The following is a 57671-nucleotide window of genomic DNA, read 5'->3' as shown; positions in this document are numbered from 1 at the left end:
GCGATCAGATGCTGCAGGCCGTGCGCGGCGAACCAGTTCAGCGTCGCGACAGCGCCTTTCACCCCGCCCACGGTGGGCGGGGTCACGACCACGACCGCGTCGCTGGTCTGCAGGACGGCGCCGGTCACCGAGTCGAGTACGCCGGTGCCGCAGTCGACCATCACCAGGTTGTAGTGCTTGCGCAGGACCGAGATCGCGTTGCCGTACTCCTGGCCCGACAGCGCCTCGACCGCCTCGGTCGACCACGGCGAGGCGAGCACGGACAGGTCCGCCTCGTTGATCGAGGTGAACGAGTGCACGGCCGAGAACGCCTCGAGATTCTGTGCCCGGACCAGGTCGCGCAGGGTGAGACCGTACGGGTGCGGACTGGTGCGGCCGGGCAGGTCGCCGAAGTCCGGGTTGCCGTCGACGGCGATCACGCGGTCGGGCCGCAGCCGGGCGAATGTCGAACCCAGTGCCGCGGTGATGGTGGTCCGGCCGACGCCGCCCTTCACGCTGACCACCGCGATCTGGTAGGTCGAGGTGAGTTGGCGGCGGATGCGAGCGCGCCGATCCTCGGTCCGCTGCTCGGCGGGAGACAGGCCGATGTTGAAGCCCACCTTGTTCAGGGCTCCGCGCATACCGGTGGTCGAGCGCAGCTGGGCGCGCCTGCTCGCGGAGATCTCGGCCAACAGGTCCATCGAGGTCAGCGACGCGGGGAGCACCTCCGGACGGGAGACGTCGCTGTAGCTCCGGTCGACGCGCTCGAGGCCGCGGCTCTGGCTGCTCGTCGGCTGCGACGGCGTGGCCGCCGGGGGCGGCGCGACCGGGTCAGCCGACCACTGCGGCTGTGCCGCCTGTGTCTGTGTGTGTTGTTCCGGCGTCGAATACGACTGCGCCGGTTGCGATTGCGCCGGCTGTGACGGCGCGGATGGCGGCTGAGCGGCCTGCGTTTGCCCGGATTGGGTCTGCGCGGCCTGCGGCTGCGTTGTCTGTGGCGGAGCGGCCTGCGTGTGGCCGGATTGGGCCTGCGCCGGTTGCGGCTGCGCTTGGGCCGGTTGCGATTGTCCCGGAGCACCGACCGTGGGAGGCGCCGCGGCCTGCGTGGGCAGCCCGGAGACGTAGCGGAACGCGTCCGACTGCTTCTCCGACGGCGCGGCCTCCGCGGCGGCCGCATCGGCGCCGGCCGGCTGCGGGGAAAAATACGCGTCGTATCCGCCCCGAGCCCGGACGGACTCGGCCGGATGTCCGTTGGTATTCGGTGCTCGGTTCATACTTCCTCATCCCTCGTTCTCGGTGGGATATCACCCGGTCCGGCTGGATCCGAACCATTTCCGGCCCGGCAGTAGTTCCGTCAAAGCGCCGATCGCGCTTCGGAGCGCCGCATCGTCGCCCGGCGAGTATGTCACCCAGACCGCTCCGTCGACCGCGACCCTCGGCGTCACCACGACCCGGCCCGACAGCGTATCCAGCACGGTCACACAAGTATCCGGTTTCGAATCGGTGCCGTCGCGATACTCGGCCATCACCACCTCGGCCCGCCGGACCACCTCCCCGAAGGCCCGATCCAGCACGCTGGCGGCAGCAGGCGAAGCGCCCACCTCCATCAATGCCCGCTTACGGCGTTCCGGGTCGGCCTGGACCTCCTCCTGGATCTCGGTGATCTGCTGCGAACTCGCGGTCACCGGTTCGAACCGCACCGGCGAGCAGGGCCCGAGCGCGGCCGCGAGGACCGCGGTGAGGGTTTCGAGATCCTCTCCCTCCTGGAAGACCGACTGGATCACGACGTGGTCGTCGTGGCGCACGGCCAGCACGTGCGTCTGTCCGGATCGCACCAGCGAGAGCCGGAGCATGCCCTCCGTCTCTCCGTCCAGACCGGTGTCGATGATCCGGACGATCAGTTCCACGTCCGGCCGGTAGAGACACCGCAGCCAATGCTCCACGACCGGGTGCACCGCGCCATCGACGAGTATGCCCGCCTCCGCGAGCTGCTCGGCGACCACAGCATGCACCCGGTCCCGGTCGTCGTGCCGGTAGATGTTCGGCATCAGCGCCAGCACCAGCGGATAGGCGTCGATGCCGACCATCTCCTGCAGGAGCAGAGCGGCATCGACGTTCAGGTCGATCGCCACCGGATCGTCTTCTGCTCCCGGCTCGACCGTCTCGGCGTCCGGACCCGGCTCGCCGAGTACCCGGACCGCCGGGTGAACAGGTGACGACACCGGCGCTACACCCTGCCGAGGCCCGCGAAACGGTTGCCCTGCTGGATGTCCACCTGATTGATGTTGCCGCCGCTACGGGTGTTCTCATCGATCTTGCCGTTCAACCGCTTGACTGCCGCGTCATAGAGGTTGAGATCGTTGTTGAAGCTGTTCATGGTGCCTTCGTAGGCATCGCCCATGACACCGTTCAGGACTTCCTTGAGCCCTTTCGCCAGACCGCGGAGGCGTTCGGTGTTCTCCTCCATCGCGCTGACGAGCATGCCCACCTTGCCGGTAGCCAGTTCCGAGGCACCGTAGTCGACGTGAATCGGCTTGGTCATCGTGGTTCTCCTTCTGTCCGGGTCGAGATTCGGGGGTCAGATATTGAGGTTGAGCTTGCCGGCCGCACTGGTGGCGGCGCTGTCGCTGACCCACCCGTCGCCACCGTCCGTGTGGCCGTCGGCACCCATTTCCGCGTAGACCCGCGAGGCGGCGTCGAGGTCGCCCTCGTTGAACGAGATGCCGGCCTTCTGCATCACGTCCACGATCGCCTGCAAGTCCTTGGCCAGCTTCGTGCCCTTTTCGTGGGCATCGGCCATGGCCTTGAAGATCGCGTCTCCGGTGTGCCCCTTGACCGCGACGAAGAGCTCGTCCTGAGCGCTCGACATGGTCTTGAGATGGGTTTCGAGCTCACCCATTCCGACAAAAGTGTTGTCCGCGGTTGTCCGGACAAGGTCGGGATCGACGTCCGTAAGGGCCATCGTTGTTCCTCTCTATGAACCTGGATAATCGACCTCGGCGTTTACCGGGGACGTTCTAACAGGGCGGTGGTCGAGTCGTCCTCTTCGAACTGTTCGATAACACCCACCGCCACCGGCTGATCGACGGCGATGTCCTCGTGAGGATCGCCGTCGGCGTATTCGATGACGCCGACAACCGGAGGTTTCTCCAGCACCGGCACCTCCTCGAACTCGCCGGGCACGAATACCTTCGACTTCGACCGCTCCTCGTCACGCCGCCGACGGCGCTGCTGCGCCTTGGGGGCGAAGACGCCACGCCGCTGCTGCGCCTGACCCGCGCCCGGGGCTGCGGACTGGCCCGTGCCGGCGCCGAAGGCCCGCACGGCGCCCGGATTCCAACTGGTCGGCATCCGGAAACCGGTCGACGTTCCCGGCATGCTGCCGAGTCCGCCCCGCATCATCCCCAGGGCCACCATGCTCCCGGCCCCGCCGTTCAGGCCGGAAAGGGTCGTGGAGTACGGCGAGGTTCCGTACAGGCCGCCCTGGCCGTCGGCGCCGTATCCCTCGTATCCGTCGGCTCCGCCACTTCCGTTGGCATAGTCACCACCGGAGGCGCTGGGGTCCATATCGGACATCTGCCCGGGATCGTTCACCCCGGGATCCGTCGGATCCGGCTGGATGGGGTCGTTCCCGACGTTGTTCTCGCCCGTCGGCTGGGTCGGATCGGTCGGCTGGGTATCCGTCGGTCCCGAGGGTCCCCCCGGATCGGACGAACCGACCGATCCACCCGGAGGACCGCCCGGCGGGCCGCCACCCGGCGGCGGATCGAAGCCGGACGAACCGGGCGGCAGGCCCGGATCGCCGGTGATGATCGGCGGAGCCGTCAGCGGCGGCGGCAGCGCGCCCAGCGCGGGAATCACGGCCCCGGCGTACCCGGCCATGACGGCGACCGAGGCGCCCCAGATCGCGATGTACTCGGCCTCCATCACCACGAGCGCCGCACCGGCTCCGGGAACCGAGGTCGAGGCCGCCATCATCACCGCTTCGCGCGCCCGGAACGAGGCCAGCCAGGCAGCCACGCCGGCCATCTCGCTCGCCGCCACGGCGTAAGCGGTGGCGACCTCGTCCACGAGGACTCCGACCGCTTGGGCCACGACGGCCTGTTCACGCAGCCAGGTCGCGTAATTCCGAAAGGCTCCCTGTGCCTTGCCCGACGAAAGACCTTGCCAGGTCGTGGACATCTCGGTGGTCGAGCCGTCCATGCCCGCCGCCGCGGCGTTCAACTGCTCCGACAGCATGGTGTAGGTGGCCGAGGTGGTCAGGGTCGGGGTGATGCCCGGCCCGGCGAGTAATCGCGCGATGATCACTTCCGGAATCTGCGCGCCGAAAGTTACTGGCAACATGACACTTACTCTCGCGTCGAGGAATGCAACGGCTCGCCGGGCGGCTATCCGGTGAGCGAGACCCCTTGGGCGGCAATCGTTTCACCGCTGAGGATGTCCTCACCGGAGTAGCACTGGCCGGTCACGGGCAGTGCGGAACCTCCGGTAGCGCCGACCTCGATTCCGTGCGCCGTCACGCCGCCGAACGAGCTCGCGTACTCGGCCATCACCTGCGGCACCAACATGCTGACGTCGTCGAAGGCGGCCGGCAGCGGGCACATACCGGGCACGGCGCCTGACAACGCCGCCATCAGCTCCGTCGAGCTCATGCCCATACGGGTGGCTATGGCCGTCAAATGGTCCGAATCTACCTGGAGAATCATGGAAGTCTCCTAACAACTGGCGCCGACACTTGTCGAGCGGTACAGAAAGAACGCTAAGCCATTCCCAATCCTGGGAGCACACGTGAGATTTAGCGCATGACCTGCGAATCAGGTCTGCTCCGGGGACCACGCGGACTGGACCAGATCGCGTCGCGACTGCAACGGCTCGACGAGGATTCCCCGGCCTACCGGCTGCTTCATCGGTTTCACATCGCCGATCAGCATTCCGTCCATCTTCGTGCCGTCCATGATGAGCCCGGAACAGTTGAGGTTCTTGACCTGTCCCAACACGCTGTCGTACAACGCCATATCCGCCTGGGCGATATTGCGCGCCGCGATGAAGTGGAATCCGGTGTCGCGGCCGTCGACGATCAGATCCTTCAGTGAGTCCAGCGGATTCATCGCGCCGCGCGGAACCACCATGTGGTAGTCGTCGACGACCACGAAGATCTCCGGTCCGCTCCACCACGAGCGTTCCTTCAGCTGCTGCGGTGTGACATTGTCCGGAGGACGGCGTTCCCGCATCTTCCGGGCGAATACCGGCAGGGCCTCGACCAGATCGCGCTCGCTGGTCAGGTAGCCGACCTGCTGCTCGGTCGGGATCGCCTCCATATGCTGGCGGCGGTAATCGATCAGCAGCACGCGCGCCTGATCGGCGGTGAAACGAGTGCGTATCGACTCCAGCAACGTCGCCAGCACGGTCGACTTCCCGCACCCGGACGAACCCAGCACCGCGAAGTGCGTGGAGATGCCGAAGTCGACGGTCGCCGGACTCAGGTCGGACTCCCGGATGCCGAAGGGCACGGCAAGCCGCTGCGCCAGCGTCACGGGTTCGGGACGTCCCGCTCGGACCTCGGCCAGGGTGATGCGGTCCGGCAGCAGCCGCACCGGCGGCGCCTCGCGACCCTGATACCGGGCGTTCACATCGGTGATCGCGGCCGCCAGGCCGGCCGCCGCGGAGCCCGCGTCGCCGACGCCGTCGATACGCGGCAACGCGGTGAGCATATGCAGCCCGTCGCCCGAGATGCACCGCCCGGGGCGGTCCGGCGGAATGGACGCGACCACGGAACGATGACCGGGGAAGACGGTGTCACTGAGGTCGCCGAGCCGCATCTCCACACGGGTCTGGACCATATCCTTGACGGCCGGACGGACGGCGGCCCACCGCGAGCTGCTGATCACGAGGTGGATGCCGTAGTTCAGGCCCTGCACGGCCAGCGATTCCATGGCGGGCATGTACTCGTCGTAGTACGGCCCGTTGACGGAGAAGCCGATGTCCCAGCCGTCGATGACGACGAACACATCGCCGTGGATGTCGCCCCGCGCGGTGATCTGCGCCGACTCCTCCGGCACGCTGCGGCGGCGGCGGAACTCGCGCATGGAGTCGATCTCGAGCTCGGTGAACAACATCTGGCGACTCGCCAGCAGATTGGTGATCAGCGCGAAGGTACGCCGCAGCCGATCGACTTCCCGTGACTGCGCGACGGAACCGACATGCGCCAGCTTGCGCACGCTGGACAGACCACCCGAGAAGTCCAGGCAGTAGAACTGCACCTGCTCCGGGGTGTGCGTCAGCGCCGCCGACATCATCAACGTCTGCAATACCGTGGACTTGCCCGACTGCGGCCCGCCGACGACGGCCATGTGCCCGCCGGCGCCGGACAGGTCCACCGACCACACGTCCTGCGCCTGCTGGCGGGGCTTGTCCACGATCGCCAGCGGGATCTCCAGGGTGCCCGGCTGCACCGCGGCAACCAGGCGTTCCAGCGCCGGGGGAACGTTCAGCGGCGGCAGCCACATCTTGTGTGCCGGACGTCCGGTCCCGGCGAACTGCTGCAGGACCGTCTCCATGAGCGTCACCGGCTCGCCGTCCTTGACGTCCTCGACGACAAGGGGTTCCTGCTCGACCGGCTCCGGTCGGGCGTCCACGATGTGAGTCGCGGTGAACTGCTGGGGCGGCCGGTAGCCGCCACCGGCACGCCGGGCGCGGTGCACCGAGGCCGCGGCCGTCTGCGCGGGGGGTATGTACGGCGAACCGACGTAGGCGGCCTGGAAACGTTGCAGATCGCCGGCGCCGACTCGCAGGTACCCCGAGCCCGGTTTCTTCGGCAGGTGGTAGGCGTCCGCGGTGCCGATGGCGTCGCGGGAATCGGCGGTCTGGTTGGTACGCAACGCGACTCGATAGGACAGGTGCGCCTCGAGCTCGCCCATCCGGTTGGCCGGCACCTTCTGCGACGCCAGCAGCAGGTGGATGCGCAGCGAGCGTCCCAGCCGGCCGATCGCGACGAACAGCTTCGCGAAGCTCGGATACTGTTCCAGCAGTTCGGCGAACTCGTCGAGGATGACCAGCAGGGTCGGCAGCGGGGGCAGCCGAGCGCCCTGCTCGCGGGCCCGCTCGTAGTCGGCCACGCTGGCGAAGTTCCCGGCATCACGCAGAATGCGCTGCCGTCGCGCCATCTCGCCGTTGAGCACGTCCTCCATACGGGTGACGAGGTCGGCCTCTTCCTCCATGTTGGTGACCACGGCGGTGACGTGGTGCAACCGGTCGAAGCCCAGGAAGGTAGCGCCACCCTTGAAGTCGACCAGCAGCAGATTCAACGCATCCGGCGAATGCGTCGCGATCGCCGAAAGCACAAGGGTCCGAAGGAATTCCGACTTTCCGGAACCGGTCGCGCCGATGCACATGCCGTGCGGGCCCATACCCTCTTCGGCGGATTCCTTGATGTCGAGGTAGACCAGCCCGCCGGCCGGATCGTGGCCGAACGGGATGTTCAGCCGCGCGCGGTCGGTGTCACGCCGCCGGACCCATTGCCGCTCGATCCGGACCGCCCCCGGGTCCGGGATGTCGACCATCTCCTCCCAGGACGTGCCGCCGCTGGCCTGTTCGGCGACCACCGCCTCCACCACGGTCGAGAGCCGGTACGGGGAGACGGCCCGCGCCAGCGCCGTCACCGCGGGCACGGACATGCCGTCGGCGATCCCGACCTTCCGGCTACCACGGCTGTTCACCTCGAACAGCGTCCCCTCCGGATCCACGGTGAACCGCAGCGACCGCGGCAGGGCCTGTTCCATCGGGCCCAGGCGCAGCCAGGTGCAGCCGTCGATACCGGAGATGTCGCGCTCGCTGATCGCGCTGCCCATATCGACGATGAGCAGGAAATGCTTGCGGTCGGCGCTGGGCTCGCTGTTGGCCGAGAACGGTCCTCGGTTGAGGCCGACGAGCACCTTTGCGCGTAGCTCGGCCACGCTGCGATACACCATCCGGCTGGAGCCGATCGCATCGGTGTCGGTGGCGTGCTGGGTGTGCGGAAGCCACTTGAGCCACGACCATTTCGGCGCGTCCGGATCCGACAGCACCGCGGCGATCGCGACCTGATCGGGACCGTGCGTGACGATCACCTCGGCCAGCATCGCCCGGATCAGCGCGCCCACCTCGTCCTCGTCACCGTCGAGTCCGACGAGTGGCGCCGACAGCAGGTTGATCGCCACCGGCATGCCGCCCACGGTCGAATAGGCCTTCGCGAACCGGGTCAGTTCGACCACACCGACCGGATCCAGATCGGAGGTCGGCGCGGCCTCGGGGACGATGACGCGAACCTGGTTGGCGATCCGGCCACGCCCCACCCGCACCCGCAGGAACTGCGGCGCCGCGACCTGGACCTCCCACATCCGCGTGGTTCCGACCAACGCGGACAACGCGTTCGGGCCCGGATGGGTGTAGCGCAGATACGCGTGCAGCTCGGTCTCGGCGGTGTGCACGGACTTCCGGTTGTCGGCGAGGCTGCGCAGATAGTCCTTGCGCTCCTCGTTCAGACTCGCCGCGTTGGACCCCCCGCCCCCGAGCGAGCCGCCCATCATGCCGAACATGGAGCCCAGCATCATCAGCGGGAAGAACATCATCATCGGCGACATCTGCCCGCCGTTGCGGAACATCATCACCATCATCCCGGCCATGGCCGCGACCATCACCACCGGCATGATCATCTTGAGCCGGGAGGGCGGCACCGGTTTGGGCAGCTCGGTCGGGGGCTGCAGGCGAAGTTCGGTGACCGCGGGCGCCTTCGGACCGCGCACCGTGCGCGCCGGCCGGACGAAACGGCGGGTGATGCTCATCGGCGGCCGCCGTCCAGCGAGACGGCCGCCTGGTCGGGCGCGATCGCGTCGTGAGCGATCTTCGCCTCCGACTGGGACAGCGACGGGCCGACCGCGAACAACGACACGATGCTCCACGGCGCCAGCACCGGCGTCTGCAGGGCCAGCGCCTGCAGGGTCGGATCGGTGCCGCCCTGGCCGGTCGTCATGATGCCGTAGCGCACTCCGCTGTCCGACACCCAGAACAGCGATTCCCGGCGCGGCGATACCGGATCGGCTCCGGTCACCTGGACGAAGCGGCCGTTGTCCCGGGGCACGTACGCCGCATCGGCGGTGGCGCCCCCGGAGGTGGGCGCGGTCACGAGCGGGGCCGGCCGGGTCTGCTCGTCGTCACGCAGCGGGAGCCGGCGCCCGACCACCATCTCGGTCAGCGCGTTGGCGTCGGTTCCGGTCTTCGACCAGTGATAGCAGCTCACCGCGGACTTCGCGGGATCGACGATGGTCAGCGGGCGATCCGGGAAATTCTGGGTTCCCGGCCAGATGCCGGGACGCAGATTCGACGCGATCACATCGGGCCCAACCGTCCGGGTCCCCGCGATGCCCTGGGAGTCGGCGTTGCGGATCATCGCCGCCACCACCGAACTGAGCTGCACGACACCGGATTCCGAGACGACATAGTAGGACGCGCCGCGATCGGGCGCCGAGACGGTCAGAATCGCGCCGATCGGGACGGTCAGCCCCGTCACCAGGGTGACGGACGACCCGGCCTGCGGCACCCGCGGCACCCGCAGCGGCGCCACCTCGGGTATCGCCCCGATCAAACCTTTGGACGCGGGTATCACCGGCGCCGTCGCATCGATACCCAGGGCCAGTCCTACCGCGGAGTCGCCGGGATCGATCGCCGCACGCACCACACCGGAACCGCTGCGGTACACCAGCCAGGTCGTATTGTCGTCGCGCAGCAGGCGCGCTTCGTTCTCACCCAGCTGCCGCGTGCTTTCTCCGTCGACAGTGAGCGGCGCGTGGATGGCCGTGGTCCGCACCGGTGACTGGGCGCGGGTGGGCAATCCGGTCTCGCGGTTGATGGGCGCCGACGCCCCGATCTGCACCGCGTCGCATACCGCCCACGAGGAGTCCTGCCCGCCGCGGTCGACGATGCTCCCCGGCGCGCCCGGGATGCCGACCAGCGGCCCCCGTGGGTACGACTTCAACTCGTCACCCGACACCGGCACGGGATTCTCCGCGGAGCCGACGATGAGTCGCGCGGAGGTCAGGTTGAGCGCGGGGAACAACCGGTCCCCGAGATGGACGAACAGTGCCCCGGAATCCTTGTCCGCCACGATCTTCGCGCTGCCGACGTGCTTGGCCGGCTTGAAGAAAGCGAGCACCGCGGCCCCGGCCACGGCGACACACGCCAGCGCGATTCCGATCGAGAGTGCCGTGGACCGGCCGCGTTGCGGATCGTCGACCATCGACGCGTCACGCCGCACCAGAGCATGCTCGATCCGGCGCAGGAGGAAGCGCCAGCCCGAGATCTGGTGTTTGGTCACCACCCGGAAACGGGCCACGGGTCAGCCCGTCGTCGTCGGCGCCAACCCGGCCAGCGCGGCGCTGACGTCGAAGGCGTCGATCGTCATGAGTTCCTCGTCGGTCAAGGCGGAGACGTCGATGTTGTCCCGCGTGAAGCGGTAGTCGCGTTCGGATTCGGCCGCCTCGACCACGTTGCGGATGAAGCGGCCGTTACCGGCGAGGTCGATCAGGCGGCGGCCCTTGCGGGTCTGCTCCGACAACTGCTCGCAGCGGTCGCGCAGGACGCCCCGGGCCTGTTCGGACAGCAGCGAATCCTTCTTCTTCGCAATGTGATCCGCAATCTGGACCAGTTCGTCGGCACCGTAGCTGGAGAAGCGGATCCGCTTGGTGAAGCGAGAGGCCAGACCGTCGTTGGAGGACATGAAGCGATCGATCTCGTCCTCGTATCCGGCGATGATCACGACCAGCTTGCTGCGGTCGTTCTCCATGCGCGCCAGCAGGGTGTCGACGGCTTCCTTGCCGAACGCGTCGCCACCGGACAGGCCTTCCTGGATGAGGGTGTAGGCCTCGTCGATGAACAGCACGCCGCCGAGCGCCGAGTCGATCAGCGCGTTCGTCTTGGGCGCGGTGTGCCCCAGGTGTGTGCCGACCATATCGTTACGCGAGGCCTCCACGACCTCGGGATTCTCCACGACGCCCAGGCCCGCGAGGATCTTGGCGATCACCCGGGCGATGGTGGTCTTACCGGTTCCGGGCGGGCCGGAGAAGATCAGGTGCTGGGAGCGCGATTCCACGGCCAGCCCGCGCCGGGCCCGGACCTGATCCATCAGCACGCCCGACTTCAGCCGCTCGACCTGCTCTTTGACCGAATCCATGCCGATCTGGGACTGCAGGATCTCCGATGCCTCCGACAGCAGCGACTCGCGCTCCTTGCGAGCCTCGGTGGCGGCGGCCTCGGTGGGATCGTCGCCGGACTTCGGGTCCCAGATATTGCCGCGCGAGGCGATCAGGTCGGGGGTGGTGACCTCGAGCCGGAAGGTCTTGTCCCGCACCGCGCGTTGCCAGTCCTCGCGCTCCGGCCACAGCGAGGAACCCTGCAACCCTTTGAGGATGCGGTCGGCGGACTCGTGCTCGCCGGTGTGCCGCATCAGCATGCCGAGCAGGAAGTGCGCGTCGGCCCAGATGTAGGAGAGGTTGCCGGAGGAACTGTCCTCGACGATCCGCTGGGCGCGCGGCGTGGCCTCCCCGTAGCGGCCGAGGTGCGTCAGCGCCTGCGTCGACATCAACTCGGCCGCGATGTCGAGCAATCCGTCCTCGAGCATCGGCCGCGCGTTGCGCGCCGCCAGCACATCGGTCCATCGGGCGGTGCGGTAGTACAGCGACATCCGGACGAAGGTGCCCACGTCGTCGGCGGGCACCTCGTCGAGGATGGCGTCGGCCTCGGCCCACTCGCCCACCTGCGCGTAGGCGCAGGCCTGAGCGATCGAGATCTGGTCGCGGTCGGCCATGGCCACCCGCAGCCCATACATCCCGATCTCGACCTGGCACCACAGCGAGCGGTCGACGAGCCCCGCCCGCTGCTGATCGCGATACAGATTGTGTACCGAACGGTACGCCCCGTAGATCACCTCGGCGGTGACCTCACCGGCCATCGCGCGGCCCAGCCAGGCGTCGCACATATCCGGATCGAGGTCGGTGGCCGCCCTGAAGGCCGCCAATGCCTGTGCTTCATTGCGCCCACCCCCGGCGACCAATCCCAGAGATTGAACACCCGTGTAGAACGCGTCCTCGGCCGCTGACACCCTGGACATCCCTTTCGCCACTGTCGCCTGCCCGAAGGGTAGACACTCCGGCCCTCCGGGGGCCGCACCAAAGCTTCCCAGTGTTGAGAACACGCGACGACATCCGGCCCGGTGGCGAAAGGGGTCACCACCTGCACCGGCGACAAAAGCTTCGCGAATATTACGGCCCACTATTGAATGAGCCGTCGAATGGCGGTACATTCAGTGCCGAGGTTATCGGTCCCTCATCCCGATAACCTTTCCGGGCCGGCGGCCCGGTGGTCGCGATCCGGCCACCGGCCGCCGCGAAGGACGTAGTTCCCTCTGTGCAGAGCTGTCGGACCTCCCTCATCCCGACAACTCGCTGCGCCGCGGCCGAAGGAGGTCAGCGGCCGTCGACCGCGGCGCAGCACCTGGCTCGCTTCGCCCCTCACATCACCCGGATCACGACCGCGTCGCTGGGCATCTTCGTCCATCTGACGGTCGAGCCCGAGTACGGGGCCTCGATCACCATGCCGCCGCCCGCCGCGAGTTGTACGTGTTCGGGACCACGCGCGCTGAACGAACTCGCGGGAAACACCAGATCGCCGGGCCGGACGTCCTGGACCGGAACCCGGTCGCCGCTGTAGATCTGCTCGTAGGTGGTGCGCGGCAACACCACTTGACCATCCGTCGCCTGCGCGACGGCGTACTGCGTCAGACCGGAGCAGTCGAAGCCGCCTCCGCTGGGCCCGCCGGCGCCGCCCCCGCCCCAGATGTACGGCGCGCCGAGCCAGGCGCTCGCGGCCCGGACGGCATTCCCGCCCGCGGTGCCGTCGGAGGTGTAGGGCCTGCTCCTGCTCTTGCTGCGCGACCGCGTCGCCCCAGTCGCGTGGGATACCGACTGCGCTTGGGACCGCGATCTGCGGCGACGGCGGCGACGGGTCGGGGAGGCCGCCACGTGCCGCGCCTTGCGCTGTGGCGCCGCGGGGGGCGAGATCGCCGCGGCCTGACGCTGGGCCGCAGCGACGTCCGTGTCGACCTGGCGGGTGGCGCTGGTGATCGTCGCGTGCGCGGCGTCCAGCATCGCGGGACCGCTGAACCGGGAATCGCCGATCGTCGCGATCGCGCGGAGCCGGGTCTGCAGATCGGCGATCTGATTGCTGATGTGGTTGCGGCCGTTGAGGGTTTCGCCGCCCGTGGTCCCGACGGCCTTCTCCACGACACCGTCCTTGTCGGCGTGCGAGGCGACGACCGAGGTGCGCATGGCATGCGCGTCGGCGTATCCGGTCGAGCCTGCGCCGCGGAAGCCATCGGCCGCGGCCTCGGCCATCTCACGAACCTTCGCGGCCATCCCGGCCTGTTCGGGCTGGCCCGCGCCGTAGAGGCCGAGCAGCGAATGCAGCACCGAATCCAGATCCTCGTTCAGCGTCGGCATACGACCTCGCCATCGTTCATCACCGACTGCCTTTCGAGTCCGGGCCGACCGTGGTGCGCCGGCGCGAATCACGCGGATCGCGCATACAGGAGTTGCCAGCGACTATCCGCTATAGCATCTCTCGATCGGAACGCGTCTCCTTCCCAATCTCGGGAAGAAGTGACAATGAGTGGGATTTCCGAGGAGGCGAGGGGCTATGGCGGCGAGCACGGCGGAAAGCGGTCTCGGCAACGCGTTGTCGCTCGGCACCGATTCGCCACTGGCGGGCACCCCGCTCCAATCGGCGGCGACGTCGCTGTTCTCCTCCGGGACGGAGGCGACCGCCACCGCGGCGAAATCCTCCGGCAAGGGGGTCGGAAAGCACTACTGGACCGTCACACTGACTCCCCCCGCGGGCGCGTCGGCCGCGTTGAAATCCTTCGTCAAGCTTGCGGAGACCGCCATTCAGACCGCGGTCGACCTGCTCGGCCGCGGCACGCCGGAGCTGCCACCCAAAGTGGACGACCTCCTGCAACCGCAGATCTTCGAGAGCCTCGGCGAGGGCGAGGCGTCGAAGGAATATCGCAAGGCCGTCGACATGGTGCAGAAACGCCAGAAGTCGTTGCTCGAGGTCGACGACGAAGTGGTGCAGGCGTCGCTGGACGTCGCCAACGGGGCGGCCGACACCCTGACCGCGATCAAGCACATCGTCAACGAACTCAAGGGCAAGCTGAAGGCGGTCGGCAGCGGAAAGCTCAAGGCCGCACAGGAAGAAGCCCTGATGTGGCACATCTCCGAAGCGGTCGAGGCGGTGTACAAGCTGGTCGACGCGCAGGCCACGGTGAACGATGCCGTGGCCGGCGGTTCGAAGGGCTCGCAAGGCTCCGGCGGCCAAGCCGGAGGCGCCCAGGGCGGCGGTGGCGGCGGTCTGGAATCCCTGCTCCCGATGCTGGCGATGATCCCGATGGGGCTGGCCTCGCTGGCGCCCCCGGTCATGGACGCGTTGAAGAAGGAGCAGGAGAAGCACGAGGAGCAGGGCAAGGCCGACCAGGCCGGCGCCCCGCCCGGGACGCCGGGAGCACCGCCCGCCGATCCGAATGCCGTCGGCGCCCCCGGCGCGGCACCGGCTGCCGCGCCGCCCGGGCAGCCGGTCGCGAACACCGGAGCCCCGGCTCAGGCGCAACCCGCAGATGCCAAGAACGCCGCGGGCGCAACCGCTCTGCCCAACGTCAAGGCCCCGCTCCAGGCCCGGCGCGATCGGCCTGCCTCGAATACCCAGCAGACCGGCGGGCAGGCGACGGACGAGCAGAAGGAAGCCGAGGACGGCCACGAACCCGGCACGCTCACGGTCGAAACCGGCACGGTCACATAAAAAATCGCCACCGGCTCCGGGACAGGGAGCCGGTGGCGCGCGGATCTGCGCTGTTTACTCCGGGGTGGCTCCGCGCACCTGTACACGGCCGTGCTCGTCCACGGTATCGAACGCGTTGGCCGTCGAGTGGGCTGTATCGCCGGTACCTTGGCTGAGGTCGCGCGTATCGGTCCAGCCCTGCTTGTGAGCGGGTTTGAACCCACCCACTGCCCGCGCGTAGAACTGATGCGCCGCATATCCGTAAGCGCCGTAGAACTGACTGTCGTAGTCTTCGTTGGTCTCGGAGCGCGCGTCGAAGACGGGAGCCCGGCCTTGGTCTTTGTTGCCCTCGCCCCGCAGGTTGTCCGAGTCTTGATCAACTACGCCGCCCATACCGAAGCCCTCTTTCTTGTGTACCGGTACTCCTGCAGTGTCCCACGTCGCCAGCTCTGGGAAGGAAGTACCGCTCAGAAGCCGCCGCCGAATTCGGCCTTTTCCGCGCGACGGTATTGCGCCTCCGTCGGAAGACCCAGAGCGTCGGCGAGCCGGCCGTTGCCGTTCCGCTGCAGTATTTCCGCACGGTGCCCGACACCTGCCTTCATGTGGGCCAGCCGGGCGATCCGGATGATCTCGGACGCGAGCCAATGATCGGAGTTCTCCCACACCTCGTCTCCCAGGTGCACGCCGACCACGAGACCGTTGTGGTTGCATGCGACGCCGACCGAATAGTCGGTGTTGAACACTTCGTAGACCTCGAGCCGACGATTGTTCTCCCGAGATGCTGTCCCGGCGCCACCCGCCGTCTCCATGTCACTCCTCACGACGCCCCAGGCCATTCGGTCGCCCGGACCTCCAGCCGATGCTGCCGGAGGGCATCGACCGTACTGTCCTGGATCGCGTCCACGATCTCGGAGACCAGCTGATCCCTGGTCGAGTTCGCAATCGTCCCCGGAGCGATGTACAAGTCGGTCAGCCGGCCCCGGGCGTCTACTTCCGGAATCACTCTCGCGCTGATCGACGGCCGCCTGGCCCGGATCTTGTCGACGCGTTCCAGCATCTCGTCGACCGAGTGCCCGAATTCCTTACTCGCGGCCAATGCGGCCGCCGTCTTGGGATGCAATTCGACCATGGCGACCTCGCTCTTCACGACCCGACAACCGCGCGCCGCCCACACGGCACTCCGGCGGCAACCTGTTCATTATCCACACCCGTCACCGCCGGGCTTACCAGCACTGGGACGACAGGCGCCGACAGCTTCCCAACACAAGGGACCGGACGCGCCAACGGGTAGCTTACACGCAGGTAGACAGGGCCGTTCAGAGGTGGTTTCATGGACAACGATCGCTCCGGATGCGTCGTGCTGGTGCCGACGCGAGATCATATAGAGCCCGGATGTGAATACGGATTGCGTAGGCTTGAACAGCTCGGCTACGAGGTATGGCGCGCGTTCGGCGCCTCCGCTATCGATCAGGCCCGCAATCGGCTCGCCACAGCGGCATTGTCCAAAGGATTCACCGAGTTGATGTGGATCGATTCGGATGTCCAGTTCGACCCGGAGTCGGTGGACATATTGCGATCACACCAGCTTCCCATGGTCTGTGGGATATACGGGCAGAAGCGCCCGGGATTCGCACAGACCTGCAGCTTCCTACCCGGTACGGAAGAGATCCGATTCGGTAAGCACGGGGGGCTCATGGAGATCAGGCACGCCGCCGGCGGATTTCTTTTCACCAGAGACGAAGTGTATTTGAAGATATTCGATCAGGAAAACCTTCCGATATGCAGCGAGAAGACCAGTCCACGAATTCCCTTCTTCATGCCGATGATTCTCGGCGCAAGTGACGACCACTGGTATCTGGGGGAAGATTTCGCTTTCAGCGAGCGAGCGCGGCGCTGCGGTTTCAGCATTTACGCCGACACGACCATACGGCTGGAGCACATCGGGCGGTACAACTTCTCGTGGGACGATCTCATGCACAGTCGAGAGCGCCACGTCGGATACACGATCAATATCGGAGACGATCGGGAAGACGGCTCCCCGAATCCCGACGAGCGGTCCGGCAGCCCCGACCCCGACCCCGCCACGTGGTCCGTGGAACCGACGGAGCCGCGGCGGAACGGTGGAGCCGGGGCATGACGATGCCCCGGCCGTCAGATCTTCGGTGGCTGGGTGGAGCTGGGGTCGTGCGTCGGAGCGACCGGCGGAGGTGCGGCGGCCGCCATAACCGTCCCGTCACCGGTTCCTTGTGACGGGTTCTTCGGATCGGCGCCGGGAGCCGCGCCGTTGGGATCGCCGCCGACGGCACCGTCGTTGCCGGGAATTCCGGACGGGTGGCGGAAACCTTGGAATGCTCCGTAAGCGTCGTTCTGCGGGTGCTGCGGGTCGAGGGGAACGAGCTGCCCGTTGTCGATATAGCTGAGGCTTCCGTTTTCGACTATGAGCAGGGCACTGTGGTTCGACCACTGCACGATATCGCCCGTGGCCAGCCCGTTCGGATGCTCGGGCCCCCGCGGATTCATATCGTTGACGACCGTCCAGCGGTGATCACCGGTCGATTCACCGGGCGTGCCCTGATACGCGGCAGCAGCATCCGCGGCACCGCCGTGCCACTGTCGATTGAGAGCCTCGGCCACGGTCGAGGGCACCTGCTGGGTGACGCCGTCCCGGATCGGAAAATCCACCATGGTGCCGGGTGTCGAGACGGGTGGCGGATTTCCCGCACCGGCAGGCGCGGTGACGCCCGCCGGCGCCACCTGGGCGCCGCCTGCCTGCTCGCCGGCGTTGACGACCTGCTGCGCCTGCCCGGCCTGGGTCTGGCCGCCGGCGTCGCGCATACCGGCCTCGTAGGCCTTCTTCTTTTCTTCTTCGATCTCGCTCTTCGACGCGTCGTCCGAGCCGTCGGAGTTCTTGCCGGTCAGGCCGCCCAGGCCACCGCCGCCCATCATGCTGAGCAGGGGCCACAAGCTGGACATGGCGTTCGCCCCGCTGTCGGCAGCGGCGGGAGCCGCAGCGGGTGCGGTCTGGTTGCTCACGGGGGTCGCGTTGGTACCGCCCGTGTCCGTCCCGGAGCCGGTGCCGAGAGAGCCGGTGCCGTCGTCGGTCCCGGTGCCGGTGCCGTCGTCGGTCAGCCCGGAATCGGCACCGGGGACCTCACCACCGAAAATATCCTTGACGTAATCCTGGTCCTGGCTGCCCGTGTCGTCGGTCGGTGTGGTGCCGGTGCCGTCCCCGGTCCCCGTGCCGGTCCCAGTCCCAGTCCCAGTCCCGGTGCCGGTGCCGGTCCCGGTCCCGGTGCCCTTGCCGTCGCCATCGCCTTTACCGTCACCATCCCCCTTACCGTCCCCGTCTCCTTTACCGTCCCCGTCACCCTTGCCGTCCCCGTCTCCTTTACCGTCCCCGTCACCCTTACCGTCCCCGTCACCCTTGCCGTCACCATCACCGTGAGGGATATACAAATCCCCGGCCTCCGCCGCATAATCCTTGACATCCTTCCGGCATGCGGTGACCGCGTTCCCGATCATCTCGTACAGCGGAAGCTCCTCGACGACACTCTGAATTCCGGGCTCCTCCAGCTTCGCCCTCGAGACCACATCGTCCTTCGTCGTCTCTTTGCCCGTCGCCGGATTTATGACCGGTTTCCCCCCCTCACCCGTCGGCACCTTGCCGCCTTCCCCGATAACCGCCCAATCGGATCCGGACGTATCGATCATCGTGCTCCACATATTCTCACGAAGAGTCTGAATCGTGTCCCACATCTTCGAATAGAACATATTTTGCACGTAGCCGAGCTGCTGCTCCGCCAGCATGAAATCGGAATCGTGCGTTTTCCACTTATCAGCCAGCTTGAAAATTTTCAGCCGCGCTTTATCGTACCCGTCAGCGGCAGCGCCTGTTCCGAGCGTCTTCGCAGTATCGCCCAGATTATCGTCCCACTCGTTGTCTTCCTTCTTCTTGTCCTTATCCGGGGGATCCAGCAATGACGGCTTCTTGTCTTTGTCTTTGGGATCCTTCCCCATTTGATACATCAGATCGTGCAGCTGATTGTTGGCAGACTTGATAAAGGCTTTGAGCTCCTCCGACGGTTTCCCGGGAGGATTCGGGATATGCAGATCGAAATCCGTGAATTTATCCCCGGCTACCGGATCACTCTTCTTCCCGACGAAACTCTTCTTCATCTGCTCGATAGCAGCATTATTACGATCGGTATCGTCGCTTTTTTGGAGCAGGCTGTAGAGGTCGGGGTATTTTTTCTTCTGATCGTCCGTCATGTCGTCGACGAACTGATCCCTGATCCCGCCGCCGAGCTGTTTGATCGCATCGGCTTGCTGGTCCGGGGGCAGAGAATTCAGATCTTCCAGGAATTCGCCCCGTTTGCCGTCGTCGCCGACGTCGTTGGAGCTCATCCAGTCCCATATGCCATCGTCCTGTTCGTCCCAGTAATCTTTGACCTCTTTGACGACGTCATCTTTAGACTTGGCCATCAGGCGCTCCTGTCACCAGTGAGTCCGACGGACCCGGTCCGTACGGGCGAGGCGGACCATAATTGATCGGCGCGGCACTGATGGAGCCGGCACGTTGAGTATCGGTTCCGACCGCCTCCTGGAACAGTGGATGCTCCACGATTTGGCCGTATGCGTAGCACATGTCGCGCAGGGTCTGCTCGCCCGATTCACCGACGGCGAGCAAAGACAACAGTTCGCCGACGCGACGCTCGAACACCATGCTGCGCGACACATTTCCATCGGGCAGGTCCACGCGGGCGCCGACCGGCATATCGGATACGTCTATCCGATGTGACCGAAGCGCCGCCGCCAGCATGTCGTCGGCATCACGCAACTGGCGCCACCAGCTCGCCAATACGGGCCGCCCGGCAGACAACTCGTCGAGGATCCACTGCCGTAGGCGGCGATACGCGGCGATCTGGTCGGTGTCCTCGGGAACCGCGGCACTGACCAGAACGTCAGCGTTTCGCGCGAGCTCCAGACACAGCGCCTGGACATCCGGCCCGGCGACGGCGAGCGCGCGCTGCTGCGATTCGGTGGAACCGGCCAGCGCGAGCCGATCGACAAGCCCGGGACCGCGCGAGGTGAGGTCGACAGCGGACCTCTCCGCCGCGATCCGATCCTGGATGAGGACGTCGTGACCGAGAACCGTGCGCAGCGTCGTGGGAATCTCCGTGGACGAAACCAGCGCGCTGATCGAACCGCCACGTCCCCGGCTCCTGCCGAGATCGAATTCGGTCAGAACACGAGCAGGATCCGCAGAATTCTCGACGGGTACCACTGATTCCCGGACCCGCTTCGGTATGGCCGACAGCCACCGCCACGGAACCGTGACTTCCGTGGGCAAATACAGTCCGGGAGGCAGCCAGCCGCGCCCCTCCGTGGAGGTCGCGAGAACAAGAGGTCCTGCGGGGACTCGGAGCACCGCCACCGCCCAATCCAGCTCACGCCCGGAATCGGGCACGTCCGCGAGGATCGCCGCGAGCAGGGCGCGAGCGAGTACGAGGTCGTCGTCACTCGATTCCCCGACAACGAACGGCGGCGGCTGCGATGTCCCCTCGACGGCGTACGCCGCGGCCGCGAACGGCCCTTTCGGCGGAATGGCGGGGCGGCCGTTCGTCCGCGGCGCACCAACGGCCGACGACTCGGCATCCTCGTAGTCCCGCATACCCCGAATTCTTCCCGCCCGCGACCTCGCCGTCATTCGTCCGTCTTCTCAACGATGGGGACCCGCTCGAACAGGGCGCACAATTTCCGATACCCCCGTGGCGGACGGCTGGACACATTGCGTCCATACAGGCGGACCGTAGACATTCAGCTTGTCGAGGCCACGCTCGGCGGAGAAGCCGAGCGCTACGTACGAGCGTCGCCACATCGCGCCGCACGACTCGGCGGCTCGAGTGAGCGCATCGACCGCACGGGTCGTGCCGTGGTGTCGGATCGAGAGTTCCCGCGCCATTTCGATCGTGCCAAGGTGCCGCGCATGCCCGATATATGTCGTGACCGACGAGGTTTGCACACTGCTCGCGCAGCAGACGATGATTTTGGTCTTGTGGATCTCGTCCGGATCAACGCCGCAGCGAGCGAACTCGGCCAGCGCTTCCCGTACCGGCTCACCGAAGTATCGGACCAATGTCGTCGGTACAGCGGCATCGCCGGTCCGGGTATCGAGATAGATCTTGTGGTTCAGATCCCCGGACGCGTCCACCTCGAGCGCGGCGAAGACGGGTTTGATCAACCTCCGGCTGTCGAATTCCGGTATCAGCCCCGCGAATCCGGGCCACGCATCACACAGGCGCCGCAGTGCCCCCGGCACCGCGCTCAGATTGCCGTAAACCTTGAGACGAGCCAGGTGATGTGGCATGGCGGCGTGGTGGACTACTCCGGTCCATGTGGCAAATCGCTCCCCCACCGCCACCTTGTCCGGGTCCGGAAACAGCGTCTCGACGAAGTTCTGTAGAAGGTCGGCGCTTGCGCGGCTACCATGCGGCAACCACCCGGCCAGGTCGCGGATCACCGCGAGCTGAGCAGCGACACGCGGGCCGAATTCCCTGTGCTCCGTGCCGGATTGCGTGACATAGCGGATAACCGGCATGACCTCGCCCAGCCCGCCGGTCACGTTGACATCGAGCGGTAGGCCGCTGCCGTTCAATGTGCTGGCACGACGACCGTCCGGCCCGCGCGGGTTCAACTGCCCGCCGCAAGCACGGTCGAAGACGGCGTGAATGGTTGCCGGGTCGACTGTGACACCCAATCGTTCGGCCAGTTCGAGCAGGTAGGCACCGACGACCGGAGCCTCGACGAGTATCGGCTCGGCCGAGGCCTCAGCCAGACGAGACATACTCAGGACCGATTGTCCGTCGCGGGCGGCGGCGTCGCGGGCGGTGTCACGCTGACCGCGGGAGCCGACACCGCGCCCGAGGGCGGCGCGGTGACCTGCGCCGACGATGCGGCCGGACGATCCACGCGCTGCGGCTCGCCCGCCGAGACCGCCGCCGGGGCGGCCACGAACTGCGGATGCTCGACGATCTGCTCGTGGGCGTATACCGCGTCGCGCAGATGCTGGCGCGTCTGCTCCTCGTCGGCCAGGAGCAACGCCAGCTCGTTGCAGCGGCGCTCGAACACCATGGCGCGCAGGGCTGGATTGTCGTCGACTCGCAGCTGGCCGGGATCGACCCGGCCCACGTCGACCCGGCGCGACATCATGGCCGCCGCCAGCAGGTCGTCGGCGTCGCGCAACTCCTGCCACAGCGCCTCGGGGACCGGTCGCCCGGCCTGCAACGCGGTGAGTATGCGCTGGCGCAATCCGCGGGCGCCCGCGGCCTCCGGCGGCGTACCGCCCGCACCCACCTGGGAATGCGCGTCGACGGCCAGTTCCACGCAGCGTGCGTGAACGCGGTTGTCCGGCACCGACGCGACGTCGTTGAGTGCCGCCGCCGAACCCGTCAGGCCGAGTCGGTCGGCCGTATCGGGGGTGAACGCGCGCAGATCGAGATCGTGAGACGGACCGACCAGGCCCTCCATCGGGACATCGCTGAACCGAGCCCGCAGCCCCGGATCCAACGGACCCGACGACACCAGTGCGCTCAGCTGCGCGGCGGCCTTGGGGCCCCAGGCCAATCCGAATTCGACCAGGATGCGCGCGGGATCCGAGACCCCTTCCCACGGCGATCCCGCCTCGTCCGCCTCGGACAGCACCTCGTCCCACAGCCACGGCGTGGACACCTCCCGCGGCAGGAAGACACTCGGGGGAAGCCAGCCACGGCCCTCGTTGGACGTGACGAACACCCCGGCGCCGCCCGGCCCGCGCAGCACCGCGACCGCCCAGTGCAGGCCGACCGCCGAGCTGTCGGTGGCGGCCAGCAGGCCGCCGAGCAACGTCTTGGCGAGCACCAGATCGTCGTCCACCTGATCGCCCACGACGTACGCCGGCTCGGCCGCCTCGTCCTTCGCCTTGGCCACGGCCGCCGCGAACGGCGAGACGAAGGGCACCGGCGGGACATCGAACCGCGAACCCGACTGCGCGCCGGACCGGTCGTCGAAGGGGCCGGCGCCGGGGCCACCGGGGCCACCGCCCGGGCCGCCCGGCGGGATCGAACCTGCCGGAGGCACAACCGAACTCGTCGAATCCATACCGGTGGTACCGGGTCCGCCCGCCGAGGCTGCGGCGGGAACAGCACCGGGACCGCCGGTATTCGGACCGGTCACCAGCGGGGTCTGACGTCCCGCGTCCGGACCCGTAGCGGTCGGATCCTGCGGACCGGACGGTCCCGAAGGCGCGGCGCCGTTCGGGCCGGAGCCGACGGACGGGCGGCCGGGAGGACCGCCCGCCGGGCCGCCACCCGCGGGACCGCCGTCGGTCGGACCGGCGCCCGGTCCGCCGGGACCCGTGGGGACCAGCTGCTGATTGGGGTCGTGGCCACCGCCGTCCCACATCCGGATGTCGCGGACACCGTCGCCATCCGCCCTTTCGTAGGCCAGCGCGGCCTCCCGCAGCGAATCCGCGGTGTATTGATGCTCATCGGCCAGGGCGTTGCCCGCCCGCTCGCGTGCCGTGTAATAGCGCAGCAGCGCCTGATGCACCGGGTGCGCGATCTTTCCGTAGGTGTCGGGGAAAGAATTGAGCCACTCCGACGGCGGCGCCGCCCATTTCCGGGTGTCGGCGGCAATGCCCTCGTGTTCCAATGCCTTCTGGCGCAGCCAGTCGGGATCGATGTTGAACTTCTCCGGCATGCCGTCTCAGATCCTTTCCCACCGCTGACGTGCTCATTGTCAGGCCTTCCCGCCACTGGCAAGACCTGTGCGCCCCTACCTGCGCGGGTCCTGCCGGGCACTGACGGCGGATTGCCGCCGTGGAGCGGCATTCGTCGCCGCCGCGGCGGCCGCCGCCATGCCCCCGAACAACGGATGGTCGATGATCTGCCCGTGCGCGAACACCGTGTCACGCAGGGTCTGACGGGTCGGCTCGGCCGCCAGCAGCAGGACCAGTTCGTCACACCGCCGCTCGAAGGCCAGCGACCGCACCGCCGCGGTGCCCGTCACGGAATGATAGTCGGAGTCGTCGGACCGCAACTGCCCCACTGTGATTCGTGATACGTCGGCTCGCAGCGACAGTGCCGTCGCGGCCAGTAGATCGTCGGCATCGCGCAGTTCCGCCCACCACTCGTCGGGCACCGCTCGCGCGCGCTGCAGCGCCGCCAGGATCCGCTGCCGCAGCTCCGGCGCCCCCAGCCCCCGGGCGCCGCCGGTATCCAGTTTCCCGAGCCGCATGTGGGCATCGACGGCCAGTTCCAGACAGCGCCCGCGGATCCGTTCCGGCCGCACCTTGGCGACCTGGTCCAGCAACCGCGGCGCCCCCACCAGTCCCAGACGGTCTTCCCGTCCACCGGCCGAGGACGTGAAGTCCATGGTCGGCTCGGCTTCCACGGAACCCGCCGACGGAACGTCGCCGATCTGCCGCATCATGGCCGAGTCCAGCGGTACGGAGGACGCCAGCGCGGACAGCGCGGCCCCCGATTTGACGCCCCACGCCGCCGCGAATTCGACCAGGATCCGGGCGGGGTCGGCGATCCCCTCCCAGGGCGCCTGTTCGGAGACCGACCACACCCAGGGTGTCGACAACTCGCGCGGCAGGAAGACACCGGCCGGCAGCCACCCGCGGCCCTCGTTGGAGGTCACGAACGCACTCACCCCACCGGAATGCCGCATCAGCGACACCGCCCAGGCGACGCCCACCGCCGTATCTCCGGTCGCGGCGAGCAGGCTGCTCAGCAGCGACCGCGCCAAGACGAGGTCGCCGCTCACCCGCTGGCCGACTACGAACGCGGGACCCGCGGCCGCGAGCATCGCGGTGCCGACCGCATCCCGCATGGTGTCGCCGTCCGCGGCGTTCGCGGTGGCGTCGACGGCCTTGTCGTCGCGGTCCTCGGAGCCGGGACCGCCCGGTCCGTGCGGGCGCATCGGCGGCGTCTTTCCCGTCGTGGCCGAGACGCCGGACGGCTGCGGTCCCGCGGTGATCCTCGGCCCGGCTCCGGCGGTCCTCGCATCGGCCGCAGGCGGCGCCGACGCGCTCGGAGCGGATACGGTTCGAGCGCGGTCCGGCGTGGCGCCGGGGGACGTCGCTCCCTGCTGCGCGGCATTCGCTCCCGCGGCCGATGCGGACGTCGATACCGAGCCCGGCGCGGTCACCGCCGGCGGCAGGATTCCGAGCGGGGCGCCGAGCGGCGCCCCCGCACCCATCGTCGCCGCGGGAACGGTGTCCGGCGACCCGGTCGTCACGGAACGAGGATCGGAATCCGTTGCGCCGGAATGCTCTTCGCTCGTATCGCCCGCATCGCTCGCGGTATCCGACGACCGGCCACCGGCCGCACCGTCCGGTCCGGCGAGATCGTGGGACGACTCCGCACCGTGATCGGATCCGGTGTCGTCCGATGCCGGATCGTGTCCTGCCGCCGTCCCGCCGGCGGGGCCACCGCCGCCACCGGACCAGGACGGCGCCGTACCCGTACCGGGCGGGCCCGGCACGACCGGGCTACCGACGGGGCCCTGCTCGTTCGGATGTCCCGGCGAGCCGGGGGTCTCCCCCTCCGGCCACGTGGGCCCGCCCGGGCCCAGCCCGATCGGCATCCGCAGATCGGGGTTGTTCGACCACGGGCCGTAGGGCAGCCGGCCGGGCGGCCCGCCGGGCGGTGCGGCCGGATCGCCCGGATGGCCCGGAGCGCCGGGTCGACCGGGATGATGCCCGGGATGACCGGGCACATCGTGATGTCCGGGCCCAGGTCCGCCGGGATGGTCAGGCATGATCGGGTCGTACCCGACGGTCGGATCGATCTCCTGCAGCGCCTTCGCCGTGCACTCCTCGACGGCACGACGGGCGTCGGCGACGATCCCCGCGATCCGGGCGTGCTCCTCGTCCGAGTTGTCACCGTCGCCGTCGGTGTCCTCGGCCTCCCCGCGACTGATCCGCCGGGTGGCGTCGTCGACGATGTCGAGAATCTTGTTTCGGGTGCGATAAACCAGTCCGGACATGCGGTCGTAGATGCCGGCCGCGGCGACCAGCGCATCGACGAACGCCCGCGGAGTGCCGCGCTGGACGAGCATCTCGTCCTTGACCGGTTGCAGGCCGCGGCTGTCCCGGACCCGATCGTCGAACGCGCGCCGGGCACGCTCGGCCTCCTCCGGGTCGATCGCGGCGGCGCCGTCACTCGCGGTCGTCGACAGTGCGTGCCAATCGCCCGGGGAGATCACCGGCCAGTTGTTTCCGACGATCGCGTCCCAGTACGGGCTCTCCTGCTCCGGGGGCATCCGGCGGTCAGACCGGCTCGGACCCGCGCACCTGCCTACCGCCGTCGACGTCGGCGGTCGACAGTGCGGTCGAAACCTCGGTGGCCGCCTGATGCGGGACGGGCGCCCGTCCCGAGTGCTTGCGCACCGCGCTCTTCAGAGGTTGCGCGATCTTGTCCCGGTGCACGGCGGCGAGACCTCGGTCCAGCGGGGACGCCGGGCTCCGCGGCAGCACCAGATCGCCGACCACCGTCCCGACGTGACTGGTGACCGATGTGATGGCCCGGCTGAATGTGCCTGCGGTCGCGGCTACTTCGTCCGGCTCGTCCATATCCAGCATGGCGCGAGTCCTTTCTGGTGCGGTGACGCTCAGGAGGAGTGACCGAACTCGGCGTTCTCCATGGCCCGGTAGGAGGCTTCGGTGGGCAGATCGAACGCGTCGATCGTGTACGGCCGGACGCCGTTGCGAATCATCTCCTCCCGGAGGCCGACCCGGGATTTGGCGTGCGCGAGCCGGGCGAGCCGCACGATCTCGCGCGACAGCCAGGCGTCACCGTTCTCGCGCGCCTCGTCGGTGATGTGCAGACCGACGATCTCGCCATCGCCGTTGACGGCGACCCCGGCGGTGCTGTCCGGGTTGAACACCTCGTAGATCGCGTGCTGCCGGTCGGGTGGCGCGGGCGCGACGTCGGAGTCGTCGTCGAATTCGGCGGAATCGGGGTCGACACTCATCGGATGCTCCTGTCGAAGGAAGTATCGGGGGCGCTCACCGACGCCCGACCGGGCGGGGCGAACGAATCCTGTTGCGCCGCATCGTCGTCGGGCGCCACCTCCGCGGCGAGCACCTGCCACTGCGCGTCAGCGATCGTCAATACCTGACGCAGCCGCCAGAAACGCGCTCCGAGGTACACCTCGCCGGCTCCGTCGGACATCACGTCGAGCCGGTCCGGCATCTCCACGGTCGGGTTGAAGGTGACGGTCGTGACCGGCGGCTGCTCGTCGTCGATGCTCACGATCGTGGCGCCGCCACCCGGGATGAAGCTCTGCCGCAGACGGGGACTGTCCCCTAGCGCCAGGTCGTCGCTGTTGGTAACGATCGTGATCTCGGGATTCAGCAGCAGTTGCAGTGCCCACGACCGAGCAGCCGCCTCCGGGCGCTTCGCGTTGATCCCGATATCCAGGCAGGCCGAAAGATCCACGACCAGAACCGATTCCGCCGTGGTCACGCCGACGATCACGAGTCGTTTGGACGTACTGGCCGGGTGCGGGAGATCATCGGCGGCCAGGGTCGTGACGTCAGAGCCGACGCCGCCGCCCGCCGCGGGATAGACGGTGACCGTTCCCGTCGCGATGTCGACCGTGTACGCGGAGACCGGGTGTGCCGTCCGTCCGGCGACACCGACCAGCCGGGTGAGCCCCTCCTCGTGCAGCCACCGGATGGTGTCGGCGACAGTGACCTGGACGGCCTCGGTCATGCTGACCGTCCCGCCCCGGAGGAAGCCGGCTCCTGCTCCGCCGCATCGTCCTGCTCGGGCGACGGCTCGGCGTCCATGAGGATCCGGTACTGCCGCGCGGCGTCGCCGGTGCTGTCCTGGATGGCGCCGATGATCTCGGCTGCCAGCTCCTCACAGGTGAACCGGTCCACGGTGCCCGGGGCGAAATACAGGTCGGTGAGCCGCCCCATGGCGTCGACCTCGGGGATGATCGCCCCGCTCCGCGACGGACGTCGAGCCCGGATCCCGTCGATACGTTCACGCAGGTCGGCGATGCGATGACGCAGGTCGCGGGCGGCGTCGAGGGCCGCCTGCACATCGGGATGAATATCGTTCATGTGGAACCTCCAGCTCGAGTCTGGTCCTGTCCGGCGGGCCCGGGTGTCGGCGGTGTCACCGTCGGCGCGATCGTGGGCTTCTCGCCGATCACCTGCTCGGTATGCGGTGTGTCGTCGACGTACATCAGGCGGTCGGGATGCCAGGCCACCACACGGTTGCGTTCGCCGGCCCCGCCGCCGTTCGCCCCGCCCATGCCCGGTGACATCGGCATATAAGGCATCATCGGCGAGCCGGCGGCGCCTGCGGCACGGGCCGCTCCGCCGACCGGTGAGCCCGCGCCGCGCAACGGTTCCGATACCGACGCCGATCCGCCGGCCGCCGCCGCCGGCGCTGCCATGGCGCCCGATATGGCACCGGAGGTGGGGGTCATGGCGGAGGAGACGTCGCTTATCGATGGGACCGACGACATTCCGCCGCCGCCACCCGCGCCTCCGCCGCCGAAGCTGCCGATCGGGGAGCCGAGGTCCTCGTAGCCGTAGTCTTCGTAGCCCCCCAGGGAATCCTCGCCCGCACCCTGGGACTCGGCCAGACCGGACGCGCCGCTCATCATCGAACTGATCAGGCTCGGCAGCATCTGCATCATGGGATCGCTGCCGCTGGAGGAGGAACCCTGCTGTCCGGACGATGACCCGTTCGTCGCGTTCTTGCCGTTGACCGTACTGGAGTAGCCGGTCATCGCCTCGGTCGAACGGGCGTTCTGCTCCTCGAACTTCGCCAGCGCGGCCTGGATGCCCAGCTGGTTCTTCGAGCGGATGTTGCGCAGCAGCTCCTTCCGGGCCGCGATGATCTCCTCGGGCGTCGGATGCTTGGCCTTCGCCGTATCGAAGGCGCCGGAGTAGGTGTCGACCATGTCGACCAGCTTCTCCATGTCGTTGCGGTATTCGTCGAGCTGGTTGCGATGGCGGTGCAGGTGTCCGGCCGCGGCGCTGCCGACCGGGGTCCAATGTTGAATCGCCTGTACGGCCTCGTCGAGTCCGTCGAGCATCTTGGGATGCGAGCCCGTGAGGTATTTGCGGACGTCGGAGGAGAAGCCGTTGGCCGGGCCCGTCCCCGGTCCCGCGCGCAGTTGCTGCGCATGGATCAGCGGGTCCCCGGCCGCTCCCGCCGCGGGCATGGTGAAGGTCGGTGGTATCCGTTCACCCGGCGCTGACGGCGGAGCGACGGGATTGTCGATGAGTTCGCCACCGGCTCCGTTCACCGAACGAGCACCCTCGTCGTCACCCTTGGTGTAATCCGAGGCGGAGGCGCCGATCTCGTGGGCGAGTTTGTGAATGTCGTTGAGCACGCCGCTCATTCCGTTGAACGCGGCGGCGGCCTTGTGGTTGAGATACGGGACCGAGCCCGCGGAGATCGGATCCGAACCCGCGGGCGCCACCCACGACGTCGGCAGCGCGCCGCCTGTTCCGTGCGCGATTTCGGCGAGTTTCGATGCCGCCGCGGCCAATTGCGCGGGATCGACATTCATCGGCATGACTACCTCCTCTCACCTTCGGACACTCGACGCCTCGGCTCATGCCGGCGCGGCGACGGCCGCCCCGGCCGCCGGATCGCCTGCCACCGGCATGCCCTGCGCGTGATCGCCCTGACCGGCGGCGGAGCCCTGTCCCTCGATTCCGTTCGGATGGGCGAAGCCGGTGAACTCGCCGAATTCGCCGTTCTTCCCGGTCATCTGGGGCGAGAACTGCCGCAGCTCGCCGTCGATGACGACCTCCAGCGTTCCTTCGCCACCGGAACCGGCAGAGCTGTCGGAACTACTCGAACCGCTACCGGAGCCGTTGGATCCACCGGAGCTACTCGAACCGCCCGGGCCGTTGGGTCCGCCGGGACCGCTGGCACCCGGCCCGCCCGATCCGCCGGAGCCGTTCAGCTGACCGGGTCCCGCGGGGCCGTTCAGCCCGCCGGAGCCGTTCCCACCGTCGCCGGGGCCGCCCGGACCGCTCGTGCCGGTCAGGAAGTCGGCCGAGCCCGACCCGGAGTCACCCGCGCCGACCAGCGCGCCGGAGCCGTCCATACCCGCCATATCGGTCATGCCGCCACCATCGGCCTTCCACACCACGGCCAGGGCGGTACGGCCCTCCCAGGTCGCGACGTCGCCGGTGATCAGCTGGTATGGATCGATCCGCGCACCGATCTGCTTGTCGTCGGTCCACTTCGCCGGCGTGCCCTCGTAGGCCTTCTTGGCGTCGGTGCCGGCGTGGTTGCCGAAGGCGACGTCCAGGGCCTGCGCGACAGCCGGCCACACCCGCTGGGTGCGCCCGTCGGGGAAGGTGTAGAGCACCTTGCCGTCCTCGTCCGGGACGCGGCCGGCCGGCTGGCCCGGCGGCGGACCGTCGTTCTTCGGCGGCGCCGTCGCCGCATTCGACGACGTGGAGTTCCCGGCCTGCGTCGCGGATGCGGCCGCGGGCGGCTGCGCGGGTTGCGCCGCGATCTGCTGGGGCATACCACGCTGGCCGAGACCGGGCTCCTCGAGGCGATCCCGGCGATCGTTGAGATCCTTGTCCTGCATGCCCCGCTGCATCATCTGGGACATCAGCATGGGCAGCATCATTCCCATCATGTCGCCCATGCCGCCGCCCGACGCTCCGGCCGGGGTCGTCACGCCCGCGCTGGGATCGAGCCCGCCCGAGCCGCCGTTCGATCCGTCCAGACCGTTCGATCCGTCGAGGCCCTTGGACGGGTCCAGGCTGCCGTTCGATCCGTTCGTCCCGGACGGGTCCAGGCCGGAATCATCGGCGCCCAGATCGATGGGACTGTAGCCGGGATCGTTGCCGGCGCCGTTGGGACTGGTCGGGTTCAGCCCGGTCGGATCGTAACCCGAGCCGGTGCCGGTACCGGTCTTGTTCTCGAGCGCCTTCAATCGGTCCAAGATCTGCTGCATCTGACTGGTCGTACCGTCGGTCTCGTCGGCCACACCTTTTTGAGCGTCCTTCGCCGCATCCAATTTCTTGTGCGCCTCGGTCGCGGCCTGATTCAGGTAAGTCATGATGAACTGGTCCTGAGACATGCCTTGCGTCGCCGGCACCGGCGCATTGGCCCGAATATTATTGTCGATGACCGAGTTGATACCACTCCGCGCAGCCTCCGAGATGGCTGCGGACTTCTTGGCCTTCGGAGCGATCTGTTTATCCAGCTCCACGAGGCTGGCGAATACCTGACGCATGCTCGCCGCCGCGGCGGAATAATTCGAGAAAACATTGCTCGAATCCGAACCGGACGGCGGAGAGTACGTATCCGATATGGTCGGGGCTTTATCCGGAGGTTTGACATCCCCTTTGCCACAGCTGTCGAACATCTGCTTGAAAGAACCAGGAAAGTCTTCGTAAATCTTCTCGACAGTCGAACTGAACCTGTACTGATCCGGATAGGGAGGGCCTACCTTCGGATGCATATCCGGCATCAGGAAGACGCTCATCGTCTCAGTCGGCATAGACGATCCTTACGCCGCCGCCGTCGAGCCGGGGCCGATCGGCTTCACCGGCAGCTCCGCCACCGCCGCCGGGTTCCCCGACCCGTCACGGTTCTGAAAAGCACTGGCCAATGTTCCGCCGAGGCCCTCACCGGCTCTGCGGACGAGGTTCTGCCTGGTAAGCATCCGAGCGTTCAGCGTGGCACCGCGGGGGAAGCCGGCGAGCGCACGGGTGCCGGCACGCGCGGCAAAGCGATTGGCTACCCCGCCACCCACCAGGCTGAGCGCCCCATCGACAAGCCCGGTCTGTATCCCGTCGTGAACACTCCCGGTCTTGAAACCTTCGATCGTCCCGCCGGTCAGGGCAGCCGCGCCGGCGCCGAGCGCCAGCCCGCCGAGACCACCGGTCCCGACCGTGAATGCCGTAGCCGCCGCACCGACGAGGACATCCTGGACCCGGAGACCGCCGACGATGTCGAAGTTCATAAAACTCGAAAAACTCATACGATCACCGCTCCGCTATCCAGCAGGTCCCGGTCCGCGGCACACGCGACACCATCGCGGATCCGGATAGGCACGCGCGATCGCGACGCCGGAGCCCGCGTCCTACCTGCATCGATCCACCCTTCCGGTCAAGCGTTCTACGCGCGCGGCATGCCACTCGGGAACGCTCATGGGACCCACTTATTGTCGAGGATTCCCAATATTGGGAACCGAGGTCCGCCGTCCGGAGTCGAGTTCCGTCACGCAGCCGCCGTCGCGCCCGGGCCTATCGGCTTCACCGGTAGTTCCTGCACTGCCGGTGAATCCGCCGACCCGTCACGATTTTGAAATGCGTTGCCGAGCGCGCCGCCGACACCTCGGCCGATGGCTTGGCCAAGGGTCGAATTGGTCGCTGCTCTGCCGAAGTTGTTGCCGAGGAAACCGAGCGCGCCACGCCCCGCGAGCCTGCCGGCCACCCCGCCCCCCACCATGCTGAACACTCCGTCCATGAGTCCGGTCTGTATCGCTTCGTGGGCACTCTTACCTTCGAGGGCTTCGATCCCGCCGCCGAGAAGCCCGGCGCCGGCGCCGGCGAGCACCAACCCACCCACACCGCCGGTTGCCGCCGTGATGCCGACAGCCGCCGCGCCGACCAGGACATCCTTGACCCGGAGACCACCGACGATGTCGAAGTCCAGTCCGGATTTGAGCCAACCCCACATACGATCACCGCTCCGCTATCCAGCAGAATCCAGCTCGAGACATGCCCGCGTCGGCGTGCCACTCGAGCGCTCCTATGAGACCCCTTCATTGTCGAGGATTCCCAATGGTGGGGACCGGTGGCCGGACGGTCCCGGCCAAAATGAACCTCGGGCCACCGACACGATCGTGCCCGTAATGCCATGACCACCATCACCTTCCATACACCGGAGTCGATGGAGCAGCCGACCGCGATGAGCCCCTCCTACCCGCCCGAGCGACACCGCGAGCATCTCGCCGCCGGTAAACACGGCTCTCTCGGCGCACGCTCGACCGGTGGAACGAACACTCGAGGTGGTAACCGATGAACACCCCCGCGGACATCGCGCCCGATACCACACCGGAAGATCCCGACGCCGAAGTCGAAGGGAACGATTCCGGAACCGCGACACCGTGGACGGACAGGCCGGCGCCCCAACGCTCCCGCCCCGAAGGCACGCCCGCACCGAGCCCGCCCGTCGCCACCGATCCGAATCGTTCCGCGAAACCGCAAAGCCAGCCGGGCCAGAACGGCTCGGATACGACGGGGTCCGGGACGAATACGGCGGCTCCCTCGGCAAATGGGGCACCTCCGCCTAACGGGGCGACCGCGGTCGGCGCCCCGCCGACCATCGCTCCCGACGCGGTCCCTTCGGGGACGGCAGGGCCGCAGGGCTCGACTACGCAGCTGCCCATGCCCCCCGCCTGGGGCGACGGCCCCCCTCCCGGACCCGGGGTGGATCTCGACACCGTCGCCGCGCTGGCACCGGCCGCCCTGTCCGCCGGTGCGATGGCCGTGACCATGCTGCCGATGCTCGCCTCGGCGCTCTCAGGTCTCGGCGGCGGCGGTGGCGGCGGATCGGCGGCGCCCGCCACAACCCCAACCAGCGGTACGGCGACAGCGCTGACGCCGGAGGCGGAAAACGCGATCAACGTGCTCAAGAAGCTTCAGTCGGTCTACGGGGTCGATAATCCCACCAGTCCGGAAAACGGCGGACTGCCCGAAACCTCGGGATCCACGGGTGGTTCCGGATCGACCGCGAAGGCCGTGAAGTTCAAGCGGCTGTATCAGCGCACCGTGGCGAAGGCCTTCAACAATCTCGACAACCAGCTCGTGCGCTACATGCGCAGCATCGCCGGAAACAACAAGATGAACAAGAAGGCCGTCAACCAGCTGCTGCGCGAGGTGGACGTCGCCCTGGCGGAGCTGGGCCCCGCCGCCTACACCAAGGCCGGGCAGCAGCGTGTGCACCAGATCCTCACCGCCGCGGTCCAGAAAGCGGAGAAGATCGTCTCCGCCGACAATGTCACCGCGTCGCAGACCGCCAAAGAGATCAACGAGCTGACCAAGCAATACATCTACAACCTGGCCGGCCGGAACTACACTGCCGCAGCCCCTACCGCATCGGGCGGGTCGCCGGCGGCGCAGCGAGCGGTTGCCGTGGCCCTCGCCCAGGTCGGCGACCCTTACGTCTGGGGAGCCGAGGGCCCGAATTCCTTCGATTGTTCCGGCCTCATGCAGTACTCAGCGAAGGCCGCCGGGGTCAATATCCCTCGCGTCGCCAAGGATCAGTACCGCCAGCTCCCCAAGGTTCGCCCGGGCGATATCCAGCCGGGTGACCTGATTTTTCCGGCCGCGCAGTACAACGGCGGGAATCCTGGCCACGTCATGATGTACGTCGGAAACGGAAAGTGTGTCGAGGCTCCTCGTCCGGGCTCCAGCGTGAAGGTGACCTCGCTGCCGAGTAGCTATTACGCGAGCCGCTGGACCGGATCTCAGTAACCGACGTACGAACCGCCGGCCCGCATCTGCGCCACCCCCGGCACATTGCCGACCGATCCGTACCGATCGATGGCATATCGCACCCCGGCGATGATGTTGTCCACCGGATTCCAGATATCGCGATGGCCGGGCAGCGCATAGGCGTTGAAGGTCGGGTCGATGGTCTGCATGAGGCCCTTCGACGGTGTCCCCGCGGCGGCATTGCTGTCCCAGTTGTTGATCGCGTGCGGATTTCCGCTGGATTCGTGCTGAATGATCGCGGCGATGGCCGACGGATCGATCTGATCCGTGTCATAGCCCTGCTGCCGCAGGATCTGCAGTGCCTCACCGATCCATCGGCCCGTGTTGCCCGGCGGCAGAGCCGATGGCGGACCCCCGCCGCTGCCCGCACCGTGGACGCCCGGCTGTCCGCGAGGCCCCGAAGACTCCGACACGTACCGGTCGGCCAGCGCTGACACCTGTTCGGCGGTGACAGCGGATGCGGCCCGGCCCGTTCCGAGCACCGATCCGGCGCGCTGTAACGCGGCGCCGAGCGTCTGCATGACCTGACGCTGTCCCGCCGCGGTGTGCGCCACCGGCCCGAGTGCGGTCAGCGCGGCGTTCGTCTCCGCGATAACGGCAGCGACGGCCGCCCGCCCGGCGGTCGTATCGTCCGCGGCGGCGCCGAGCAACCGGCCCAGTTCCTCGTCGAGGTGGCCCATCGCGCTGCCTTTTCCGGCTCTTTCCTGGTTGCCGGCCCCGTATCCCGCGCTCATTGCGCCGTCCCACGCGACCGGCCCGGTGGGAGCGTCGGAGGGCAATACCGGCGGCGCATAGGGTTGCCCGGATTCACCCGGAATGCCGGACCCGTAACCGGCGGCCATGGCGGCGAGCGCGCCCATCGCGACGGCGGCCATCGGAATCGTCGCGGCCACCGCCGAGGCATCCCCGCCCGCCTGCGTGGGCGATGGGGTGGCAGCTGCCGGAGCCCGGGATTCGCCGGTCCGCGGCGGGCTCGAGGCGGTCGAGGACGTCGCGGGCGTGGCCGTCCCCGGGGCCGCTGACGCACGCGGGCGAGCACGCGACCGGGACGATGCCGGGGCATCGCGCGGTTCGGCGACCGCGATATCCGAGCGAGGTCCCCGGACGCCGTCGACTCCGGCCTCCCGCCCCTCGCTCTCGCCTGCCATTACCGCCTCGCGAACGCTCTGCCGGGTCGCCGTCTTCGCCCGGTTCCCGGAATGCCGGTCACGAGTCGCCCCGCAACACTCGCTTCACCCGCACGTCCGCGTCACCCGGCACGGCCAGTTCCACGACGCGGCCGGTCGACGGATCGACCGTGACCAGCTGGGTGCCGCCCACCGCGACGCCGACCCGGGTGGGGGCGTTGTTCCGGAAGTCCCAGAACACCAGATCACCCGCGGACATCGCGGATTTCGCGACCCGCTGCCCGCAGGCGGCCTGCGCCGCGACGGTGCCGGGAAGCGTCACCGTGGTCGGCGCCGCGCCCGCGTCGCGGGTTATCCGGGCACACGACTCGGTCGCCTGATCGGTGGCGGCCGGTGCCGGCACGGGCTCGGCAGCGGACGAACCCGACCCCCCGCAGCGCCCGGTCAGCGCGGCCAGCGATGCCTCCGCGATCACGTCCCTCGCCAGTGCCGCCGAGTCGTCGCTGCCGGCCGAGGCACCACCTCCGCTCTGTCCCTTACTCAGCGCGAGCTGACCGGCGCACTGAGCGACACCACCCACGTTGGCCGTCCGCAACGGCGGCAACTGGTAGGGAGCCTGCCGCATGGCCGTCAGACAGCTGCGCTGCCAGTCGGAGACGTTGCGATCCTCCGGAGCGACGGTCAGGCTGGCGTACGGGTTGGTGGTGGGGGCTGCCGATGGCGTCTCGGTCGACGAGTACCGCGCTTCGTCACCGCCGGCCTCCGTTCCCGGATTCGCGGTGCCGACGATCGACGCGTCCGGGCCGATCGCGCTGTCGCACTGGTAGTGAAAATCCGACGACAGCGCCGAGGTCGTGCTGCCGGTGATCATGACCACCATCGTCAGGAGGAGAATAATGACCGCGAACACCGCGACACCGGCCCAGCCCCAGAAAGGTATCAATGCTATCAGCAGCGATATTGTGGTCAGACGGTTGAGCATCGCATTCTCTCTGGTTCACGGACCTACGGTCCACTCGCGCTAGGCGTCGAGCATTCTTTGGATGTCGCCGAGACCGGTAGCCCAATTCGGATGATGGACGTCCTGCAAGGTCACCGACATACGAGGTGCCGAAGCGCCTTCTTCTCCTTCGAACCGGTTCTGTGTCTTGATGCTCTCGTTGAGCTCTTCACGCACCGCCAGCAGTCGGTGTTCATCGGAGACGTCTCTCAAGAATCCATTGCGGCCGTCGATTTTTTCCAGCATCTGCTTGGCGTGCTCGTTCCTGATCCACAGACGCATATCGCTCGCCTCGTCGGCACCGATATTATTGATTCGCATTCGACCGTACAACGCCCGTCGTCGAGCCGTCTCTCGCGCATCACCTTCGACTTCGAGCCCGCCCGCACTACCACCATTAGCCATGTGGTTCAAAACATGGATCATACGATCTTTTTCCTGATCGCTCACGCTGCGATCCATATATCTCGTCACGAAATCGGTTTGCGCGCCGTGCCCCGTACCGCCATCGAGCGGAATTCCGCCGGGTCGGAATCTGCGAAAAAGACGAGCACCCTGACGCATCGTCGCGTAGTCGGCCGCCAGCTCGTCCTCATCGATGCCACCGTATCCGCCTTGAAAAGTGTCTCTGTTGAGAAACGAAATAGTCTGATCGTGCGCACGCCCTACGGCCGCCGCGATAAATGATAGGTCGTCGTCCTTGAACGGCTGGTTCTTCGCCATCTTCTGGACGATCTCGAACGACCGGCCGGCGATCGCCGCCTGCTTTTCGTTGCGACCGCCCGCCATGCGATGGGCACCGACCACGTCACTGATGAATCCGCCCGCGTCGAGCGTGCCCGTGACGCCTGCCGCCGCGCCACGGACGGTATCTATGCCGCCGTAGTTGTTCGCGTCCCGCGCGTAGTTGCGACCGATCTGCGCCCATTTGAGGCCTTGTGAGTGTTGAATCGTGGGCATTCTCGGCTCGTTCAGCCACGGCTGGGCCTGCATCCGCTGCAGATCCCGCTTCAGCTTCGCCTGCGGGTGGAACGATCCCGGGATGCCCAGCATCGCCCATTCCGTCAGCGGCGAGCCGGCGATGGTGCTGGCGTCGGCGAAGACCGACAGGGGCGACATACCGCGGTTGGCGCCGATCTGGCCCATACCCAGCGCGTGGCCGCCACCACCACCGCCACCGCCACCTCCCGTGCCCTGTGACGCGAGCGCGATCCGATTCGCGATATTGTCACTTCCATCGTCGAGGGAATTGCTCAGTTTCGAGATCAGGACGATGACGACTATGTTCACAATGGTCGCGAGGAAAAGTATTTCCATGGCTAACCTCCGAACTGCTGAAACAGATCGCTCATGAAAAGCTGATAAACTCCCAGGAACACCGTAAATATCGTCATTCGCCCCGCGGCTATGAATGCGTCGACGACATTACGGATCAAAAAGGTCTGCGTCGGCCCGTAGATGAAACCGCCCGCGGCGAATCCGAAGATCGCCATGAAGCCGTGGTAGACCGCCTGGAATCCGGCCGTGATGATCCTGAGCCCCATGTAGAGGGCGAATATCAACACGACCACACCGGAGATCAGCAGCATGAGCCCGGCGCCGATCTGCCCCGCGGTGGCATGACCGGCCGCTTCGTACGCCGCACCGTCACCGCAGGCTTTCATCCCGTTCCGGAGCCGATCTTCGTTACCGGAGTTGATGCCCGCCGACCACATCGAGCGGCACGTCGGGTTGCCGTCCACGGCGTGACCGAAATTCCAGATCTGCAACGGTTTTCGAGCGTAGTTGTCGGCCAGACCGGTCTGCATCGTCTCCACCAGCATCGTCGGATCGGTATCCGACTTCCCGTTGAGCCCCGCCGCCACCGAGAGTCCCACATTGCGGCCCTGCGCCAGCCACCCCTCGGGGCCGAGGACCTCTCCCAGCGGTTCCGCCAGGAACAGGGTGCCGATGATGGCCACCAGCAGCATGGTGACCACCTGCATGGTCGCCCTCGTGTAGAACCCACGAACGACGAAATAGGCGACGAAGAACGCGCCGATGGTCGCCGCGGCCACCAGCATCAGCGGAGTCGCGATCTGTCCGGTCAGGGCCTCGGCGGTACCACGCAGCGGCGCGGCGACGACGTTGAGCCATTTGAAGCTCAGTGCCCAGCCGATCAACCAGATGGCCGTCGTCACGATCACGGTCCAACCGGCGAACTCCAGATTGAGCACGAGCGAGATGGCAGTGGTGCCCGGCCGGAACAGACTGCCGTAATCGAGCACAAGAAAGTAATTCGAGACCTGAACCCCGGAGGAATCACGAACATTCATCCAGCTGAGCCCGGCGTTGCCGCCCGCCGTTGTGTCGGTGGCGGCGCCGGTACCGCTGCCGGTTTGCGCGGTGGCCACCGCCCCGACGGCGATCGGCACGACGAACAGAACGACGAAAACCACCGCGGACCAAACGGCCCACCACCGCCGGCGGCTCACCGCCGACCAGCGCACGAAGCGGCGCCACACCTCCCCCGGATACCACCGGCTCGGATCGAAGAACCGCAGTTGCCACGCGTGGAACGCCTCGTCACCGCGAAGTTTGCCGACGGCGTCGGCGAGGGTGCTCACGACACGGCCTCTCGTTCGAGGGCTCTTCGCGCCGAACCGGGCGTGCTGCTGATGGCCTCGGCGCGATCCGGGCGCGCGGGACCCAGGATCTTCCCGCGACCGATGCGGTTCAACGCATCCCGCATGAACATCTCGCCACGACGCTCCTCGGGAACCTGGCGGCCGGTGCCGACCGGCGGCGAGGTCTCCTCACGCAGAATCTGCAACAGGAACGGCGCCTCCTGCAGATCCACTCCGAGCCATTCCAAGCTGTTGCGCGCCAGGGTCTCATCGCGCTGGCGGAAGACGAAGCGGTTCGGGATCAGATTGTGCGCCGCGCCCTGGAAGTCGGTCGCCGGGTCGTGCGACGCGAGGCCGATGGCAGCCAAGTGCTTTCGACCGTCACGGCTGAAATCGGAGGTGACCGCGCCGCCCACCTGTGTCTGGGTGAAGTGGTGGGCCTCATCGCCGACCAGCAGGCCGAACCGGCCGTTGTCGGTCAGGAAGGCGTCGCGCGCCGCGACGCCGACCAGCTCGTAGAGGGCCGTGCCGAGCCGTTTGGTCAAGGGCAGGCGGTTGTAGAGATGCGGTGTGGTCAGCTCCTCCGCCGACGGCAGGGCCAGGTTGTGGCTGCGGACGACGGTCGCCGCGGCATCCAGGCGCAGCGTGCGCAGCTTCGGATCGAACAGCACCGGCATACGGTCGACGATGGTGCTCAGCCGCGCGGCCAGGTCGGCGTACTCCTCCCCGTGCCTGCCCTCGTCACGTAGCCTCCGGACGGTGTTGAACAGGTCGAGCATGCTGCGGATACCGTGTTCGGCAATCCCCTTCTGGCTCAGCAAACTTCCCATCACGGCGCCGGCGCCACTGGTCGGCGACAGATCCAGCAGCGGCAGGATCGAGTCCAGCGCGCGCTCCCCCGCCACACGCGGCGGGAACAGGCGCAGCGGATCGAGCGACACGGTCGGATTGCTCAGGTCGATGACGACGGCGTCGTCGATCGATCTGGCGAAGTGCTCCCACTCCCCCACTTGACTGCGGTCGATGGCGAGGAACTGCCCGCCCATATCGTTGACCAGCACCGCCATCAGCTTCAGAAAGTACGACTTGCCCGAACCGAGTTCACCGGTCACCGCGAACGATGCCGACAGGTCGTGCAGCGCGGCTTCCATGATCCCGAAATGGATCGGCTCGAAATTCCCCGACAGCAGATTGACGCCGATCACCGGCCCGCTGTCGTCACCGATCTGATTGGTGGTGAACGGCACGAATCCGGCCCACATATCCGAGGGGATGATATGGGCGAAATCGTCGTACGCGCGCCGGGCGGGGCTGCCGGGAATCATCATCGACCAGAGATCGACCTGTGCGCCCAGCGGCGCGGTCATTTCGACCTGAAAGCGCTTGTACCGACGCTTGATCTTGTTGACCGCGTCCATGGTCAATTCCTGCGAGGGCCCGCCGACCGCGATGACCGTGGTGAACGACACCTCGGATTCACCACCGTTGACCTCGAAGTGGTGGTTGTACTCGCCGAGCGCCTGCGCCTTCGACATCAGAGTGTTCTGCGCGAAGGAGACCTCCTGGTCGCGCTGATCCATCTGTTCACCCAGTCTGCGCAGGTTCTGCTCGTTACTCTTGAGAACCTGCTCGGCGGGCCGGGTCGAGACACGGATCCCCCAGTCGACGACGACATCGTCGAATCCGTCCAGCACCGTGAGGAATTCGCTCCCGCCCGGAAAGGTCATACCGCTGTAGGGAAAGGAGTGGGGCGTCATCATCGCCTGATAGGACGGCCAGTAATCGTATTCCGGCTGCACCACCTTGATGACCGGTACGAACGACGGTCGTACCCGCCGATTGCTGTCGCTCTGTGCGCCCTCGTCCAGCGCCGCGGACCGGAACACTGCCGCGGTCGCGTCGTCCAGCACGCCGGCCTGAGTGGGGGTCACCGGATCACCGCCGGCCCCCCGCGACAGGTAGTGCTCCCACAGCCACTGGAACAGCGAGGCGGGGACCGGGGCCGGTTCGAAATCCCCCCCGATGCGCGACAGGATCTCTTTGGCCTTCTTGGTGTAGGGCTCCAGATCGTTCCGGGAGATCGCCGAGGTATCGATGGTCGCGGAACCGCGCAGCACACGGGACAACCCCGAGATGGTGGAACCGACAGTCCCCACCGGAATCGACAGCAGGTGAATCCGCGTCTGTGGCATGATCTGCCGCACCCGCTCGTACGAGGCGACCACCTCGAGCGCATAGTCCTCGCATTCGTCGAGGTCCACACCCTCGACCATCTTGCTCAGCACATCCAGGATGTTGAGCCGCGCCTGGATGCCGAGCAGCAACGATCCGCTGGGCAGGTTGTTGATCAGGTTGTGGTGGGCGGCCTTGACATCGAATTTGTCACTTTTCTTACGCAGGCCATAGCCGAGCGGATTGACGAAATAGGTCGCAGTGACCAGACCGCCGTGAGTGAATTGCAGATTCCCTCGAATGGCGGCCGTGGGCTGCAGATCCCGCTCGAATGCCATCAGACCTACCCTTCGATCGATAGTTCGTCACGGCCGGGAAGTTCCCGGACCGCGACGACGCTCCACTTGTCGAGAATGCTCTGTGGTTGTCCCATGCCCGGTGCGGCGACCGCCGCGACCTCCTCGGCGGTGTCCCGGTGGTCGGGAAGTATCACCACGACGCTTTCCTCGATGAACAGGGTCTGCCCCGCCGACTCCGCGGTGACCGGTATTCCGGACGCCGAGACCGGCTTACGGACGACGAGTATTCGGCCGAGCCACAACATCCGCGAGGTCGCCCGCACCCCGGTATAGGGCACCAGCCCGATGGTGAAGACGACGACGATGGTCAGGATCAGGCCGACGATGAAGGTGATCGCGGGATTGGACGGCAACGACATCGCCAGTACCGAGGTGATCAACATGAGCACCACGCCGCCCACCACCTGCGGCAAGGTATACGGCCCGAACGGCAGTTTCTGCCCGTTCTGCGCTTTGCCGATCATCGTCGGCACGCGCTTGACCGGCGTGTATACCTTGATCAGCTGCGTCACCGATAGCTACCGATCGGGTGGTCGGGAACCACGTTGTTCGCGTCGACGCGGGCGTAGTTGATCAGCGTCGGCAGGATCCAGAGCAGGACGGCCGCCAGCAGCGCCGACCCCGCGACCATCAGGATCCGGCTGGGCGACAGCTTGGATTTCGCGCCTTCGGAGATCAGCAGGCCGATGCCGACGATGGCGATGATGATCATGCCGAGCCAGCGCACCGATTCCAGGATGTACTCGAGGATGATGCCGAGTTGAGTGCCCATGAGACTGTCCCTTCCGGATCAGTTCTGTTTTGCCGGTGGAACCGCCGCCGCTGACGAGGGTGCGGTCGTGGTCGTGTTCGACTGCGCCTGGCCGCCGCCGGACGAGTCCTGGCCGGTTACCAAGGTCATCGGATTCCGCAGTGCGGGAACCGGATTCACCGATCGCACCTGCCACTGCCCCGCGGTGCGAGTCAATGTCAGGGGATAGGCCAGCGTCGGTGCGACGCCGTCGGCAGCCTTGGGATTGACCATGGCCAAGACCTCCGCCGTACTGCCGCTGGTCCCGCATCCCGGCTCGTCCGCGGAGACGGACGCGGTCTCGACCGAGGTGAACGGGGGCGGCTGTGGCGCAACGATTCCCGAATTCAGCGCGACGTAGCGGTTCAGATCACCGGAACCGGTCAGGTACGCCTTCACGAAACCGGAGGCGACCTGCGCGAACTGAGTATCGGCGGCGCACGGCGTCTCGTACGCCAGGGCCATATCGGCCCCGCGGGCGGGCGGCTCGACCGCGGCCGGCACCGACAGCGCCCGGAGCCCGTCGGTGAGCGCGATCCCTACCCGGTAGTACTGACGGGGGGCGTTGTCCCCCTTCGCATTCGACGCCGCGCCGGCCGCGGGGTTACCCGGCCGCACAGACACCGTCACCGTCCAGACCTCGACCGTGCCGTTCGCCTGCTTGCGCGAGGAGAAGACGACCATCGGATCGGATACCTGCCGATGCGTCGACGGCAGGGTGATCTGCTGTCCGGCGCTGACGTACTGTGCGATGCGTTCCTGCTGGTCGTTGGTGGCGCTCAGATAGGTCACCACGAACTCACGCGCGAACGACTCGACCAATTGCGCTTGTCCCAGCAGGGTAACGGTGTTCTGGTCTGACGGGCCGGGCGGCGGCGTGCGGAACCAGCCCAGGATCGTGCCGCCACCGCCGAGCACGGCGAGCACGGCGAGGATCGCCACGAGGATGTTCTCACGGCGTCGGCGTGACTCCATCCGGCGAAGCAATGCCTCGCCGGAGTCGGTCGATCCGCGCCCCAAAGTCCTCACCCTCGGAATGGTAGGCAGCGAAATCACCTCCATTCGCCACAGCGTTCCCAACGGTGGGAAAGACGCGAATCAGCAGGCGGGGCTACGCTTCACACGACCGGCCAGCCAATGTTGCAGTTGATCGTCGTACCCGATCGGCGCGTGTTGCTGCTGCTGGTCGAGCATGCTGCGGTGCGGCTCGACCACCGGCAGATAGTCGGCCGCCCGGACCAGCTGTGCGATGGCCAGCGGCTGGCTCGAATATCCCGGATAGGGATACAGCAGTAACGATGTCGGCGTGTAGCCGCCACCGTAGTTCAGCGTCCGCACGGTGGCTCCGGCCGTGTCACCGGATCTCAGTCGGCCGGCGAGATCGACCAGCCGAGCCCGATCGTCGGCATGGAATACGTCGGTGGGCCGGAACAGGTAGTCCCAGCGCACCCACGGCGCCGGATCGGTGAGCCAGTGCGAGATGGTGGCGTGCTCGAGCTGGACCACCGCGAGATGGGTCCCGGCCCGGCGGTGCGCCTCCCGCAATCCGACCCGCTCCAGGGTCGGCCAGGTGGCGGGCTGCTCATCCGAGGTGATGTCCTCGATCAGCCACCACGCGCCGCGCGTCCGGTCGTCGTCGCGCGCCCGGACGGTGATCCGCCACTGCCCGGGCCGGCCGACCGCGTCGTTCACGGTGACGTCGAACTGTAGTCGCCCACCGGGTTTCGGCTCGTAGAGCAGATCCAGTACCTCGGCATGACGATCGAACGCCGACACCCGGTGGAACAGCTCCGCGATGGACATCCTCGGCACGTACTCTTCGGCGGGCATCCCCGGAAGCCTGGTGATGCCGCTCGGTTGCTGGATGGTCTGCGACTCCAGGTCCCAGATCACCCCGGCCGCAGCGCGTTCCGGCGGTGCGGTCGCGGTCGCGGGGCCGAACCACATCCGGACCGCGTGGACGTCTCCGGCGGGTCCGAAAATCGGACGCACCTTCACGTCGTACGGGCCGGACCGAGTCGGTATCCGCAGGTCCGCTTCCTCGGCTCGCCCGCGCGCCGCCTGCACCAGGTCGGCGATCCGGGCGGTGTTCAGACTGTCGTAGATCGCGGGTTGCCTGGCCAGTAGCCGCTGAATCACACGCTGCCAGCCGGCGAAATCGCGTGCCGAATCCCCTACCGAGGCCACCGACATGGCGTCGGGAGCCAAGGTCTCCACTGTCACCCAAGGGATCACTGCGTCGCTTCGCATTGCGCTTGTCCGTACCAGCCATTCCTCCGGATCGGGGTGATCCGGATGAGACGATTAGCTACCTGAGCAATGTACCGTTATCCAGCGGCACATTCAATGGGGTTCGCCAAACTACGTACACACCACCAGACTCGACGGTGACTGTCTCCATCACAACAGGAGAACAGAGTCTTAACCCGGGGACAAAGCAAACTTACAGTCCGTTAAGGCGGGACCGCAGCCGAATGTGCGGTTCGCACACCGGAAATTGGCCGTCATCCAGCGCGGATCGCCGGCCACCCGGTCCCGCGGACCGTCCCGCCGGAACCGCCCCCGACGTCGAAAGTTACCGGCGCGCAAACTGATCCACGCGGCCGGATACCCGGATCGCCGAGGTTACTCCTCGGTAACGCCGAGCACACCGGCGCCCGCGAGCAGGCTGATGTCCCCGAGCGGCGACGGGATCACCCGCAGGCCCGTCAGGAATCCGAGCCGGGCGTGGGTCGCGACCGCCGCACCGAGCGGCTTCCACAGCGGCGAGCCGGGCCGCGCCAGCGGTCCACCCACGACGACCAGGTCGAAATCGAGAAGCGGTGCGACGGACGCGATTATCTGACCGATCGCCGTTCCAGAACGCCGCACGGCCGCGGTCGCGATCTCGTCCCCCGCGACCGCGGCGTCGAGCAGGTCCTCCACCGACTCACCCTGCCAGCCCTGCCCCCGCGCCCAGCGCAGGGTGGCGCCACTGCTCGCCACCGCCTCCAGGCAGCCTCGGCCACCGCAGTGACAGCGGTCGTCGGCGCCCGGGACCAGCATGTGGCCGATGTGCCCGGCATTGCCCGTGCGACCCACGACGGTGAAACCGCCGACCGACACGCCGGCCACGATGCGATCGGCCACCATCACCGACAGCGCGTCCGGCGTGTCGGCGATGCCGCCGAAATTTCGCTCGGCGAGCGCCAGGCACACACCGTCGAGGGCGAGTCGGACCGTCGCCGAGGGGAACAGCTTGCGCACCTCCTCGACAATGGCGAATCCGCTCCGCCATTCCGAGATCCCCGCCGGCGCAACGACTCCCGCGACCATGTCGATCGGCCCGGCCGCCGCGATGCCGACCGAGGAGATCTCGGCGCCGGTCGCGGCGTCCAGCAGCATCTCGCGGCAGGCGTTCCACGCTCCGCGCGGGGGGACCGAGATCCGCCGGATCTGGTCCTCACCCACTTCGTCGGATGCTTGGACAGCGGCGAACCGCGTCGGACCGATCTCCAGCGCCAAGATTGTCATCGGTTACCCACCATCGCAAAGATTCCGGACGTCGAGGTCCGAAACCATAACTCAGTGTCCGCCGACCGCGCCGACGACCCGTCGCCGGCCGAGAACGATGTGGCGATGCGGCGTCGGAGGCGAGGGCTCGACGCAGACCGGGCGCGGCCCGGTGCGGATGATGCGAAGCGGCCGTTTGTGATCGATCGGCGTCGCGCGATGGCGTTCCAGATTCTCCACGACGCGCCCGGCGCTGTCGTAGGCCACTCCGGCCCAGATCATCGCGCGGGGTCCGTCACCGCGGGTGATCAAAGATTGCGCTAGTTGGCTGCAGTTGTCGAACAGCGGGCAGCTGTGGCACGTCCGGACGGCGGACTGCCAGGACTCCGGCGTTCCGACATCGAGATCCCAGTCGTCGGGCCCGTCCGCGCACGGCGGACGGTGGCTGGACTTGGGAAGGGGACGCGCTGTGGAAGCGGTGGACGCGGCCGGGATCTGCACCGGCGCAAAAGAATTTGTCAGCAGCTGACGAGGCTGGGTTGTACTCATGGCCGTCTCCGAGGATGCCGAGGGCACGCCTAACTGGGCGTGACCCGTGGTCGGGCGGGCATCAGGGCTGCTCAACAGTCCCCGGAAATCGGCAGCGAACTACCGTGCATCGCACGTTAACCCACCAATCGAGAGCGGGCAATAGTTTCACCGCTACTTAACGGCACGTTGACCAAGACGTGACTCCCGATTATCATCGTTTGATGGCTCGTTTAATCACGGACCGTTCTGATGTGGCGTAGGTTGTGGTTTCCTGTGAGGTATGGCTGCAGTGGAGTACACGATCGATGAACTGGCGCGAGCAGCCGATACGACGGTGCGTAGCGTGCGGGTGTATCACGAGCGGGGACTGCTGCCGTCACCCGAGGTCAGAGGCAGAATCGGGTATTACGACACCGACCATCTGAGTCGCCTGCAGACCATCAGCCGGCTGCTGAGCCGGGGGATGAAACTCAACGGGATTCGCGAGCTGCTGGACGCGTGGGACCGCGGCGACGGTCTCGCCGAGGTCCTCGGTGTCACCGATCAGCCCGCCGCACCGGCTTCCCACCACCAGGAAATCTCGACCGATCTCCTCCCCCATTCGGAGTTGCCCGGTTACGTGCGCGAGGCGCTGGACTCCGGTAAGGACCCGCTGGACGCCTACCAGATCACCAATCCGCGATGCTGGGACCTCGCCACCCGGCTCGTCGACTCCGGCCTGTCCGAGATCGACGCCATCCAGCTCGTCGAGCGGCTGCGCCAGGACTGCAACCACATCGCCGACCGCTGCGCGGCGGAGATCCTCTATCTGCTGGCCGGGCAGAAGTACGGCCAGCAGGCCGATCACGGCCCGAAGGACCGCGCCAAGCTGGAGTCCGAACTCGCGTTCGCGCATCTGATCGCCACGCGCGCCGCGGCCGAACTCATCGACCAGGCCTTCGCCCGGCACGCCGACGCCTCGGCCTGGCCCGCGACCACGCCGATGGCCGACGGCACGATCCCGTTCTTCCGGGCCGCGAACCGGACGGGCCAGGCCGCAGCCGAATAGGTCAGCCGAGTAGGTCAGTCGGCGCGGGGGCGCAGCACAACGACGGGAATCTCCCGTTCGGTCTCGCGTCCGCGGAACTTCCCGCGACGTCGCCGGGCCGTGAACAACTCGAATCCCCGCCTACCACAAGGGCTTTCGTACCGCTGTGACCTGCGCCGATGGTCGGGATGACAGGATTTGAACCTGCGACCCTCCGCTCCCAAAGCGGATGCGCTACCAAGCTGCGCTACATCCCGTGCACGGGGGTGGCTGCGCTGGATCCCCCGACAGACGGGAACCGGCAGTCGGCCCCTGCCAGAGCGGGCGACGGGAATCGAACCCGCACCATCAGCTTGGAAGGCTGAGGTTCTACCATTGAACTACGCCCGCAGGCACACGACATCGATGGGATCGCCACGATGTCGTCTGCGCCTAGGACTGTACCGAACCTCACTTCGGAAATGCCAATCGCCCGGTGCGGACACATCCCGCACCCGAACGGACCGGTCGGCTCGTCAAAAAATTCTTCCCACTCCTGATACGAACCGGCTGGTCGGACGAGCGCGGGAAGCGAGCGCCCGGGCGCCTCTGCATCGGCGTGGCGTCGATGACATGCTGAACACGCCAGCGCGACACGCAGGACAGAGGTGTAACACGGAGGTCTCGGCAGCGATGACACGAGCGATCGCCATTCGCGAGATATCGGAACAGGTTGTAAAACACCATTTTTCGGTGTCGGGTGGCTTGCTAGGATCCTTTTTGCCGGACGGGGGTATCTGGAAAGGGGGCGGTGAGCATGCATCACGCACGATGTAGCCGACCGCAAGGTAGTGAGCACGATCCGGAGGGCGTGACCGGCGAGGGCGCCGGCACTGACGGCGTCCGTGTGGGGTGAGCGTGATGCCCGCCGAACTCGACACGCAGGCCATCGCGGCCACCACGCGGGACTGGGTCCGCGCTGTCTACAGTGGCAGCGGTCTCACCGTCTCGCCCGAGCACCTGGAGCAGGTATTCGCCGGAATCATCGATGAACTGATGTATCTGGCGGCGTCCGAACCGTTTCCGGTGTCGGCCGCGCGCGCCATCGGCCAGCGGCTCGCCGAGCCGCCGTTCGACCGCACCCGCATGCTGGCGCCCGCCACTCGCGCGCTGCTGGGCTTCGCGCCGGGCGAACCGGGTGCGTTGGTGGCGACGCGCTGGCCGTTCGTCGCCAGCCACGCCATCGACGCATACGCGGAGGAACTGCAGAAGCGCGCCCTGGCACAGCAGGAGCGCAACCTGACCGCCGCGGTCTCGGTGCGGGTGCAGGAGATCGCCGCCCTGCAGCACCGGCTGCGCCACGAGGCCACCCACGACGCGCTCACCGACCTGGCCAACCGGTCGCTGCTGCAGGAGCGGGTGCGGCTGATGGCGACCGACCGCTCCAAGGGCGTCGGCCTGCTGCTGATCGACCTGGACGACTTCAAGCAGATCAACGACGGCTACGGCCATTCGGTCGGCGACGAGGTGCTGGTGGAGATCTCCCGCAGGTTGCGGGCCACCTGCCCCGAGGACACGGTGGTGTGCCGGTACGGCGGCGACGAGTTCGTCCTCGCGCTGCCCGCCCGCCGCAACACCCTGGGCGACCTGGCCATGCGCATCCTCGCCGCGCTCCAGGATCCCGTGCCCACCGCGGGCGGTCCGGTGCCGGTCTCGGCCAGCGTCGGCACCGCCTACTGCCCGCCCGGCCGGTCGTGCGACTTCTCCGATCTGCTGCGGAGCGCCGACCGGGCCATGTATTCGGCGAAGACGGCCGGCAAGCGCCGCTTCGCCCTGTCGGAGATGGACGACGAGGAGCCGGAGCCCGGGGGATTCGTCCCCGCCCGGCTCGGCTACGACACGGCCGTCGCCGGCTGATCGGCGGCCGGTCCCCACCGGCGCGCCCGCGTACGCTGGTCGATGTGGCAACGCTTCTGGTTCTGCTGGTCCTAGTCTTGGTGGTGTTCCTGGCCGTGTCATTCTTCGGACGTTCCGCGCAGCGCAATCGCCAGGCCACCGAACTGGCCGACGCCAAGGCCGACGCCCGCCGCCTCATCGAGCGGCTGGGCGGACAGGTCTACAACCTGGTCGGCAACGACGAGGCCTCCAAACAGGCCCTGGCCGACGCCGGCGAGCGGCTCAACGCCGCCGGATCCCAGATAGACCAGGCGAATACTGTCACGCAGGCCCGCCTGGCCAAGGAGACCGCGGTGGAGGGCCTGTACTACGTGCGCGCGGCCCGCACCGCGATGAACCTGGACGCGGGCCCGCCCGTTCCGGAACTCGACGGTCAGCGCTCGGCCGGCAAGGTCACCGAGGACCGCACGGTCGACTTCGAGGGCCGTCGCGTCGAGGCATCGCCGACACCCTCACCGCAGACGCCCAACTACTACCCCGGCGGCCGCGTCGCCGGGCGCCCGGTCCCCGCGGGCTGGTACTCCGAGCCCTGGTGGAAGACCGCGCTGGTCGCGGGCGCCTGGGGCATCGGCTCGGTCCTCCTGTTCGACGCCCTGTTCAGCGGCATGTCCGGCGTCGCGTACGGCGCCTCCGGATTCGAGAACGGCTACGGCGAGGGCTACGACGCCGGCTTCGAGGCCGGCCAGGACGCGGGCGCGGACCAGGGCGTGATCGGCGGCGACCAAGGCGGCGACCAGGGATTCGCGGACCAGGGCGGCGGCTACGACAGCGGCGGCTTCGAGGGCGGCGGTGGTGGTGGTTTCGACGGCGGCGGCTGGGGCGGCGGCTTCGATGGTGGAGGGTTCGATGGCGGCGGCTTCGACGGCGGGTTCTGAGCTCGCCCGGCGCTATCCCCGCCCCGTACACCCACTACTCTCGCCCGCGCACCACTCTTACCCGGCATAGCACTCTCGCCCGGCACGGCACCACCCTGCGCCCAGCGCGGCATCATCTCGGCCCGGTGCAGCACCACTCCCGTCAGCGCATCACCGAGTTCGCCTCTCCGACGCCGGGATTCACCCCGGCTGGCAGGTAGGGCACCAGAAGAGGTTGCGGCCGTCCAGGATTGCGTGTAGCACGGTGGAACCGCAGATCCGGCACGGCTCCCCTGCCCGCCGGTAGACGTAGGTGCGCGGCTTGCCGTCGGCGTAAGCCGGTGCGCCGCGGTCGTGTTCGCGCCGCACCACCACGATCTTGCCGCGCCGCACACCCACCTTCATGAGTTCGACCAGGTCGGTCCACAGCGCGTCCCACTCGTCCGCCGTCAGATCGCGGCCCGGCCGCTGCGGCGAGATACCGTGCCGGAACAGCAGTTCCGCGCGATAGACGTTCCCGACCCCGGCGACCACGGACTGATCCATCAGCAGCGCGCCGAGCGGTCGCGACGAGCGGCGGATGCGCTGCCACGCGCGGTCGGGATCGGCATTGCGGCGCAACGGGTCCGGACCCAGCCGCGCCGTCAGCGCCGCCACCTCGGGTTCGTGCAGGACCTCGCAGGCGGTGGGCCCGCGCAGATCGGTGCCGTACACCGGCCCGTCGGCGCGCCCGGCGCCGAAGATCCGCATGCGCACCTGCCCGACCGGAACCCCCAGCGATTCGGCCGGTTCGGAGAACGTGCCGTAGAGCCCGAGGTGGACGTGGACGACGAGGCCCGAATCGTAGTGGTGCAGCAGATGTTTGCCCCACGCCTCGGATTTGACCAGCACCCGCCCGTCCACCAGCGCCGCCCCGTCGGCGAAGCGCCCCTGCGGGCTCGACACCCGCACCACGCCCCCGGCGAATCGCTGGTGATGCACTTTCGCCAAGCGGTGCAGAGTATGTCCCTCAGGCATCGATGCCCTTCACCTCATCCGGACGAATCGAATCCACGCACGCCAGCCGGTCCGGACACTCGCCGCGCGGTGCCCGAACCGGCCGTGATCGCGCGCGAACCTCAGTTCGCGACCGCGGGGGCCTCGCCGGTCTTCTCGTACTCGGCGATGATGTCGATGCGGCGCTGGTGGCGGTCCTCGCCCGACCAGGGGGTGGCGAGGAAGGCGTCGATGATCGCCAGCGCGTCCTCGGTGCTGTGCATGCGGCCGCCGATGCCCATCAGCTGAGCGTTGTTGTGCTCGCGGGCCAGCCGCGCGGTCTCGACGCTCCACGCCAGCGCGCAGCGGGCGCCGGGGACCTTGTTCGCGGCGATCTGCTCGCCGTTGCCGCTGCCGCCGAACACGATACCGAGACTGCCCGCGTCGGCCACCACGCGCCGCGCCGCATCGATGCAGAACGCCGGGTAGTCGTCGACGGCGTCGTATTCGCGGGCCCCGCAGTCGAAGACCTCGTGACCGGCCCGCTGCAGGTGGTCCTTGACGAGGTTCTTCAGTTCGAAGCCGGCGTGATCGGCACCCAGGTATACGCGCATGGCAGCGATTGTGTCAGGCGCTCGAGGGCCGGTGTGCCCGGGGCCGACGCGGTGTGCCGGCGGCACGCCGGCCGGTTACTGCCTAAGGTTCAGCACATGCAGTTCGACGACAACACGTCGCCCCCGACGGCACATTCGGGACAGCGGCCCGCCGCCCCGAATCCCACTGACGCGCTGGCGGGTTGGGACCCCACAACGGGCCCGCCCGGCTGGGCCCCGCAGATCCCGTACTCGCCGCCGTCGCCCCCGGTGGTGCAGCAGACGCGCGGCCTGTCGCCGTACGGCATGCCGGCCCGGCACAGCTGGGAGATCCCGATGCTGGTGATCGTCATCGTGGTCACCGTCGTCGGCTACCTGCTGAGCCTGCTGCTGTTGTTCGCCGGCGTGATCAACGACTATCTGCTGCTGTTGCTGGGCGCGCCGATCCTGCTGTGGTTCGGTCGCGGCCTGAACTACGCGACGCAGCGGGTCAACGCCGTGAAGATGTCGCCGACGCAGTTCCCCGAGGGCTACCGGATGGTGGTCGAGGCGGCCCAGCGCTTCGGCATGGCGACCGTCCCCGACGCCTACGTGACGACCGGCAACGGCCAGATCAACGCCTTCGCGTCCGGCCACGGATTCCGGCGCTACGTCGTGGTGTACAGCGATCTGTTCGAGGTCGGCGGCCAGGCTCGCGACCCCGACGCGCTGTCGTTCATCATCGGCCACGAGGTCGGGCACATCGCCGCGGGCCACGTGTCCTATTGGCGGCAGCTGGGCATGTTCCTGGTGCCGTTCCTGCCGATCCTCGGCAATTCGCTCATCCGCAGCCAGGAGTACACCGCCGACAATCACGGCTTCTGCAATCGCCCGGTCGGCGCTCCCGGCGCGATGCGCGTCCTGGCCGGCGGCAAGTGGCTGAACCCGCTGGTCGGCTTCGACGAGATGGCCGACCGCGCGGCACAGGAGAAGGGCTTCTTCGTCTGGGTTGCCAACGCCATGGCCTCACACCCGGTCCTGACCTGGCGCATGTGGGCCCTCCGCGACCGCAGCCGCCACGGCAAACTCTTCCTCCGCCCGACCGCCCCACCCAACTCGCTCCCGCCACAAGGCTTCCCCTCACCCGGCGGATACTCGCCGGGCGGCCCCGGCTATCCCCCGGTAGGCCCGGGGCAACCACCTAGCTCGGGGCAACTCACAGGACCAGGGCAACCGACGACCGGGTCGGGGTACCCGCATACCGGCCCCGGCCACCCGTCGTACGGACCCGGCTATCCGACGGGCGGGCCAGGGTCGGCGGGCGGACCGGGATATCCGCCCCCGAAGGACTCCGGCCCGACCGACACCACGCGATACGGCGAGATCCCCGGCCTGCCACCCAACCCGCCGCAATAGCGCCGGGCTCCATTGGCCGCCATCCCGGTACGGCCCGAGTTCCCACTGTTTCCGGCACGCTTTCGGCCGGAAACCCTCAGTCGAACTGGGGATCCTCCGTGCGGGTGCGCTTGAGTTCGAAGAAGTGGGGGTAGGAGGCCAGGGCGACGGCGCCGTCCCAGACCTTGCCCGCGTCCTCGCCGCGGGGGATGCGCGACAGCACAGGGCCGAAGAAGGCGACGTCGTTGATGTGGATGGTCGGGGTGCCGACATCCTTGCCGACCTTGTCCATCCCGGCGTGGTGGCTGGCGCGCAGGGCCTCGTCGTAATCGGTGCTGCCGGCGGCCTCGGCCAGCTCGGCGGGCAGGCCGGCCTCGGCGAGGGCCTCGTCGATCACGACGGCCAGCGTCGCGGCCCGGTCCTCGCGCTCGTATTCGGCGCGGCGGTTGTGGATGCGGGTGCCCATCGCGGTGTACAGCGGGGCCAGCACCTTGTCGCCGTGCTGCTGCGCGGCCGCGATCGCGACCCGGACCGGGGCCCAGGCCGTCTTCATCATCTCCTGGTAGATCTCGGGCAGGTCGTCGCGGTCCTCGTTCAGCACGGCGAGGCTCATCACGTGGAAGCCGACCTCGATATCGCGAACCTTCTCGACCTCCAGAATCCAGCGGGAGGTGATCCAGCACCAGGGACAGAGCGGATCGAACCAGAAGTCCACGCGGTCCTTGGCGCCGGTCGGGGTAGTCGTCGTATCGGTCACATCGTGTCCTCTCGAAGTATCGGCCGGCGCCCGATCACACAGACGCCGTCGTCACTGATCAACGACGGAAACTTCCGGATATTTCCCGATCCGGCCGCGCGGGCGCAGTAGGGTCGGATTCGACCTGGTTGCCGTCGCACGGAGGTTTCCCATGTCTACAGATTCCAGGTTCGTCATCGTCGGCGGCGGGCTGGCCGCCGTCAAACTCGCGGAGGCGTTGCGCGACAACGACTTCGACGGCACGGTGACCCTCGTCGGCGGGGAGGAACGGCTCCCCTACGAGCGGCCGCCGCTGTCGAAGGAGCATCTGCTGGGCAAGCAGCAACTCCCCGATTTCACCCCGCAACCGGCCCAGTGGTACCGCGACCACCATGTCGAGGTCATGCTGGGCACCACCGTCACCGCGCTCGACCGCGCCGCGAAAACCGTTGCGCTGCCGGATGGTTCGACCCTGCACTACGACAAGCTGGCCCTGGCGACCGGCTCGCGACCGAGGCGGCTGCCGATTCCGGGCGCCGACGCCGACGGTGTGTACGAACTGCGCACCATCGAACAGTCCGATGCCCTGATCGAGCTGTTCCGGTCGGCCCGCAAGCTGGCGGTGATAGGCGCGGGCTGGATCGGGCTCGAGGTCACCGCGGCCGCCCGCGCCGCCGGGGTCGAGGTGACGGTGCTGGAGACCGGGCAGGTGCCGCTGCAGGCCGCGCTCGGAACCCGGATGGGCGAGGTCTTCGCCGCCCTGCATCGCGCGCACGACGTCGACCTGCGCTGCGGCGTCACGGTCGCCGAGATCACCACCGCGGACGGCCGCGCGACCGGTGTGCGGCTCGACGACGGCACCGTAGTCGAGACCGACGCCGTCCTGCAGGCCGTGGGCGCGCGGCCGAATATCGAACTGGCCGCCGATGCCGGCCTCCCGGTGGAGCACGGCGTCCTGGTCGACGAGAGCCTGGCGACCGGCGACCCGGATATCGTCGCGGTCGGCGACATCGCCGAACAGCAGCATCCCGTCCTCGACCGCCGCATCCGGGTGGAGCACTGGGCGACCGCGCTCAACCAACCGGCCGTGGCCGCGCTGACCATGCTCGGCAAACCGGCCGTCTACGATCGGCTGCCGTATTTCTTCACCGACCAGTACGACCTGGGCATGGAATACACCGGATTCGTCGGGCCGGATCAGGACGCGTCCGTCGTGGTCCGCGGCGATCTGGAGGCCCGCGAGTTCGTCGCCTTCTGGCTGGACCCCGGAAATCGGGTGCTGGCCGGGATGAACGTGAACGTCTGGGATGTCACCGACCGGATCAAGGAACTGATCCTGTCGGGTGAGCCAGTCGATCCGCAGCGGTTGGCCGACACGGCGACAAAGTTGTGACCGGCGTCACAGCGCGAGAGTGTAGAGAGATCGCGGCCGGTTCCGACATGTCCGTGAGAGCGCCACACCGGGCGCACCGAACAGCGAGGAACCGGCCGTGAAATACATGCTGCTGAAGACCTACACCCCGACCGCGCACTGCGACATCCCGATCGACGAGTGGGCCCCGGAGGAGATCGCCGCGCACATGGAGTTCCAGCGCACGCTGGGCGACGAACTGCGCAAGTCCGGGGAGCTGGTCGACGCCCGCGGCCTGGCCTTCCCCGATCAGGCGCGCATCGTCTGCTCCGACGGCCGCTCGGCGCCGGTGGTGACCGACGGCCCGTTCCCGGAGACCAAGGAGTTCCTGGCCGGCTACTGGATCGTCGACGTCGACAGCGAGGACCGGGCCATCGAGATCGCCGCCCGCGCCTCGGCGGGCCCCGGCCCCGGCGGTAAGCCGGTCGGGGAATACATCGAGGTGCGGGCGGTCATGGACGCCCCGCCGACCGAGTTCTGAGCCCGGACCGCACCGTGCCCGATATGCCGTCCCCCACCGAGCCGAAATCCGACTCGGCCTCCGCTGGGCGACCCGGCTCCGGCATCACACGGACCGATCACATGCTTGCCGGCCCGCTACGGCATCCCGACTCCGGCACGACGCCGGTCGGCGGCATGTCCTTCGACCTGCCACGCTCTCGCGATTCTCGCGCGGACGAGGTGGCCTACCTCCTGCGCGAGATCGCGCCGAGCGTGCTGGGCATCGTGGTGCGGCGCTCCGGGGATTTCGACCTGGCCGAGGACGCGGTGCAGGAGGCAATGCTGGCCGCGGCGACGCAGTGGCCGCGGGACGGCCTGCCGGACAATCCCCGCGCGTGGCTCGTCCAGGTGGCGCAGCGGCGGCTGACGGATGCCGTGCGCGCGGAGATCTCCCGGCGCAACCGGGAGGTCGCGGTGGCGGTGCGCGATGTGCCGCCCGCCGACGCACCGTCCTCGCACGACGACACCCTCACGCTGTTCCTGCTGTGCTGCCATCCGGCGCTGTCCCCGGCGAGCGCCGTCGCCCTGACGCTGCGGGCGGTGGGCGGTCTCACCACCGAGGAGATCGCCCGCGCCTTCCTCCTCCCGGAACCGACCATGGCGCAACGGATCTCGCGAGCGAAAAAGCGCCTGGCGGGCCTGGAGCGACCGTTCGCTACACCGGCCGGACTCGCCGACGAGACCCGTCTCGGCGCGATGCTGCACGTGCTCTATGTCATGTTCACCGAGGGCCACACCGCGACCGGCGGCGCGGACCTGTACCGCGTCGACCTGGCGGCCGAGGCGATTCGGCTGACGCGCCTGGTCCACCGCCTGCGCCCCGACGATCCGGAGGTGACGGGCCTGCTGGCGCTGATGCTGCTCACCGACGCCCGCCGCGAGGCTCGCACCGGGCCCGCCGGGGAACTCGTCCCGCTGATCGAACAGGACCGTTCCCGGTGGGACCGGACGCGCCTGACCGAGGGCGTACGGCTGGCGACGGCCGCCGTCCGGCACGGCCTGCGGGGCCCGTACCGCATCCAGGCCGCGATCGCCGCCCTGCACGGCCAGGCGCGCCGCGCCGAGGACACCGACTGGGAACGAATCCTGGTGCTGTACACCCTGTTCGACGACCTGGCCCCCAACCCGATGGTGACCCTCAACCGCGCCGTGGCGACCGCGATGGTGCACGGCCCCGCCGCGGGCCTGGCACTCGCGGCCACGCTGGAGGACCCGCTCGCGGGCAATCATCGCCTCGACGCGGTCCGCGGCCACCTGTACGAAATGGCGGGCGACCGCCCTGCCGCCGTCGCCGCCTACACCGCGGCGGCCCGCCGCACCACCAGCGCCCCGGAGCGCGACTACCTGACCCTGCGAGCCGCCACGCTGCGAAACGAGGACTGAGATGACCTACGAGAAGGACCCCCGCGTCGACGCCTACATCGACCCGCTACCGGACTGGCAGCAGGAGATCTGCCGCCGCGTCCGCGACCTGGTCCACGCCGCGGACCCGGAGGTCACCGAGACCGTCAAGCGCACGGTCCAGCCGTACTTCGTGCTCCAGGGCAATATCTGCGCGCTTCTGGCCACGAAGGACCACGTGAACATCTTCCTCTACGACGGCGGCATCGTCCCCGACCCGGCGGGCATCATCACCGGCGGCCACGACAACAAGACCGCCCGCATGATCTCGCTCTACGAGAACGACGAGATCAACACGAGTGCCCTGGTGGACATGTTCCGCGCCATCATCGCGAACAACCGCGCGGGCGGCTGGCGAAAGGTCAAGGCGCGCAGCTGATCACGACCGAAGCGACACCAGTTC

The 57671-nt window shown here is 67.9% G+C and carries 50 protein-coding genes, 2 tRNA genes and 1 pseudogene (1 of these 53 running past the window's edge); 11 read left to right on the top strand and 42 right to left on the bottom strand.

Annotated features, from left to right (window positions below; all coding sequences use genetic code 11):
• The 10 genes from ON41_RS43255 to ON41_RS33040 form a co-directional block, all read right to left on the bottom strand.
• Positions 1–1253, bottom strand: the 5' portion of a protein-coding gene (locus ON41_RS43255; protein ID WP_040752209.1) for a MinD/ParA family ATP-binding protein. Its footprint begins 253 nt before the window's first position; only the first 1253 of its 1506 coding nucleotides appear in the window; its start codon is at positions 1251–1253; its stop codon lies off the left edge, out of view.
• A 30-nt stretch (positions 1254–1283) separates the two neighbouring features.
• Positions 1284–2201: an ESX secretion-associated protein EspG gene (locus tag ON41_RS33080; RefSeq protein WP_246829649.1), complete on the bottom strand. Its 918-nt coding sequence runs from the start codon at positions 2199–2201 to the stop codon at positions 1284–1286.
• 5 nt (positions 2202–2206) lie between these two features.
• Positions 2207–2521, bottom strand: a complete 315-nt coding sequence (locus tag ON41_RS33075) for a hypothetical protein (RefSeq protein ID WP_040752208.1) — start codon at positions 2519–2521, stop codon at positions 2207–2209.
• Positions 2522–2557: 36 nt separating this feature from the next.
• Positions 2558–2941: a hypothetical protein gene (locus ON41_RS33070; protein WP_157185721.1), complete on the bottom strand. Its 384-nt coding sequence runs from the start codon at positions 2939–2941 to the stop codon at positions 2558–2560.
• Between the two features lie 41 nt (positions 2942–2982).
• Positions 2983–4323: a PPE domain-containing protein gene (locus ON41_RS33065; RefSeq protein WP_083905811.1), complete on the bottom strand. Its 1341-nt coding sequence runs from the start codon at positions 4321–4323 to the stop codon at positions 2983–2985.
• A gap of 44 nt (positions 4324–4367) precedes the next feature.
• Positions 4368–4685, bottom strand: coding sequence for a PE domain-containing protein (locus ON41_RS33060; RefSeq protein ID WP_040752204.1), 318 nt, complete (start codon positions 4683–4685; stop codon positions 4368–4370).
• Between the two features lie 108 nt (positions 4686–4793).
• Positions 4794–8798, bottom strand: coding sequence for a type VII secretion protein EccCa (gene eccCa, locus ON41_RS33055; protein ID WP_051163046.1), 4005 nt, complete (start codon positions 8796–8798; stop codon positions 4794–4796).
• Positions 8795–10330, bottom strand: coding sequence for a type VII secretion protein EccB (gene eccB, locus ON41_RS33050; RefSeq protein ID WP_246829648.1), 1536 nt, complete (start codon positions 10328–10330; stop codon positions 8795–8797). Before eccB ends, eccCa begins: the two co-directional genes overlap by 4 nt.
• A gap of 18 nt (positions 10331–10348) precedes the next feature.
• Positions 10349–12118: a type VII secretion AAA-ATPase EccA gene (gene eccA, locus ON41_RS33045; protein ID WP_040752201.1), complete on the bottom strand. Its 1770-nt coding sequence runs from the start codon at positions 12116–12118 to the stop codon at positions 10349–10351.
• A gap of 400 nt (positions 12119–12518) precedes the next feature.
• Entirely contained in the window at positions 12519–13505 is a 987-nt protein-coding gene (locus tag ON41_RS33040) for a C40 family peptidase (protein ID WP_040752200.1), read from the bottom strand.
• Positions 13506–13701: 196 nt separating this feature from the next.
• On the opposite strand from ON41_RS33040, the gene ON41_RS33035 reads away from it, so the two are divergent.
• Complete coding sequence (locus ON41_RS33035) at positions 13702–14856, top strand: hypothetical protein (protein ID WP_040752199.1); 1155 nt, start codon at positions 13702–13704, stop codon at positions 14854–14856.
• 54 nt (positions 14857–14910) lie between these two features.
• Here ON41_RS33035 and ON41_RS33030 read toward each other — a convergent pair whose 3' ends face one another.
• The 3 genes from ON41_RS33030 to ON41_RS33020 all read right to left on the bottom strand — a co-directional run bounded on the left by ON41_RS33030 (position 14911) and on the right by ON41_RS33020 (position 15982).
• Positions 14911–15228 carry a hypothetical protein gene (locus ON41_RS33030; protein ID WP_040752197.1) on the bottom strand — a complete coding sequence of 106 codons (318 nt, stop codon included), beginning with the start codon at positions 15226–15228 and terminating at the stop codon, positions 14911–14913.
• Positions 15229–15302: 74 nt separating this feature from the next.
• Positions 15303–15671 carry a hypothetical protein gene (locus ON41_RS33025; RefSeq protein WP_169336534.1) on the bottom strand — a complete coding sequence of 123 codons (369 nt, stop codon included), beginning with the start codon at positions 15669–15671 and terminating at the stop codon, positions 15303–15305.
• Positions 15653–15982 carry a hypothetical protein gene (locus ON41_RS33020; protein ID WP_051163042.1) on the bottom strand — a complete coding sequence of 110 codons (330 nt, stop codon included), beginning with the start codon at positions 15980–15982 and terminating at the stop codon, positions 15653–15655. The genes ON41_RS33025 and ON41_RS33020 overlap by 19 nt, the downstream gene beginning before the upstream one ends.
• A 183-nt stretch (positions 15983–16165) precedes the next feature.
• Here ON41_RS33020 and ON41_RS33015 point away from each other — a divergent pair, with 183 nt between their 5' ends.
• Entirely contained in the window at positions 16166–16972 is an 807-nt protein-coding gene (locus tag ON41_RS33015) for a hypothetical protein (RefSeq protein ID WP_174411386.1), read from the top strand.
• Between the two features lie 14 nt (positions 16973–16986).
• Here ON41_RS33015 and ON41_RS39490 read toward each other — a convergent pair whose 3' ends face one another.
• From ON41_RS39490 to ON41_RS32950, 13 genes are all read right to left on the bottom strand, one after another.
• Positions 16987–19317 (bottom strand): hypothetical protein, encoded by a 2331-nt coding sequence (locus tag ON41_RS39490; RefSeq protein WP_157185719.1) that lies wholly within the window; start codon positions 19315–19317, stop codon positions 16987–16989.
• A complete protein-coding gene (locus tag ON41_RS33005; RefSeq protein ID WP_157185718.1) occupies positions 19304–20302 on the bottom strand; it encodes a hypothetical protein in 999 nt (332 codons plus the stop codon). Before ON41_RS33005 ends, ON41_RS39490 begins: the two co-directional genes overlap by 14 nt.
• Before the next feature lie 252 nt (positions 20303–20554).
• Entirely contained in the window at positions 20555–21679 is a 1125-nt protein-coding gene (locus tag ON41_RS33000; protein WP_040752195.1) for a hypothetical protein, read from the bottom strand.
• A 2-nt stretch (positions 21680–21681) separates the two neighbouring features.
• On the bottom strand, positions 21682–23571 hold the full coding sequence (locus tag ON41_RS43545) for a type VII secretion target (RefSeq protein ID WP_040752193.1): 1890 nt from the start codon (positions 23569–23571) through the stop codon (positions 21682–21684).
• 75 nt (positions 23572–23646) lie between these two features.
• Positions 23647–26142 (bottom strand): hypothetical protein, encoded by a 2496-nt coding sequence (locus ON41_RS32990; protein ID WP_040752192.1) that lies wholly within the window; start codon positions 26140–26142, stop codon positions 23647–23649.
• Between the two features lie 7 nt (positions 26143–26149).
• The gene (locus ON41_RS32985) at positions 26150–26461 is read right to left on the bottom strand and encodes a hypothetical protein (protein WP_040752190.1); all 312 of its coding nucleotides are present in this window, start codon (positions 26459–26461) and stop codon (positions 26150–26152) included.
• 29 nt (positions 26462–26490) lie between these two features.
• Positions 26491–26853, bottom strand: coding sequence for a YbaB/EbfC family nucleoid-associated protein (locus tag ON41_RS32980; protein WP_040752189.1), 363 nt, complete (start codon positions 26851–26853; stop codon positions 26491–26493).
• Positions 26850–27596 (bottom strand): hypothetical protein, encoded by a 747-nt coding sequence (locus tag ON41_RS32975; RefSeq protein WP_040752188.1) that lies wholly within the window; start codon positions 27594–27596, stop codon positions 26850–26852. The genes ON41_RS32980 and ON41_RS32975 overlap by 4 nt, the downstream gene beginning before the upstream one ends.
• Positions 27593–27952 (bottom strand): hypothetical protein, encoded by a 360-nt coding sequence (locus ON41_RS32970; RefSeq protein WP_051163039.1) that lies wholly within the window; start codon positions 27950–27952, stop codon positions 27593–27595. The genes ON41_RS32975 and ON41_RS32970 overlap by 4 nt, the downstream gene beginning before the upstream one ends.
• Positions 27949–29424 carry a PE family protein gene (locus ON41_RS32965; protein WP_040752186.1) on the bottom strand — a complete coding sequence of 492 codons (1476 nt, stop codon included), beginning with the start codon at positions 29422–29424 and terminating at the stop codon, positions 27949–27951. Before ON41_RS32965 ends, ON41_RS32970 begins: the two co-directional genes overlap by 4 nt.
• Before the next feature lie 39 nt (positions 29425–29463).
• The gene (locus ON41_RS32960) at positions 29464–31365 is read right to left on the bottom strand and encodes a hypothetical protein (RefSeq protein WP_184782342.1); all 1902 of its coding nucleotides are present in this window, start codon (positions 31363–31365) and stop codon (positions 29464–29466) included.
• A gap of 24 nt (positions 31366–31389) precedes the next feature.
• Entirely contained in the window at positions 31390–31863 is a 474-nt protein-coding gene (locus ON41_RS32955; RefSeq protein ID WP_157185716.1) for a hypothetical protein, read from the bottom strand.
• A gap of 239 nt (positions 31864–32102) precedes the next feature.
• On the bottom strand, positions 32103–32564 hold the full coding sequence (locus ON41_RS32950) for a hypothetical protein (RefSeq protein WP_040752182.1): 462 nt from the start codon (positions 32562–32564) through the stop codon (positions 32103–32105).
• Positions 32565–33316: 752 nt separating this feature from the next.
• On the opposite strand from ON41_RS32950, the gene ON41_RS39485 reads away from it, so the two are divergent.
• The gene (locus ON41_RS39485; protein WP_051163037.1) at positions 33317–34363 is read left to right on the top strand and encodes a C40 family peptidase; all 1047 of its coding nucleotides are present in this window, start codon (positions 33317–33319) and stop codon (positions 34361–34363) included.
• Here ON41_RS39485 and ON41_RS32940 read toward each other — a convergent pair.
• The 11 genes from ON41_RS32940 to ON41_RS41990 all read right to left on the bottom strand — a co-directional run bounded on the left by ON41_RS32940 (position 34357) and on the right by ON41_RS41990 (position 46479).
• Complete coding sequence (locus ON41_RS32940) at positions 34357–35277, bottom strand: transglycosylase SLT domain-containing protein (protein ID WP_040752180.1); 921 nt, start codon at positions 35275–35277, stop codon at positions 34357–34359. The two genes, ON41_RS39485 and ON41_RS32940, sit on opposite strands and share 7 nt — an antisense overlap.
• Before the next feature lie 313 nt (positions 35278–35590).
• Positions 35591–36493, bottom strand: coding sequence for an NlpC/P60 family protein (locus ON41_RS32935; protein ID WP_040752179.1), 903 nt, complete (start codon positions 36491–36493; stop codon positions 35591–35593).
• Positions 36494–36532: 39 nt separating this feature from the next.
• On the bottom strand, positions 36533–37828 hold the full coding sequence (locus ON41_RS32930) for a hypothetical protein (protein ID WP_040752178.1): 1296 nt from the start codon (positions 37826–37828) through the stop codon (positions 36533–36535).
• Positions 37829–37830: 2 nt separating this feature from the next.
• Positions 37831–39000: a hypothetical protein gene (locus tag ON41_RS32925; protein WP_169336533.1), complete on the bottom strand. Its 1170-nt coding sequence runs from the start codon at positions 38998–39000 to the stop codon at positions 37831–37833.
• Between the two features lie 113 nt (positions 39001–39113).
• On the bottom strand, positions 39114–41627 hold the full coding sequence (locus tag ON41_RS32920) for an ATP-binding protein (protein ID WP_040752175.1): 2514 nt from the start codon (positions 41625–41627) through the stop codon (positions 39114–39116).
• A gap of 5 nt (positions 41628–41632) precedes the next feature.
• Positions 41633–42160: a hypothetical protein gene (locus tag ON41_RS32915; protein ID WP_174411385.1), complete on the bottom strand. Its 528-nt coding sequence runs from the start codon at positions 42158–42160 to the stop codon at positions 41633–41635.
• On the bottom strand, positions 42157–42420 hold the full coding sequence (locus tag ON41_RS32910) for a hypothetical protein (protein WP_040752174.1): 264 nt from the start codon (positions 42418–42420) through the stop codon (positions 42157–42159). The genes ON41_RS32915 and ON41_RS32910 overlap by 4 nt, the downstream gene beginning before the upstream one ends.
• An 18-nt stretch (positions 42421–42438) precedes the next feature.
• Positions 42439–43467 carry a conjugal transfer protein gene (locus ON41_RS32905; RefSeq protein WP_246829647.1) on the bottom strand — a complete coding sequence of 343 codons (1029 nt, stop codon included), beginning with the start codon at positions 43465–43467 and terminating at the stop codon, positions 42439–42441.
• A 69-nt stretch (positions 43468–43536) separates the two neighbouring features.
• The gene (locus tag ON41_RS32900) at positions 43537–44688 is read right to left on the bottom strand and encodes a GAF domain-containing protein (RefSeq protein ID WP_221333429.1); all 1152 of its coding nucleotides are present in this window, start codon (positions 44686–44688) and stop codon (positions 43537–43539) included.
• A gap of 375 nt (positions 44689–45063) precedes the next feature.
• On the bottom strand, positions 45064–45951 hold the full coding sequence (locus tag ON41_RS32895; protein WP_040752171.1) for an ROK family protein: 888 nt from the start codon (positions 45949–45951) through the stop codon (positions 45064–45066).
• A 51-nt stretch (positions 45952–46002) separates the two neighbouring features.
• Positions 46003–46479: a hypothetical protein gene (locus ON41_RS41990; RefSeq protein WP_157185714.1), complete on the bottom strand. Its 477-nt coding sequence runs from the start codon at positions 46477–46479 to the stop codon at positions 46003–46005.
• Positions 46480–46741: 262 nt separating this feature from the next.
• Between ON41_RS41990 and ON41_RS32885 the strand changes: the two genes are divergently transcribed.
• Complete coding sequence (locus tag ON41_RS32885) at positions 46742–47509, top strand: MerR family transcriptional regulator (RefSeq protein WP_051163035.1); 768 nt, start codon at positions 46742–46744, stop codon at positions 47507–47509.
• Between the two features lie 159 nt (positions 47510–47668).
• Here ON41_RS32885 and ON41_RS32880 read toward each other — a convergent pair.
• Both ON41_RS32880 and ON41_RS32875 read right to left on the bottom strand, forming a co-directional pair.
• Positions 47669–47745: transfer RNA gene (locus ON41_RS32880), tRNA-Pro, on the bottom strand.
• Positions 47746–47807: 62 nt separating this feature from the next.
• Positions 47808–47878, bottom strand: a tRNA-Gly gene (locus ON41_RS32875).
• A gap of 510 nt (positions 47879–48388) precedes the next feature.
• Between ON41_RS32875 and ON41_RS32870 the strand changes: the two genes are divergently transcribed.
• Both ON41_RS32870 and ON41_RS32865 read left to right on the top strand, forming a co-directional pair.
• On the top strand, positions 48389–49384 hold the full coding sequence (locus tag ON41_RS32870) for a GGDEF domain-containing protein (RefSeq protein WP_040752258.1): 996 nt from the start codon (positions 48389–48391) through the stop codon (positions 49382–49384).
• A 44-nt stretch (positions 49385–49428) separates the two neighbouring features.
• The gene (locus tag ON41_RS32865) at positions 49429–50298 is read left to right on the top strand and encodes a hypothetical protein (RefSeq protein WP_051163033.1); all 870 of its coding nucleotides are present in this window, start codon (positions 49429–49431) and stop codon (positions 50296–50298) included.
• 180 nt (positions 50299–50478) lie between these two features.
• Here ON41_RS32865 and ON41_RS32860 read toward each other — a convergent pair whose 3' ends face one another.
• Entirely contained in the window at positions 50479–51294 is an 816-nt protein-coding gene (locus ON41_RS32860) for an Fpg/Nei family DNA glycosylase (RefSeq protein WP_040752169.1), read from the bottom strand.
• A 101-nt stretch (positions 51295–51395) separates the two neighbouring features.
• Positions 51396–51866, bottom strand: coding sequence for a ribose-5-phosphate isomerase (locus ON41_RS32855; protein ID WP_040752167.1), 471 nt, complete (start codon positions 51864–51866; stop codon positions 51396–51398).
• A 96-nt stretch (positions 51867–51962) separates the two neighbouring features.
• On the opposite strand from ON41_RS32855, the pseudogene ON41_RS32850 reads away from it, so the two are divergent.
• Positions 51963–52925 (top strand): annotated as a pseudogene (locus ON41_RS32850) (M48 family metallopeptidase); the annotation flags it as partial.
• A gap of 391 nt (positions 52926–53316) precedes the next feature.
• Here ON41_RS32850 and ON41_RS32845 read toward each other — a convergent pair.
• Entirely contained in the window at positions 53317–53976 is a 660-nt protein-coding gene (locus ON41_RS32845; protein WP_040752166.1) for a mycothiol-dependent nitroreductase Rv2466c family protein, read from the bottom strand.
• 151 nt (positions 53977–54127) lie between these two features.
• Between ON41_RS32845 and ON41_RS32840 the strand changes: the two genes are divergently transcribed.
• The 4 genes from ON41_RS32840 to ON41_RS32825 all read left to right on the top strand — a co-directional run bounded on the left by ON41_RS32840 (position 54128) and on the right by ON41_RS32825 (position 57647).
• Positions 54128–55348 (top strand): NAD(P)/FAD-dependent oxidoreductase, encoded by a 1221-nt coding sequence (locus ON41_RS32840; RefSeq protein WP_040752165.1) that lies wholly within the window; start codon positions 54128–54130, stop codon positions 55346–55348.
• Between the two features lie 97 nt (positions 55349–55445).
• Complete coding sequence (locus ON41_RS32835; protein WP_174411384.1) at positions 55446–55847, top strand: YciI family protein; 402 nt, start codon at positions 55446–55448, stop codon at positions 55845–55847.
• Between the two features lie 155 nt (positions 55848–56002).
• Positions 56003–57250: an RNA polymerase sigma factor gene (locus ON41_RS32830; RefSeq protein ID WP_174411387.1), complete on the top strand. Its 1248-nt coding sequence runs from the start codon at positions 56003–56005 to the stop codon at positions 57248–57250.
• A gap of 1 nt (position 57251) precedes the next feature.
• Positions 57252–57647 carry a DUF1801 domain-containing protein gene (locus ON41_RS32825; RefSeq protein WP_040752163.1) on the top strand — a complete coding sequence of 132 codons (396 nt, stop codon included), beginning with the start codon at positions 57252–57254 and terminating at the stop codon, positions 57645–57647.
• Positions 57648–57671: the final 24 nt, after the last annotated feature.

The sequence above is a fragment of the Nocardia transvalensis NBRC 15921 genome (assembly GCF_000308875.1).
In the GTDB taxonomy this organism is placed as follows: Bacteria; Actinomycetota; Actinomycetes; order Mycobacteriales; family Mycobacteriaceae; genus Nocardia; species Nocardia transvalensis.
This window is presented reverse-complemented; position numbering and strand designations above follow the sequence as displayed.

What these genes read in the sequence shown, in the direction of transcription:
- ON41_RS32825 (WP_040752163.1), top strand. Translation starts at nt 57,252, where the DNA reads ATGACCTACGAGAAGGACCCCCGCGTCGACGCCTACATCGACCCGCTA.
- ON41_RS39490 (WP_157185719.1), bottom strand. Translation starts at nt 19,317, where the DNA reads ATGGCCAAGTCTAAAGATGACGTCGTCAAAGAGGTCAAAGATTACTGG.
- ON41_RS32930 (WP_040752178.1), bottom strand. Translation starts at nt 37,828, where the DNA reads ATGGAAATACTTTTCCTCGCGACCATTGTGAACATAGTCGTCATCGTC.
- ON41_RS32965 (WP_040752186.1), bottom strand. Translation starts at nt 29,424, where the DNA reads ATGCCGATGAATGTCGATCCCGCGCAATTGGCCGCGGCGGCATCGAAA.
- ON41_RS32935 (WP_040752179.1), bottom strand. Translation starts at nt 36,493, where the DNA reads ATGCTCAACCGTCTGACCACAATATCGCTGCTGATAGCATTGATACCT.
- ON41_RS32970 (WP_051163039.1), bottom strand. Translation starts at nt 27,952, where the DNA reads ATGAACGATATTCATCCCGATGTGCAGGCGGCCCTCGACGCCGCCCGC.
- ON41_RS33000 (WP_040752195.1), bottom strand. Translation starts at nt 21,679, where the DNA reads ATGTCTCGTCTGGCTGAGGCCTCGGCCGAGCCGATACTCGTCGAGGCT.
- ON41_RS33025 (WP_169336534.1), bottom strand. Translation starts at nt 15,671, where the DNA reads ATGGCCTGGGGCGTCGTGAGGAGTGACATGGAGACGGCGGGTGGCGCC.
- ON41_RS32910 (WP_040752174.1), bottom strand. Translation starts at nt 42,420, where the DNA reads ATGGGCACTCAACTCGGCATCATCCTCGAGTACATCCTGGAATCGGTG.
- ON41_RS32830 (WP_174411387.1), top strand. Translation starts at nt 56,003, where the DNA reads ATGTCCTTCGACCTGCCACGCTCTCGCGATTCTCGCGCGGACGAGGTG.
- eccA (WP_040752201.1), bottom strand. Translation starts at nt 12,118, where the DNA reads ATGTCCAGGGTGTCAGCGGCCGAGGACGCGTTCTACACGGGTGTTCAA.
- ON41_RS32985 (WP_040752190.1), bottom strand. Translation starts at nt 26,461, where the DNA reads ATGCTGGATATGGACGAGCCGGACGAAGTAGCCGCGACCGCAGGCACA.
- ON41_RS33070 (WP_157185721.1), bottom strand. Translation starts at nt 2,941, where the DNA reads ATGGCCCTTACGGACGTCGATCCCGACCTTGTCCGGACAACCGCGGAC.
- eccCa (WP_051163046.1), bottom strand. Translation starts at nt 8,798, where the DNA reads ATGAGCATCACCCGCCGTTTCGTCCGGCCGGCGCGCACGGTGCGCGGT.
- ON41_RS32855 (WP_040752167.1), bottom strand. Translation starts at nt 51,866, where the DNA reads ATGCGCGTATACCTGGGTGCCGATCACGCCGGCTTCGAACTGAAGAAC.
- ON41_RS43545 (WP_040752193.1), bottom strand. Translation starts at nt 23,571, where the DNA reads ATGCCGGAGAAGTTCAACATCGATCCCGACTGGCTGCGCCAGAAGGCA.
- ON41_RS32980 (WP_040752189.1), bottom strand. Translation starts at nt 26,853, where the DNA reads ATGAGTGTCGACCCCGATTCCGCCGAATTCGACGACGACTCCGACGTC.
- ON41_RS33065 (WP_083905811.1), bottom strand. Translation starts at nt 4,323, where the DNA reads ATGTTGCCAGTAACTTTCGGCGCGCAGATTCCGGAAGTGATCATCGCG.
- ON41_RS33060 (WP_040752204.1), bottom strand. Translation starts at nt 4,685, where the DNA reads ATGATTCTCCAGGTAGATTCGGACCATTTGACGGCCATAGCCACCCGT.
- ON41_RS32950 (WP_040752182.1), bottom strand. Translation starts at nt 32,564, where the DNA reads ATGTGGGGTTGGCTCAAATCCGGACTGGACTTCGACATCGTCGGTGGT.
- ON41_RS32920 (WP_040752175.1), bottom strand. Translation starts at nt 41,627, where the DNA reads ATGGCATTCGAGCGGGATCTGCAGCCCACGGCCGCCATTCGAGGGAAT.
- ON41_RS33030 (WP_040752197.1), bottom strand. Translation starts at nt 15,228, where the DNA reads ATGGGCGGCGTAGTTGATCAAGACTCGGACAACCTGCGGGGCGAGGGC.
- ON41_RS32990 (WP_040752192.1), bottom strand. Translation starts at nt 26,142, where the DNA reads ATGCCCCCGGAGCAGGAGAGCCCGTACTGGGACGCGATCGTCGGAAAC.
- ON41_RS33015 (WP_174411386.1), top strand. Translation starts at nt 16,166, where the DNA reads ATGGACAACGATCGCTCCGGATGCGTCGTGCTGGTGCCGACGCGAGAT.
- ON41_RS32975 (WP_040752188.1), bottom strand. Translation starts at nt 27,596, where the DNA reads ATGACCGAGGCCGTCCAGGTCACTGTCGCCGACACCATCCGGTGGCTG.
- ON41_RS41990 (WP_157185714.1), bottom strand. Translation starts at nt 46,479, where the DNA reads ATGAGTACAACCCAGCCTCGTCAGCTGCTGACAAATTCTTTTGCGCCG.
- ON41_RS33035 (WP_040752199.1), top strand. Translation starts at nt 13,702, where the DNA reads ATGGCGGCGAGCACGGCGGAAAGCGGTCTCGGCAACGCGTTGTCGCTC.
- ON41_RS32895 (WP_040752171.1), bottom strand. Translation starts at nt 45,951, where the DNA reads ATGACAATCTTGGCGCTGGAGATCGGTCCGACGCGGTTCGCCGCTGTC.
- ON41_RS32870 (WP_040752258.1), top strand. Translation starts at nt 48,389, where the DNA reads ATGCCCGCCGAACTCGACACGCAGGCCATCGCGGCCACCACGCGGGAC.
- ON41_RS32955 (WP_157185716.1), bottom strand. Translation starts at nt 31,863, where the DNA reads ATGAGTTTTTCGAGTTTTATGAACTTCGACATCGTCGGCGGTCTCCGG.
- ON41_RS32860 (WP_040752169.1), bottom strand. Translation starts at nt 51,294, where the DNA reads ATGCCTGAGGGACATACTCTGCACCGCTTGGCGAAAGTGCATCACCAG.
- ON41_RS32885 (WP_051163035.1), top strand. Translation starts at nt 46,742, where the DNA reads ATGGCTGCAGTGGAGTACACGATCGATGAACTGGCGCGAGCAGCCGAT.
- ON41_RS33040 (WP_040752200.1), bottom strand. Translation starts at nt 13,505, where the DNA reads ATGCCGACGCTGAACGAGGATCTGGATTCGGTGCTGCATTCGCTGCTC.
- ON41_RS33075 (WP_040752208.1), bottom strand. Translation starts at nt 2,521, where the DNA reads ATGACCAAGCCGATTCACGTCGACTACGGTGCCTCGGAACTGGCTACC.
- ON41_RS32960 (WP_184782342.1), bottom strand. Translation starts at nt 31,365, where the DNA reads ATGAGCGTCTTCCTGATGCCGGATATGCATCCGAAGGTAGGCCCTCCC.
- ON41_RS32900 (WP_221333429.1), bottom strand. Translation starts at nt 44,688, where the DNA reads ATGCGAAGCGACGCAGTGATCCCTTGGGTGACAGTGGAGACCTTGGCT.
- ON41_RS32840 (WP_040752165.1), top strand. Translation starts at nt 54,128, where the DNA reads ATGTCTACAGATTCCAGGTTCGTCATCGTCGGCGGCGGGCTGGCCGCC.